This window comes from Clostridium cuniculi (genome assembly GCF_004353185.1).
GTDB lineage: Bacteria > Bacillota > Clostridia > Clostridiales > Clostridiaceae > Clostridium > Clostridium cuniculi.
Map to the genome: position 1 here is coordinate 1 of NZ_SMUS01000005.1, position 57,671 is coordinate 57,671.

52 protein-coding genes are annotated in these 57,671 nt (G+C 28.1%); 9 read left to right on the forward strand and 43 right to left on the reverse strand.

What is annotated here, in order from left to right; all coding sequences use genetic code 11:
- Window positions 1-163: 163 nt before the first annotated feature.
- Window positions 164-1,891 carry a phospho-sugar mutase gene (locus tag EJJ37_RS03090; RefSeq protein WP_133014126.1) on the reverse strand — a complete coding sequence of 576 codons (1,728 nt, stop codon included), beginning with the start codon at window positions 1,889-1,891 and terminating at the stop codon, window positions 164-166.
- A gap of 130 nt (window positions 1,892-2,021) precedes the next feature.
- Window positions 2,022-2,624 (reverse strand): 50S ribosomal protein L25, encoded by a 603-nt coding sequence (locus tag EJJ37_RS03095; protein WP_133014127.1) that lies wholly within the window; start codon window positions 2,622-2,624, stop codon window positions 2,022-2,024.
- A gap of 810 nt (window positions 2,625-3,434) precedes the next feature.
- On the opposite strand from EJJ37_RS03095, the gene glmS reads away from it, so the two are divergent.
- Window positions 3,435-5,258, forward strand: coding sequence for a glutamine--fructose-6-phosphate transaminase (isomerizing) (glmS, locus tag EJJ37_RS03100; RefSeq protein WP_133014128.1), 1,824 nt, complete (start codon window positions 3,435-3,437; stop codon window positions 5,256-5,258).
- Window positions 5,259-5,299: 41 nt separating this feature from the next.
- On the opposite strand, the gene EJJ37_RS03105 is transcribed toward glmS, so the two are convergent.
- Window positions 5,300-8,545 (reverse strand): DEAD/DEAH box helicase, encoded by a 3,246-nt coding sequence (locus EJJ37_RS03105; protein ID WP_133014129.1) that lies wholly within the window; start codon window positions 8,543-8,545, stop codon window positions 5,300-5,302.
- 194 nt (window positions 8,546-8,739) lie between these two features.
- A complete protein-coding gene (locus tag EJJ37_RS03110; RefSeq protein ID WP_133014130.1) occupies window positions 8,740-9,093 on the reverse strand; it encodes an arsenate reductase family protein in 354 nt (117 codons plus the stop codon).
- Between the two features lie 192 nt (window positions 9,094-9,285).
- On the opposite strand from EJJ37_RS03110, the gene EJJ37_RS03115 reads away from it, so the two are divergent.
- The 3 genes from EJJ37_RS03115 (at window position 9,286) to EJJ37_RS03125 (ending at window position 11,598) form a co-directional block, all read left to right on the forward strand.
- Complete coding sequence (locus EJJ37_RS03115) at window positions 9,286-9,714, forward strand: molecular chaperone DnaJ (protein WP_133014131.1); 429 nt, start codon at window positions 9,286-9,288, stop codon at window positions 9,712-9,714.
- A 91-nt stretch (window positions 9,715-9,805) separates the two neighbouring features.
- Complete coding sequence (locus EJJ37_RS03120; RefSeq protein ID WP_133014132.1) at window positions 9,806-10,645, forward strand: J domain-containing protein; 840 nt, start codon at window positions 9,806-9,808, stop codon at window positions 10,643-10,645.
- Window positions 10,646-10,689: 44 nt separating this feature from the next.
- Entirely contained in the window at window positions 10,690-11,598 is a 909-nt protein-coding gene (locus EJJ37_RS03125; protein WP_133014133.1) for a DUF5685 family protein, read from the forward strand.
- 19 nt (window positions 11,599-11,617) lie between these two features.
- Here EJJ37_RS03125 and EJJ37_RS03130 read toward each other — a convergent pair whose 3' ends face one another.
- The 28 genes from EJJ37_RS03130 to EJJ37_RS20040 all read right to left on the reverse strand — a co-directional run bounded on the left by EJJ37_RS03130 (window position 11,618) and on the right by EJJ37_RS20040 (window position 39,296).
- Window positions 11,618-12,409 (reverse strand): hypothetical protein, encoded by a 792-nt coding sequence (locus tag EJJ37_RS03130; RefSeq protein ID WP_133014134.1) that lies wholly within the window; start codon window positions 12,407-12,409, stop codon window positions 11,618-11,620.
- A 61-nt stretch (window positions 12,410-12,470) separates the two neighbouring features.
- Window positions 12,471-12,920: a DUF2383 domain-containing protein gene (locus EJJ37_RS03135; protein WP_133014135.1), complete on the reverse strand. Its 450-nt coding sequence runs from the start codon at window positions 12,918-12,920 to the stop codon at window positions 12,471-12,473.
- A 99-nt stretch (window positions 12,921-13,019) separates the two neighbouring features.
- Window positions 13,020-13,295 (reverse strand): hypothetical protein, encoded by a 276-nt coding sequence (locus EJJ37_RS03140; protein ID WP_133014136.1) that lies wholly within the window; start codon window positions 13,293-13,295, stop codon window positions 13,020-13,022.
- 164 nt (window positions 13,296-13,459) lie between these two features.
- Window positions 13,460-14,662 (reverse strand): aspartate kinase, encoded by a 1,203-nt coding sequence (gene dapG / locus EJJ37_RS03145; protein WP_133014137.1) that lies wholly within the window; start codon window positions 14,660-14,662, stop codon window positions 13,460-13,462.
- 21 nt (window positions 14,663-14,683) lie between these two features.
- Window positions 14,684-14,989: a YlmC/YmxH family sporulation protein gene (locus EJJ37_RS03150; RefSeq protein ID WP_133014138.1), complete on the reverse strand. Its 306-nt coding sequence runs from the start codon at window positions 14,987-14,989 to the stop codon at window positions 14,684-14,686.
- 125 nt (window positions 14,990-15,114) lie between these two features.
- A complete protein-coding gene (locus tag EJJ37_RS03155) occupies window positions 15,115-16,419 on the reverse strand; it encodes a M16 family metallopeptidase (RefSeq protein WP_133014139.1) in 1,305 nt (434 codons plus the stop codon).
- 108 nt (window positions 16,420-16,527) lie between these two features.
- Window positions 16,528-18,627 (reverse strand): polyribonucleotide nucleotidyltransferase, encoded by a 2,100-nt coding sequence (locus EJJ37_RS03160; protein ID WP_133014140.1) that lies wholly within the window; start codon window positions 18,625-18,627, stop codon window positions 16,528-16,530.
- 86 nt (window positions 18,628-18,713) lie between these two features.
- A complete protein-coding gene (gene rpsO / locus EJJ37_RS03165; RefSeq protein ID WP_133014141.1) occupies window positions 18,714-18,977 on the reverse strand; it encodes a 30S ribosomal protein S15 in 264 nt (87 codons plus the stop codon).
- Between the two features lie 165 nt (window positions 18,978-19,142).
- The gene (locus EJJ37_RS03170) at window positions 19,143-20,081 is read right to left on the reverse strand and encodes a bifunctional riboflavin kinase/FAD synthetase (protein ID WP_133014142.1); all 939 of its coding nucleotides are present in this window, start codon (window positions 20,079-20,081) and stop codon (window positions 19,143-19,145) included.
- A gap of 12 nt (window positions 20,082-20,093) precedes the next feature.
- On the reverse strand, window positions 20,094-20,972 hold the full coding sequence (gene truB, locus EJJ37_RS03175; RefSeq protein WP_133014143.1) for a tRNA pseudouridine(55) synthase TruB: 879 nt from the start codon (window positions 20,970-20,972) through the stop codon (window positions 20,094-20,096).
- Between the two features lie 3 nt (window positions 20,973-20,975).
- On the reverse strand, window positions 20,976-21,947 hold the full coding sequence (locus EJJ37_RS03180; protein ID WP_133014144.1) for a DHH family phosphoesterase: 972 nt from the start codon (window positions 21,945-21,947) through the stop codon (window positions 20,976-20,978).
- 1 nt (window position 21,948) lies between these two features.
- On the reverse strand, window positions 21,949-22,299 hold the full coding sequence (gene rbfA / locus EJJ37_RS03185) for a 30S ribosome-binding factor RbfA (protein WP_133014145.1): 351 nt from the start codon (window positions 22,297-22,299) through the stop codon (window positions 21,949-21,951).
- 12 nt (window positions 22,300-22,311) lie between these two features.
- Window positions 22,312-24,372 (reverse strand): translation initiation factor IF-2, encoded by a 2,061-nt coding sequence (gene infB, locus EJJ37_RS03190; protein WP_133014146.1) that lies wholly within the window; start codon window positions 24,370-24,372, stop codon window positions 22,312-22,314.
- A gap of 15 nt (window positions 24,373-24,387) precedes the next feature.
- The gene (locus EJJ37_RS03195; protein WP_133014147.1) at window positions 24,388-24,702 is read right to left on the reverse strand and encodes a ribosomal L7Ae/L30e/S12e/Gadd45 family protein; all 315 of its coding nucleotides are present in this window, start codon (window positions 24,700-24,702) and stop codon (window positions 24,388-24,390) included.
- The gene (gene rnpM, locus EJJ37_RS03200) at window positions 24,695-24,961 is read right to left on the reverse strand and encodes an RNase P modulator RnpM (protein ID WP_133014148.1); all 267 of its coding nucleotides are present in this window, start codon (window positions 24,959-24,961) and stop codon (window positions 24,695-24,697) included. The genes EJJ37_RS03195 and rnpM overlap by 8 nt, the downstream gene beginning before the upstream one ends.
- 13 nt (window positions 24,962-24,974) lie before the next feature.
- Window positions 24,975-26,033, reverse strand: a complete 1,059-nt coding sequence (gene nusA, locus EJJ37_RS03205; protein ID WP_133014149.1) for a transcription termination factor NusA — start codon at window positions 26,031-26,033, stop codon at window positions 24,975-24,977.
- 17 nt (window positions 26,034-26,050) lie between these two features.
- Window positions 26,051-26,509 (reverse strand): ribosome maturation factor RimP, encoded by a 459-nt coding sequence (gene rimP / locus EJJ37_RS03210; protein WP_133014150.1) that lies wholly within the window; start codon window positions 26,507-26,509, stop codon window positions 26,051-26,053.
- A 266-nt stretch (window positions 26,510-26,775) separates the two neighbouring features.
- Window positions 26,776-27,960: a pyridoxal phosphate-dependent aminotransferase gene (locus EJJ37_RS03215; protein WP_133014151.1), complete on the reverse strand. Its 1,185-nt coding sequence runs from the start codon at window positions 27,958-27,960 to the stop codon at window positions 26,776-26,778.
- A 24-nt stretch (window positions 27,961-27,984) separates the two neighbouring features.
- Window positions 27,985-29,418 (reverse strand): transcriptional repressor LexA, encoded by a 1,434-nt coding sequence (lexA, locus tag EJJ37_RS03220; protein WP_133014152.1) that lies wholly within the window; start codon window positions 29,416-29,418, stop codon window positions 27,985-27,987.
- 190 nt (window positions 29,419-29,608) lie between these two features.
- The gene (gene gltA, locus EJJ37_RS03225) at window positions 29,609-31,006 is read right to left on the reverse strand and encodes an NADPH-dependent glutamate synthase (RefSeq protein WP_133014153.1); all 1,398 of its coding nucleotides are present in this window, start codon (window positions 31,004-31,006) and stop codon (window positions 29,609-29,611) included.
- Complete coding sequence (locus EJJ37_RS03230) at window positions 31,006-31,896, reverse strand: sulfide/dihydroorotate dehydrogenase-like FAD/NAD-binding protein (protein WP_166484649.1); 891 nt, start codon at window positions 31,894-31,896, stop codon at window positions 31,006-31,008. Before EJJ37_RS03230 ends, gltA begins: the two co-directional genes overlap by 1 nt.
- A 136-nt stretch (window positions 31,897-32,032) precedes the next feature.
- Complete coding sequence (locus tag EJJ37_RS03235) at window positions 32,033-33,199, reverse strand: iron-containing alcohol dehydrogenase (protein ID WP_133014155.1); 1,167 nt, start codon at window positions 33,197-33,199, stop codon at window positions 32,033-32,035.
- A 185-nt stretch (window positions 33,200-33,384) separates the two neighbouring features.
- Entirely contained in the window at window positions 33,385-34,356 is a 972-nt protein-coding gene (locus tag EJJ37_RS03240; protein ID WP_133014156.1) for a DHH family phosphoesterase, read from the reverse strand.
- 116 nt (window positions 34,357-34,472) lie between these two features.
- Window positions 34,473-35,801, reverse strand: coding sequence for an extracellular solute-binding protein (locus EJJ37_RS03245; RefSeq protein ID WP_133014157.1), 1,329 nt, complete (start codon window positions 35,799-35,801; stop codon window positions 34,473-34,475).
- A gap of 178 nt (window positions 35,802-35,979) precedes the next feature.
- Entirely contained in the window at window positions 35,980-36,807 is an 828-nt protein-coding gene (locus tag EJJ37_RS03250; RefSeq protein ID WP_133014158.1) for a carbohydrate ABC transporter permease, read from the reverse strand.
- 11 nt (window positions 36,808-36,818) lie between these two features.
- Window positions 36,819-37,691, reverse strand: a complete 873-nt coding sequence (locus EJJ37_RS03255; RefSeq protein ID WP_133014159.1) for a carbohydrate ABC transporter permease — start codon at window positions 37,689-37,691, stop codon at window positions 36,819-36,821.
- Window positions 37,685-38,728 (reverse strand): ABC transporter ATP-binding protein, encoded by a 1,044-nt coding sequence (locus EJJ37_RS03260; protein WP_133014160.1) that lies wholly within the window; start codon window positions 38,726-38,728, stop codon window positions 37,685-37,687. Before EJJ37_RS03260 ends, EJJ37_RS03255 begins: the two co-directional genes overlap by 7 nt.
- Window positions 38,729-39,146: 418 nt before the next feature.
- The gene (locus EJJ37_RS20040) at window positions 39,147-39,296 is read right to left on the reverse strand and encodes a hypothetical protein (protein ID WP_166484650.1); all 150 of its coding nucleotides are present in this window, start codon (window positions 39,294-39,296) and stop codon (window positions 39,147-39,149) included.
- 161 nt (window positions 39,297-39,457) lie between these two features.
- Here EJJ37_RS20040 and plsY point away from each other — a divergent pair, with 161 nt between their 5' ends.
- The 3 genes from plsY (at window position 39,458) to EJJ37_RS03275 (ending at window position 40,913) form a co-directional block, all read left to right on the forward strand.
- The gene (gene plsY / locus EJJ37_RS03265; RefSeq protein ID WP_133014161.1) at window positions 39,458-40,048 is read left to right on the forward strand and encodes a glycerol-3-phosphate 1-O-acyltransferase PlsY; all 591 of its coding nucleotides are present in this window, start codon (window positions 39,458-39,460) and stop codon (window positions 40,046-40,048) included.
- A 56-nt stretch (window positions 40,049-40,104) separates the two neighbouring features.
- On the forward strand, window positions 40,105-40,365 hold the full coding sequence (locus EJJ37_RS03270) for a DUF1294 domain-containing protein (RefSeq protein WP_133014162.1): 261 nt from the start codon (window positions 40,105-40,107) through the stop codon (window positions 40,363-40,365).
- 125 nt (window positions 40,366-40,490) lie between these two features.
- A complete protein-coding gene (locus EJJ37_RS03275) occupies window positions 40,491-40,913 on the forward strand; it encodes a zinc ribbon domain-containing protein (RefSeq protein ID WP_133014163.1) in 423 nt (140 codons plus the stop codon).
- Window positions 40,914-40,960: 47 nt separating this feature from the next.
- Here EJJ37_RS03275 and EJJ37_RS03280 read toward each other — a convergent pair whose 3' ends face one another.
- The gene (locus EJJ37_RS03280) at window positions 40,961-41,764 is read right to left on the reverse strand and encodes a class I SAM-dependent methyltransferase (protein WP_133014164.1); all 804 of its coding nucleotides are present in this window, start codon (window positions 41,762-41,764) and stop codon (window positions 40,961-40,963) included.
- 216 nt (window positions 41,765-41,980) lie between these two features.
- Window positions 41,981-46,327 carry a PolC-type DNA polymerase III gene (locus EJJ37_RS03285; RefSeq protein ID WP_133014165.1) on the reverse strand — a complete coding sequence of 1,449 codons (4,347 nt, stop codon included), beginning with the start codon at window positions 46,325-46,327 and terminating at the stop codon, window positions 41,981-41,983.
- A 164-nt stretch (window positions 46,328-46,491) separates the two neighbouring features.
- Between EJJ37_RS03285 and EJJ37_RS03290 the strand changes: the two genes are divergently transcribed.
- On the forward strand, window positions 46,492-47,874 hold the full coding sequence (locus EJJ37_RS03290; protein WP_133014166.1) for a GTP pyrophosphokinase: 1,383 nt from the start codon (window positions 46,492-46,494) through the stop codon (window positions 47,872-47,874).
- Window positions 47,875-47,896: 22 nt separating this feature from the next.
- Here the strand turns inward: EJJ37_RS03290 and EJJ37_RS03295 are convergent, their stop codons facing one another.
- The 6 genes from EJJ37_RS03295 to EJJ37_RS03320 all read right to left on the reverse strand — a co-directional run bounded on the left by EJJ37_RS03295 (window position 47,897) and on the right by EJJ37_RS03320 (window position 52,279).
- Window positions 47,897-48,841, reverse strand: coding sequence for a ribonuclease Z (locus tag EJJ37_RS03295; protein ID WP_133014167.1), 945 nt, complete (start codon window positions 48,839-48,841; stop codon window positions 47,897-47,899).
- 33 nt (window positions 48,842-48,874) lie between these two features.
- Entirely contained in the window at window positions 48,875-49,615 is a 741-nt protein-coding gene (locus EJJ37_RS03300; RefSeq protein ID WP_133014270.1) for a nuclease-related domain-containing protein, read from the reverse strand.
- Window positions 49,616-49,673: 58 nt separating this feature from the next.
- Window positions 49,674-50,246: a GNAT family N-acetyltransferase gene (locus EJJ37_RS03305; RefSeq protein WP_133014168.1), complete on the reverse strand. Its 573-nt coding sequence runs from the start codon at window positions 50,244-50,246 to the stop codon at window positions 49,674-49,676.
- Window positions 50,247-50,283: 37 nt separating this feature from the next.
- The gene (locus EJJ37_RS03310; RefSeq protein WP_133014169.1) at window positions 50,284-50,586 is read right to left on the reverse strand and encodes an NUDIX hydrolase; all 303 of its coding nucleotides are present in this window, start codon (window positions 50,584-50,586) and stop codon (window positions 50,284-50,286) included.
- Between the two features lie 109 nt (window positions 50,587-50,695).
- Window positions 50,696-51,841: a flagellin lysine-N-methylase gene (gene fliB, locus EJJ37_RS03315; protein ID WP_133014170.1), complete on the reverse strand. Its 1,146-nt coding sequence runs from the start codon at window positions 51,839-51,841 to the stop codon at window positions 50,696-50,698.
- Window positions 51,842-51,997: 156 nt separating this feature from the next.
- Window positions 51,998-52,279 carry a hypothetical protein gene (locus EJJ37_RS03320; protein WP_133014171.1) on the reverse strand — a complete coding sequence of 94 codons (282 nt, stop codon included), beginning with the start codon at window positions 52,277-52,279 and terminating at the stop codon, window positions 51,998-52,000.
- A gap of 218 nt (window positions 52,280-52,497) precedes the next feature.
- Between EJJ37_RS03320 and EJJ37_RS03325 the strand changes: the two genes are divergently transcribed.
- Window positions 52,498-53,319: a Cof-type HAD-IIB family hydrolase gene (locus EJJ37_RS03325; RefSeq protein ID WP_133014172.1), complete on the forward strand. Its 822-nt coding sequence runs from the start codon at window positions 52,498-52,500 to the stop codon at window positions 53,317-53,319.
- Between the two features lie 95 nt (window positions 53,320-53,414).
- Here EJJ37_RS03325 and EJJ37_RS03330 read toward each other — a convergent pair whose 3' ends face one another.
- From EJJ37_RS03330 to codB, 3 genes are all read right to left on the reverse strand, one after another.
- Window positions 53,415-54,674: an HlyC/CorC family transporter gene (locus tag EJJ37_RS03330; RefSeq protein ID WP_133014173.1), complete on the reverse strand. Its 1,260-nt coding sequence runs from the start codon at window positions 54,672-54,674 to the stop codon at window positions 53,415-53,417.
- Window positions 54,675-54,816: 142 nt separating this feature from the next.
- Entirely contained in the window at window positions 54,817-56,082 is a 1,266-nt protein-coding gene (locus tag EJJ37_RS03335; RefSeq protein WP_133014174.1) for a cytosine deaminase, read from the reverse strand.
- Window positions 56,083-56,096: 14 nt separating this feature from the next.
- A complete protein-coding gene (codB, locus tag EJJ37_RS03340) occupies window positions 56,097-57,350 on the reverse strand; it encodes a cytosine permease (RefSeq protein ID WP_133014175.1) in 1,254 nt (417 codons plus the stop codon).
- Window positions 57,351-57,671: the final 321 nt, after the last annotated feature.

Genomic DNA, 57,671 nt, shown 5'->3' on the forward strand with positions numbered 1-57,671 from the left:
TCCTTGTATTATAGTTGTGGTCGGCAAACCTACTATAATTTTACAACGGAGGTTTTTTTATTTCTACTCACCGCTAGAAGCTTTCCGGAACCACAGGTCGAACCTGTGGTATTCTAAATACAAATAATAAAAGCTATCGGTTTTCCGATAGCTTTTTCTTATATTACGCTAACTTTTCGTTAATTATTTCCATAACTTTTTCATTGAATCTTGCTAGCTTTTCTTCAGCATTTACTAAGCTTTCACCTTTAACTGCTGAATAAATTTTCATTTTTGGCTCAGTACCTGAAGGTCTAACAACAAATGAAGAACCATCTTCTAATATATATTTTAATACATTAGACTTAGGTAAATTAATAACACTTTCTGTATTATTAAGTAAATTTTCTTCTTTACTTAACTTATAGTCAAGTTTTGTTGCAATCTTAACTCCATCAACTTCTGTTAATGCAGTGCTTCTTAGAGAATCTAAACAGTTACTTATTTTTTCTTGACCTTCTTTTCCTTGTAATTCAATTGAAATTAAGTCTTCCTTGAAGAATCCAATTCTATTATAAAGTTCGATTAATGCTTCATAAAGGCTCTTACCTTGCTCTTTGTAGTAAAGAGTCATTTCAGCTATTAACATTGAAGCTATTACAGCATCTTTATCTCTAACGAATTCACCTGCTAAATAACCATAACTTTCTTCAAATCCAAATAAGTATTTCTTATCTCCATTTTCTTGGAATTGTCTAATTTTTTCACCAATGTATTTAAACCCTGTTAATACATCCATTATTTCAACACCATAGTAGTTAGCTATTGCTCTAGCACCTTCTGTTGTTACTATAGTCTTAATTACAACTCCATTTGAAGGTAATTTTCCTTCTTCCTTAAGTGCAGATAATATATAATCTGTTAATAAAAGACCTGTTTGGTTACCAGTTAAAACTTTATATTCTCCACTATTTTCTTTTACTACAACACCAATTCTATCACAATCTGGGTCTGTCCCAAAAATAATATCTGGATTGCTTGTCTTAGCCATATCAAGTGCTAATTCAAAAACTTGTGGGTTTTCTGGATTTGGATAAGAAGCTGTTGGGAAGTTACCATCAGGCATTTCTTGTTCTTTAACTACTTCTACGTTTTCATATCCTAATTCAGCTAATACTCTTCTTACTGGCATATTACCACTTCCATGTATTGGAGTATATATAACTTTTAAATCTTTAGCCTTTTCTTTTACTAATTCAGTTCTTATTGTAAGCCCTTTAACTTCTTCAATATAAGCTTTATCTACTTCTTCTCCAATATATTCTAAAAGGTTATCCTTTAAAGCATCTTCTACTGAAATAGTTTTTATATCTTCGTAATTTACTATACTATTAACTTCGCCTATGATAATTCCAGCCTTTTCATCTGTAACTTGACCACCAAATTCATCATAAACTTTATATCCATTATATATCTTTGGGTTATGTGAAGCAGTTATTACTATTCCACCTTGACAATTTAAATGTCTAGATGTAAATGAAAGCATTGGGGTTGGTCTTAAGCTTTCAAATAAAAATACCTTTATATTATTTGCACAAAGAGTTAATGCAGCAGCCTCTGCAAATTCCTTTGACATATTTCTTGAATCATATGCAATAGCTACCTTTGGTGACTCAAAAGATTTATTTAAATAATTTGCAAATCCTTGTGTTGCTTTTGAAACTGTATATACATTCATTCTGTTAGTTCCAGCACCTATAACACCTCTTAATCCACCAGTACCAAAATCTAACTCCTTGTAGAATCTATCTTCTATTTCCTTTTCATCACTAATGTTTCTTAATTCATCTTTTATTGTTTCTGATATTACCTTAGAGTTTAACCACTCATTATATCTCTCTTTATAATCCATCTTATCCCTCCTAAACATTTTCAGTAGTCCATACCTTAGTTATTATATAACAAAGTAAAAAAAAATTAAATAAAAAAATAATAGATATAGGGAATTTTATCTATATCTATTATTTTTAGTTTATTTTTTATTATTCTGCAGCTTCTTTTGCATCTTCTTGAGCTAACTCATTATTTTCTACAACTGTTTTACGTTCATAACTTACTGAAGCAATAACAGAGTTTAAATCATCTAAAACAGATATTTCAGATGCAACCTCTAAATCACCAAATTTATAAACTGATCCAACATTTCCTGTTCCAATATTAAAGTCAATATATTTAGGCAACGCTTCAACGGAGCATTCCACCCTTACGCTATCTTTTTCTTTTTGAAGTACAATTCCTTTTTTATTTAAATACTCTTCTCCTATGTAATGAATAGGAACAGAAGAAATTATCTTATTCTTTCCTTTTAGCTCTTCTAAATCTAAGTGAATTATTTTATTTGTAACAGGGTCTCTTTGTACTTCCTTTATTAATCCCTTATGACTTTCTCCATCTAAGTTAAATTCTAATACACCATGTTCTCCATTAGCAGCTATTTCATGGTATAATTCTAATTCTCCAACTTCAAATAATAAGTTATTAATTTTCTTACCGTATAATACACCCGGAACCTTTCCATTTCTTCTTGCTTTTTTTGCACTATTGGGAACATCTATAGCTCTTTTATTCATTTCTAAATTTGACACTTCACATTACCTCCTATGATTTTAAAATTCTCTTATGTATTTTTGACAGATATTATTGAATTTATACATTTCATTTACACCTTATCCATAAAAATATTGTTTTTTCAAAAAATTCTTTTATTATATAACTATACAAATTTTATACTTTTATTATTTTTATATACCTTTTCTTATTTTTGCATATAATATTATTACAATATATTACATTTTAAGAATTAAATCCCATTATTTTTCTGTTTTAATATAGACAAATTTTATTTTTATGATAAAATAATATAGTGGTATACTAAATAATTAGTAAAGGAAGTGAAAATTATAGTAAAATATCAGATAATAATTTCATAAAAGCGCCAGAACTTAAGTGAATCTCAAGTTTTTAATTTGGATATCTAAACTATGAATCTTATAAGTGAATTGGGTAAGTGTTAATTGGGTAAACTAAAAATGAAGCTTCTACTAGACGTAGGAGTAAGTTCGCCCAACCAAATCAAAGATTGTCGGTAAAAAGGAAACTCCTACTAGACGTAGGAGTAAGTTCGCCCAACCAAATCAAAGATTTTGGGGCTCACTTAAGTTGACGAGGATGGGGAGAATCGAATTCTTCGGCGGGTGCCCCACGGTATCGCACTACCGTTAACGACTAGTAAAACTATGAAGTGATTTATAGGACAATCCTAGTCTGGTGTTAAAACCTTCATTGTGTTTTTTGATATTCCTAGTATTAGTATGCCTATTTTTAAATACTAGAATATCTTCTCACAATAGAAATCAAATAAACAAAAAAATTAAAAATTGGAAGGAAGATTTATTATGTGCGGAATAGTTGGTTATGTTGGAAAGAGACAAGCATCTACTTTATTAGTAGAAGGTTTATCTAAATTAGAATATAGAGGTTATGACTCTGCTGGAGTTGCAATTCTTAATGATGGAATTAATGTAAGAAAATTTAAAGGTCGTTTAAATAATTTAGCTAGTAGCTTAAATGAAACTCCTATTGAAGGTCATATAGGAATTGGACACACTAGATGGGCTACTCACGGTGAACCATCAGATGTTAATTCACATCCTCATACTACAGAAAATGCTACTATTAGCGTTGTTCATAATGGTATTATAGAAAACTATATGAAATTAAGAGAATGGTTAACTTCAAAAGGTTATACATTCTTCTCTGAAACAGATACTGAGGTTATCCCTAACTTAGTTGATTATTATTACGAAGGTGATTTATTTGAAGCTGTAGTTAAAGCAACTTCTAAACTTGAAGGAAGTTTTGCTATTGGAGTTGTTGCTAAGAATGAACCTGACAAAATAGTTGCCGTTAGAAAAGATAGTCCTCTTATTGTTGGTCTTGGAAAAGATGAAAGTTTTATAGCTTCAGACATTCCTGCAGTTTTAAACCACACTAGAGAAGTATATCTTTTAGAAGATAAAGAATTTGCAATTCTTACTGAAAATGGTGTTGAACTTAGAAATGAAGAAGGCGAAAAAATAGAAAAAGAAATTTACCACGTTACTTGGAATATAGATGCAGCTGAAAAAGGTGGATTTGAAGATTTCATGTTAAAAGAAATTCATGAACAACCAAAAGCTGTTAAAGATACTCTTGCTGGTAAAATAGCATTAGGTAAAGAAATAACTATAGATAATATCTCATTTACTCAAGAACAATTAGAAAACTTTGACAAAATCTATGTAGTAGCTTGTGGTACTGCTTATCATGCTGGAGTTGTTGGTAAAACAGTAATCGAAAAATTTGCTAAAATTCCAGTTGAAATTGATATAGCATCTGAATTTAGATATAGAGATCCTATGATAACAAATAAAACTTTATTAATAGTTGTGTCTCAATCTGGAGAAACTGCTGATACTTTAGCTGTTCTTAGAGATGCTAAGAAACAAGGTGCTAGAGTTTTAGCTATTACTAATGTTGTTGGTTCTTCTGTTTCAAGAGAAGCTGACGATGTATTTTATACTTTAGCAGGTCCTGAAATTGCAGTTGCTTCAACAAAAGCATATGTTACTCAATTGGCTGCATTTTATATCTTAGGATTATATTTTGCTTCATTAAAAGGTACTATGTCAAAGAATGAAATTGAAGAAATTAAAAGTGAATTATTAGAAATACCAAATAAAATTGAGAAAGCTTTAGGAATGAAGGATGAACTTCAAAAATTTGCTTCTTCTCATTATAATCATAAAGATATGTACTTCTTAGGAAGAGGTCTTGATTATGCAGTAGCTATGGAAGGTTCTTTAAAACTTAAAGAAATATCTTATATCCATTGTGATGCTTATGCTGGTGGAGAATTAAAGCACGGACCTATTGCTTTAATAGAAAATAATACAGCTGTAATTACTCTTTTAACTCAGGAAGCTTTAAAAGATAAAATGATTAGTAATGTTAGAGAAGTTTCTACAAGAGGTGGAAATATATTTGCAGTTGTAAATGAAGGTGATACTACTTCAAAAGAAGTTGTTGATTCAATAGTTTATATTCCAAAAACTATTGATATATTAACACCACTTATAAGTGTTGTTCCTCTTCAATTAATTTCTTACTATATTGCGAAACAAAAAGGTTGCGATGTTGATAAGCCAAGAAATCTTGCAAAATCAGTAACAGTTGAATAAAAAGATAGGATACACCCTAAGGGGTGTATCCTATTTTTAATTTAATTAAAAAGTTCTTTAATCTCTTCAGCACTTAGTGAACTTAAGAATCCACCATTAGTATAGTTTCCACTCATTATTTCATTTATTATTTCTTTCTTACTTTCCTGAAGCTTTATTATCTTTTCTTCTATACTTCCTTTTGCAATAAGTTTAATTACTTCTACAACATTCTTTTGACCAAATCTATGAGCTCTATCTGTTGCTTGATCTTCAATTGCAGGATTCCACCATGGATCAAAATGAATTACTACATCAGCTGATGTTAAATTAAGACCTGTTCCTCCTGCTTTTAATGAAATTAAAAATATTTTTACCTTATCTGACGCATTAAATTCATTAACTAGCTGTACTCTTTCAGATGCTTTAGTTTCTCCATCTAAGTAGAAATACTCTATTCCCTCTGCTTCTAATACTTTTTTTATACTATCAAGTACTGAGGTAAATTGTGAAAATAAAAGTATTTTATGCTTTTCTTTAATAAATTTTTCTACAAGTTCTACAGTAACATCTATTTTCCCACTACCACCAGTATAGCCTTCTATTAATATAGATGGATCTAATGTAAGCTGTCTTAATTTAGTTAAATAAGAGAAAATAGTTATTTTATCAGTTGTAAAATCTTTTTCTTTCATTTTTACCTTAACATCATCTACATATGCCTTATATACTTTCTTTTGCTCTTCTGTCATTTCTATTAAGAATCTCTTTTCAATTTTATCTGGTAATTCACTCATTACATCATTTTTTAATCTTCTTAATATAAATGGTTTAATAAGCTTTTTCAACTCTTTGGATCCCTTATCAGCCTTTATGAACTTTTCTTGGAACTTTCTTTTAGAATATAAGTATCCTGGTAAAATGTAATCAAATAAGGACCATAACTCAATTAAATTATTCTCTATAGGCGTACCCGTTAGTGCAAATTTTACCTTTGCTTTTAACTCTTTAACCACTTCACTACTTTGAGATAATGGATTTTTAATATTTTGACCTTCATCTATTATACAGAAATCAAAGGTTATATCTTCATATAGATTATAATCATTTCTTAAAGTTCCATAAGTAGTTATTAATACATCTATATCCTTTATTTCATCTTTACTAAATTCTCTATCCTCTTTATTCCCATGAACAATTTTTATCTTCATAGTAGGTGCAAATTTTTCAAATTCACTTCTCCAATTATATATTAATGATGTAGGAGTAACTATAATACTTTTTTTATTTTTTTCTGATAATAAAAATGTAATAGTTTGTACTGTTTTTCCTAATCCCATTTCATCAGCTAATATACCACCAAATTCATAATGACTTAATGTTTTAAACCATTTAAATCCAGTTAATTGATAATCTCTTAATGTTGCTTTTAATTCTCTTGGAACCTTATAATCTATTTCTTCTAAATTTTCTATCTTATTTGAGATATGTTTTACAATATCTTTTCCTTCAATAAATAATAAACTATCATCTTTTAAACATTCATTTAAAAATATAGATTTACTCTTATGAACTTTTATTTCATTAGACTTTATATTAGTATCCTCACTTAAACTATCAACAAGATTAAATAAATTTCTAACCTCTTCATCTCTAAAGTCAATAAAACTTTCATCCTTTAATTTAAAAAACTTTCTATTTTCCTTAAATGCCTCAATTATCTTCTTATATTCCTCTTCATTTACATTTTCAATATTAAAAGTAAAATCTAAATAATTCCCACTACCTTCTGAAATTGTTGCATTAATGGATGTAGCTCCATAAATTCTTCTTTCCTTAAACCTATCTGAATAAAATATAGTAGCTTCTTCTTTTAAATCTATTAAATCTTCAGAAAGTAATTCAAAAAGTTTTTCATCACTACCATTAAAAATAAACTTATTATTATTTCTATAAAATGATAAAGCATTCAGCGTCTCTTCTATTTTTTCCTCTTCTTTTATATTTCTAATTACATATTCATCATCTTTAGGTCCTTTTAAAATATTAAAACTTATATCTCCATAAATTGCCTTAACTTCTGCCCAAGTTTTATTTCTTTCTCTATCAAAATAAACTTCTAACTTTAAATCTTCTTTAATTATATTTCTATTTAAATCTTCATCAATATGTATATCATCACTTATAATTTCTAATAATGGAATTACCTTGTTTATTACTTTTTGTTTATTATTATTTTTAAATGAAATACTACTTTCTTTATTTAGAATATCATTTATTGACTTATAATATTTTATTTGCTTAAAAGTAGGAAGATATAATTTAGTATTATACAAATAAACATCACCTTTATAAGTCATAGGCTTCGGTAACTCCGTAGTAGAAGATAGCTTTATTTCATTATCCTCTTCTTTTATATTAAATTTTATAGGTAAATCTTCCTTTAATATTTCAACTTCTTCAATTACATCATCATCATCAGTAAATGAAATACTTTCACTTTTTATATTATTTAAAAACCTTCTTAACGCACTCTGTGGTATAAATAATGTTTTATTACTTCCAAAAACATTGTTAGTAATTCTTTGTACTGAATATTCCTTTTCAAATGGTTCATTTAAAGATACATATTCTTCAATAAAATTTAAAACTCTCTCATTATCTTCTGAAAAATAATGAATTGTAGGATCATATTTAAACTCTTTTCCATAAGATAATATTTTATTATTTTTTCTAGCATTAATTAAATCTGCTATATTTTTTACAACATAATATCTTTTCGTTCCTATCTTTAAATCTAATTCATAATAAAATTTGCTTTTACTTAACCCCTTTTTACTAATATTTATTTTTAAATTAACTTTTTCTTTTTTATGTCTAATAATTTTATCTATTTCTTTTAAAATAACTTCTGAATAATCTGTTTCTTTATCCTCAGTTATATTTTCACAAGAATTATTTTTACTTTTTTTCTTTTCTTCTACAGCTTCTGCAAATTTGTAAAATGTAGCACCAATATGTTTACATATATATGTAGAGTTAAAATCACAGTTATTTTCAAAATCACTACAATTACATTCTGTATAAATTAAATCGCCTTTTTTTATATCAAAAGATAAGTTAGTATTATGAACATTAATATCACTTTCTGACATTACTTTACCATAAATATCTAAAGATCCATACTCTCTATCTGCCATAGACTTAACATCTAATACTAATCCTTCCTTATAACATCTCATTCCTCTATTTAGACGGTTATTTGTATCTTTTTTTATTATTAAAGTATTTAATTGTGTTACGTCCAACTTTTCCACCTCATTAAATGAAACTATTTATTTTATAAATATCTTTTAGTATTTTCTATAAGTAAATTTAAACTTTTTCTAAAAAGCCACTAATAAGTATTTTACCACACTACTACCCTCTTCTTAAAATAAAAAAAATAATCTATTGATTTAATATTACCCAATAGATTATTTTTATCTATATTTTCTTTAATTTATAATATCTCTTTATATTGCTCTTCCTTAAATCCTACTAATACCTTATCATCACATATTAAAAGTGGTCTTTTAACAAGTTTTCCATCTGTAGCAAGCAATTTAATCATTTCTTCTCTAGACATATCTTTAATTTTATCTTTTAACTTCATTTCTTTATATAATACACCTGAAGTATTAAAGAATTTTTTAATTTCTAATCCACTTAAATCTATCCATTTTTCTAATTCTTCTACTGTAGGATTATCTATAGTTATGTCTCTATCATCAAAAGTTACATTATTTTCTTGTAAAAACTTCTTAGCTTTTCTACAAGTAGTACATTTAGGATATTGTAAAAATAACTTTTCCATAATTATCTCCTTTTAAATTATTTTTTTATAATTCTATCATAATTATTATGTAATAGTAAATATTATCTCTTAAATTTTTCTTTGTTTTTCTAAATAATGATTTATTTTTTAATATTGTATATAATAAATACAATATTACTTTTATAGTAATACATACTTATATATAAATTATAACTTAAAGGAGTGAGCATTATGGGTAATTCATATTCTATTAACAATAATTCATTTATTACTATTAATAATTTAATAAACAAAAGAGATTTCACTACAGCTGAAAATTTATTAAATTCCTATATAGAAAAAAATGCTGATTATCACTATCTTTATAGCCTTTTACTAGAAAAAAAAGCTTGGTTTGATGAATCTTTAAATCATCTAAAAATAGCTGTTTCTCTTTCTCCTGACAACACTTTATATAAAGAAAGTTTAATTACATTAATTGGTAGACATAGACATTACTCTGATGATTATTATCACAATGGTTATAGAAGACGTAATAGAGGTTGTGCATGTTGCTGCTGTGATGACTGTTGTGATTGTGGTAATTTTAGCTGCTGCGATTTAATATGTTTAGATCAATGTTGCGAATGTATGGGTGGAGATTTAATTGAGTGTATTTAATATTAAATTCTATTTTTTATATGAATCACTTATTTAGATTACTCTGAATATATTATAATAATTCAATAATCTTTTCTAAGGAGATTTATTTATGAACCCTTATAAAGTACTTGGTATAAGACCAAATGCTTCATTAGATGAAATTAAAGATGCTTATGAATCATTAGCAAGTACCTATAGTATAAATGATTTTAATGGTTCTCCAGAAGAACCACTTGCGGAGGATAAACTTTCAGAAATAAACGAAGCTTATACAATTTTAAATAACAATTTTAAGTATAAGAATATAAGAAACTTAATTGAAAATAAACAATTTTTATCAGCTGAAACAGAACTTAATCTAATCTATGATAAAAGTTCACCTGAATGGAATTATCTACAAGGTTTTGTATTACTAAAAAAAGGTTGGTTCCAAGCTGGCGTAAATCACTTAAAGACAGCTGCAGAATTAAATCCTAATAATGAGGAGTATCAAGAAGCATTAATGGTACTTGTCAAAAAGGTTAGAAAAATGAAAGCAAATTATGCTAAAACAATGCAATATAATAGTGCTAATAATAACAACAATATGTGTGGTGGCGGTGGTCAAACAAATAACATGTGTGGTGGTTCTGGCAGCGGTGGTGGAATAGATCCTAACATTTTAAATATGTTTATGAATACTACCGGTGGCAGCCCTATGGGTGGTGCTAATCCTATGGGTGGTGCTAATCCTATGGGTGGTGCTAATCCTATGGGTGGAGGCAATCCTACTGATGGAATGAATAACGCTAATAATGCAAATCCTATGGGCAATATTGCTAACATGATGGGTGGTATGGGCGGTATGGGTGGAAGCAATCCTATGCAAAATATGCTTATGCAAAGCTTAATGGGTGGTGGAAATGGAATGAATATGTGTGGTAATTCTGGTGGCGGTGGAATGTGCTAGTATTTATTTAAATACACTTTTTATCTTAATAAAGGAGAAGTTTAATGTTTGGCTATGTTACACCTCTTAAAAGCGAACTAAAGTTTAAAGAATTTGAATACTTTAGAAGCTATTATTGTGGATTATGTAATGAAATTAAACGAGAGTATGGTAATATTCCAAGATTTTGTTTAAATTACGATTTAACCTTTATAGGATTTTTATTAGATGGTCTTTACAGTAATCCACTTATTTTTGATTCCATCAAATGTTTACGACATCCTAGAAAGAACATTATAATAACAAAAAAGACAAATGCTTTAAATTATTGCGCTAATTTAAGCATACTTCTTTTTGATTATAAACTAAAAGATAACATAGAGGATGACAAAAGTGTAAAAAGTAAACTTTTTAAATTTCTCCTTTCTTCATCTTCTAAAAAAAGTTTACTTGAATTGGAGAATCTTTCTGATAAAATATCAAATAATATAGATAGCTTATCAAATCTTGAAAAGTCAAAAAAACTTTCTTCTTTAGACGAAATCACGCATCCTTTTAGCGATATAATGGGAATGATTTTAAGTGAATTTCCTTATAAATTTGAAGAGGATTCTGATATATTACGCGAAAATCTATATAATCTTGGATATTTTATTGGAAAATGGATTTATTTAATAGATGCTCTTGATGATTTGAAAGATGATCTTAATACTAATAATTTTAATCCTTATAATGTATTATTCAACTCAAATTCATTAAACTTTGATGAATTAATTTCATCCTGTATTAATGAAATTGACTTCTATATTTCAAATTGTCTTGTAAATTGCAGCGATTTTCTTAAGATTATCCCTTTTAAAAAGCATTATAGTATTATTGATAATGTAATAAATTTAGGAATGATCAATAAATACTATGAAATTTTAAATAAAATACCTGCTATAGAAAACAAAAAAATAAATACCAGTAGCTAAAAAGCTACTGGTATTTATTTTATTTACTATATGCTGTTATATCTCTCTTTGTATCTAAAATTGCATTTCCATCCTTATCAACATCAAACACTGATGTTACTGTAACCTTTGTTATCTCACCCTTTAAATTTTCTACCTTTGCAATAAAATAATTTCTTGCTTTTTTCTCTATTTTTTGTGGTTCTTCTACTATACTTGTAAATGTTCCTTCTGTTGTTTCAACTACAATTTCAGTTTTTTCATCTGTTGTACCAAAAACATATGAATTATTAGTATCGTTATATAAATTAACTCTTATTAGTGCTCCATCAAATTGTACAGCCTCTTTTATTAAATTTAAATTTAATTCTTTTTCTTTACTCATTGGAACATCAAAATTTATACACTCAGTAATACCATCTGGTGAAACTGACCATCCATTATCTTCTTTTATTATTGCATATACATAATCTTCCGTAGTATCTTCATCATCTACCACTGCTGAAATAGTAACAACTGCTTTTTTTAGATTTTCATTTACATCTTCTATACTTTTTACTGTTGAAGACTTTATATTTAAATCTTTTCTATTTTTCTTCATTACCTTTATTATTTGACTTGCATCATACCCAATATAATCTATATATTCATTTGAATATAACTTAACCATTTCTTCCACATTATTCTCTAAATTATATGTATTAAATAAATTAATTGCCTCTTCTGGTGTATTTGCTCTAACCATTTCAACCTTTTTATTACATCCAAGAGATAAAAAAACAAAAATCGATAAAATACCTAAAATTCCAGATATTTTTAATATTTTTTTCATAAAACTTCCTCACAATCTATAATTTATCTTAATAACTATATATCACACTTTTGAAATTTCATCAATATTTGCATAACTTAGTTTTCAAATTATTTAAAATTTCTAAATGATTATCATAGTCTTTTATTACTCCCTTTATATCATTCATTATGCTTTGTTCCATATTTTTATTTTCTTCCATAAACTTATTTGCATTTTTTATTCCCATATTCATAGCTTTTATTGCATGTTCACATACTTCAGCATCAGTATCAACAGATATAAGCTTTATTTTTTCAAAGGCTTCTGCTATATTTCCTCTTATCCCTAATGAATCACTTGCATTTCCTCCTAACTCTTCTATTCTATGAGTTATGGCTTCTTCATGCTTTTTAAATGATTCTATAATTTCTCTTAATTTACTTTTAAGTTCTAAATTTTGCGCTTTATCTAAATAATCTTTAAATGTAGCCCCTCCCATATGAATTCCTGTTAGAAACTTATTTAATTCTTTAATTATTTTTTCACTCATTTTTATCACCTCTAACCTTTTTACATTATTTTTCCCATTTTTGAAAATAATATTTATAAAATTTAAAAGCTATGCAAAATATTTTGCATAGCTTTTAAATTAATCTAAATCCTTAATATAGAATCCCTTATTGTAAACTTCTTTATCATACTTAATTTCAATATTATTACAAGCTCTAACGTCTTTTTTATTTACAATAAACTTAATTCCTTCTATTATCTCTTCAACGTCCTCATCACTCTTAAAATCACAATATAATTCATAAGCCGGTTTACCACAACCATAGAAAACCTTTATTCTTATATACTCTTCTGAACTTTCATTTACTAAAGCTTTTAGAGCTTCTCTTGCTTTTTCATCAAACTTTAATTCCATAATACTACTCCTTCTTAGATAAAATAACTATATTTTATATTATATATAAATTTATTATATATTAAAATACTATAAATATTTATTAATATAATTAAACTATATATAAGAATAAAGGCTCTTTAGTAAAATAAATTAAACTTTACTAAAGAGCCTTTCCTTATTCACTATTTACCTAAACCAAATTCACTATGAAGCAATCTTACTGCTTCAGAAACATTTTTAGTATCAATTAAACACCAAATAGTCATATTGGAATCTGTTGTTTGTAATACTTCAATATTATTACTTGTTAGAGTATTTATTATTCTTGCCATAACTCCCGGAACTCCATTCATTCCAGCACCAACAATAGCTACAGTACTACAATTTTCAATAGTTGTATACTTAATTTCAGCTTTACTCATGATTTCTGAAAGTTTATCTTTTTCAGTAGCATCAATAGTGAACATTTGATGTTCTGGAAAAATGTTTATTAAATCTAAACTTATATGGTTTTTAGCTAATAATTCTAAAAGATTTCTGTAAGTTCCTTTACCTTTATTATCTGATAATCTTACTCTTACTTGAATTCTATTATTTAAATGAGTTATTCCAGAAATTAGTCTCTTTTCTTCTTCTGAAACATTGCTCTTAATTATAGTACCTTTTGAATCATTCATAGTGTTTTTAATGGCTAATGGTACATTTCCCTTTTTAGCTAAAGTAACAGCTTTTGGATGAATAACCTTTGCACCTTGATCAGCTAATTGGAATACCTCATTATATGTCATTTCATTTATAAGAGATGCATCTTCCACCATTCTTGGATCTGCTGTCATTATACCATCAACATCAGTATATATATCTATCTGTTTAGCCTTTAATGCAACTCCTAATATACATGCAGAAGTATCACTTCCACCTCTTCCTAAAGTTGTAAAAAATCCATCTTTAGTAACTCCTTGGAATCCTGTTACTACTGGTACCTTTCCTTCTTCTAAAACTTTCATTATATTATGAGTATCCACATCAATAGCTTGTGCATCAGTGTGGACATTATTAGTTATAATTCCTGCTTGCCCTCCAGTTAGTGGTACTGCAGTTATTCCATGCTTATATAAATCATTACATAATACTACTGAACTTATTATTTCTCCACAACACATTAACAAATCTTGAGCATTTTTATTATTATCTTTAAAATTGTTATCTACAAGTGATAATAGGGTATCTGTTGCATATGGCTCTCCCATTCTTCCCATAGCTGACACTACTACTACTGGTTTTAACCCACTTTCAATTGCCTTCCCTATTTTCTTTATTACTTGTTTTCTTCTTTCCTCTGTAGATACAGATGTTCCTCCGAACTTTTGCACTATTATATTCAAGGAATCTCCCCCTTAAGTTTTTTAAGCTCTCGCTCTTTTTATCTTACCTTCCTCAGCAGAGATTACTATGACATTAGTTCCAACCTTTGTTACACATTCCCATGGTATTTCAACATATTCTTTGCTACCAAAGAAGCTAAACTTACTTGCACTAATACCAACAACCAGGAATTTAAGATATCCTTCTTCATCAATTATAAAATCAATATTTTGAGCGCTATCATACTTTTCTGCACTTTCTAAGTTAAAAATTTCATATCTTTCTAACTCGCTTAAGTTCCTAAGTTGACTTTCTGGCTTTTTTTCGTAATATTCAAAATCCTTCATAATAATTACCTCCTTGTTATACATAATATTATGCATCCAATAGGTAATATATTACTTTACATATACTATTAAAACCCAAGCAGCGCTTTACTCTACTTAAATAATATATCAACTATAAGCTAAAGTTACAATAGAAATTTTTCATCAGTACAACTCTTATATGCAACTTTAGAATCATTTATTATTTTATTTAAATTTTCAGCTTCTATTCCTTGCCCAACAAAAGCACTACTAATTATTCCTGGCTTAAAGCACTTCTCCAATACATAGTTTATGTCATCGCTATCTATTTTGTTAATTCTCTTAATAACATCTTCTTGTGTTTTAATTTTATTTTGTAATAAGAAACATTTTGCATTAGCAAACATTCTAGATGAAGTACTTTCTAAACCTAATATATAACTTGCTTTAATTTTCTCCTTATTAATTTCTAATAACTCTTTACTTATACCTTTTTTAGCAAAATCATGTAAATGTTCGTTAATAACGCTTATTGCTTTATCACAATACTTATTACTTAATCCTGTATATATATTTAATGTTCCAACACCTAAATAAGGTTGCATATAAGAATAAACACTATAGCATAATCCTAACTCTTCTCTAACTTTTTGGAAAAGTATTGATGATGCACCACCACCAAATATATTATTTAACAATACTAATGAATAAGATTTATCATCAGCATATGGTAATCCATTTAAACCTAGATTTATATGAACTTGTTCTATTTGTTTTTCCATGTACTTACTATCATGCTTTAATTCAATAGATTCATAAGTTGGATTATATATATCATCTTTACTCCACTTTCCAAAGTACTCTTCTATAAGCTTTCTTAATTCCTTTTCATCAAACTTTCCACAAATGCTAAGTACAGAATTATACGGAGTATAATGTGTTCTAATATAATCTTTAATCTTCTTTCTATTAAATGATTTTATTCTATCAGGTGTTCCTAAAATTGGATATGCTAAAGAATCCTTTCCAAAGATAGCTTCTGAATGTATTTCGTCTAATACATCTTCCGGATTATCTTGACTCATATTTATTTCTTCAATAACTACACCTTTTTCTTTTTCAATTTCTTCTTCATCAAATTTTGAATTTAATATCATATCAGAAATTACATCTAAACATAAATCTACATGTGTATTTAATGCTTTTATATAATAACAAGTAGTCTCCTTACTTGTATAAGCATTAATTTGACCACCTATATTTTCTATTTCTTGCACAATCTCTTTTGCACTTCTTTTATCTGTGCCTTTAAAAAACATATGCTCTATAAAATGCGAAATTCCATTTACATCTTTACTTTCATTTCTAGAACCATTTTGAACCATTACTCCTACACTTATAGAATTAACATGTTCAATATATTCTGTTACAACTCTTAAGCCATTATCTAATGTATATAAATTAAACATATTTACCTCCCTTTTATCGATTTGCTTTTAGTTTATTTTAATCTTATCATATTTATTCTACATAGTAAAAAAAAGAGAATTATTTTAAATTCTCTTTTAACATTTCTATTATTCTGTTACCTCTTCTTGTGGAAGAGCATCTTTTCTTGAAAGGTTAATTCTTCCTTGAGAGTCTATTTCAGTTACCTTAACTAAAATTTCATCTCCAACAGATACAACATCTTCAACCTTTTCTACTCTCTTCTTATCTAATTTAGAAATATGACAAAGTCCTTCTTTATTAGGTAAAATTTCAATAAATGCACCAAATGCAGCTATTTTAGTTACTTTTCCTAAGTAAACTTCACCTGCTTGAACTTCCTTAGTTAATCCTTCGATTATTCTAATAGCTTCATTTACTCCATCATGATCTGGTGAAGAAACAAATACTGTACCATCTTCTTTTATATCAATCTTAACACCTGTATCAGCTATTATCTTATTAATAACCTTACCACCAGCTCCAATAACATCTCTTATCTTTTCTGGATCAATAGTAATAGTTGATGTTTTTGGTGCAAATTTAGATACTTCTGATTTTGGTGCTGGAATACATTCATTTATTTTATCTAAAATGTGTAATCTAGCTTTTCTTGCATTTTTAATTGCTGTCTCAATTACATTAAAGCTTAATCCTTTAATTTTAGTATCAACTTGAATTGAAGTTATACCTTCAGTTGTACCAGCTACTTTAAAGTCCATATCACCAAAGAAATCTTCAATTCCTTGAATATCAGTTAAAACTTCTTCTTCAGTTAAATCTTCTGATGTTATAAGTCCCATTGCAATACCTGCTGCTGGTCTTTTAATTGGAACACCTGCATCTAATAATGCTAATGTAGATCCACAAACAGAAGCTTGAGAAGTTGAACCATTTGAACTTAATACTTCTGAAACTAATCTAATTGTATATGGGAATTCTTCTTCTGAAGGAATAAGTGGTTCTAAAGCTCTTTCAGCTAAAGCTCCGTGTCCTATTTCTCTTCTACCTGGTCCTCTTAATGGTTTTACTTCACCAACAGAATAAGCAGGGAAGTTATAGTGATGCATATATCTCTTAGATTCAGTTTCACCTATACCATCTATAATTTGAATATCCCCAACAGCACCTAAAGTAGCTACTGTCATAACTTGAGTTAATCCTCTTGTAAATAAACCTGTTCCATGAGTTCTTGGTAATAAGTCAACTTCACATGAAATCTTTCTTATTTCATCAAAAGCTCTTCCATCAGGTCTTCTAGAGTGATTTAAAAGCATATCTCTTACTACTTCTTTTTGCATGTTATAAACTATTTCTTTAGAATCTGCAAATGTATCTGGATACTTTTCTGCAAACTCTTCAGTTATTTTATCGTTTACCACATCCATTGCTGCATTTCTTTCATCTTTATCAGTAATCCACATAGCTTCTTTAATCATTTCGCTAGCAAATTCCTTGATATCCTTTGTAAGCTCTTCATCTGGTTTGTAAAGAACAGGTTCATCCTTTTCTTTTCCGAACTTAGCCATTGCTTCTTCTTGGAATGCAACTATATCTTGACATTTTTCAAAACCATATTCAATTGCTTTAATCATTGTATCTTCTGGTATTTCATTTCCACCAGCTTCAATCATCATAACTCTTTCTTTAGTTGCACAAACAGTTAATTGAAGAATACTTTCTTCTCTTTCTTTTGAAGTAGGGTTTAAAACAAAATTTCCATCGATTAATCCAACTTGCACTGCTGCAACTGGAGTTGTAAAAGGAATACTTGATAGAGATAATGCCATTGATGCTGCATTAATTGCTAGAATTTCTGGTAAGTTATCTTGTTCTACAGATACAACTGTACAAACCACTTGAACATCATTTCTATATCCCTTAGGAAATAGTGGTCTTAATGGTCTATCTACAGCTCTTCCGAAAAGAATTGCATTTTCTGAAGGTCTACCTTCTCTTTTTATAAATCCACCTGGTATTTTACCAACTGCATATAATCTTTCTTCATATTCGACACTTAATGGGAAAAAATCTATTCCTTCTCTTGGTTTTTCTGAAGCATTAACATTTGTTAATATTACTGTATCTCCATAGCTCATAAAAATAGCTGCATTTGATAACATTCCAACTCTACCAAATTCAACTTTCATATTTCTACCAGCTATATTTCTTTCTAGTATATTAGTCATTTAATAACCTCCCTTCAGGTTTTACGGGTTCTACTAATTTAATTTTTTTAAAATAATAGAGCGGATAAAACCCGCTCTATCAAAGACTATCTTCTTAAGCCTAATTGTGCTATTATAGCTCTGTATCTTTCGATATCTTGTTCAGCTAAGTAATTTAAAAGACCTCTTCTTTGTCCAACCATCATTAAAAGACCTCTTCTTGAGTGGTGATCTTTTTTGTGAACTTTTAAGTGTCCAGTTAATGAGTTGATTCTTTCAGTTAAAAGAGCGATTTGAACTTCTGGTGAACCAGTGTCTCCTTCATGTCTTCCGTATTGTTTGATTAATTCTTGCTTTCTTATTGCGTCCATAATGACACCTCCAGTTAATTTATCCCCTATTTCCAGGAAAAGAGAAATCACCCTCAAATCTTAGAAGTAGGTTCTTCATGAAATATTATAGCAAAGTAAGTCTATCTTGTAAACATAATTTATAATTTTAAATTTATTTAGATTTTATTATCTAATAATAAAAATTTATATATTATTTTGCCCTATAACTTCACTACTTTTCTCTGCAAATTTTTTATCTTTTTTTAATTGTTCAATTAATTCATTAATATTATTAAATTTTATTTCATCTCTAATTCTATCAATAAAATAAATATTAATTTCTTTTCCATATATATCATTACTAAAATCTAAAATGTAAGTTTCTACTGTTAATTCTTGCCCATTTACTGTTGGATTATTCCCTACAGAAGTAATTCCTTTAAAAATTTTTTCATTAATTTTTACATTGGTATAGTATACACCCTTTTTAGGAATAACCTTTTGTTTATTGATTGCTAAATTAGCAGTTGGAAAACCTATAGTTCTACCTAGCTTTTTCCCATCTATTACTTTTCCTGAAAGCATATATGGTCTAGATAACATGTTAAAAGCTTTTCTTACATTGCCATCGGCTAATTCTTTTCTAATAGTTGTAGAACTTATTATTTCTTCTTCAATTTTACAAGGTTCCATTACATACAATTTATATCTGTATTCTTCTTCAAACTTTTTTAAAAGCTGAACATCACCTAAATTTTTATAACCAAACTTAAAATTAAATCCTACGACAATTCCTTTTACATTATAAGTTTTACATAACCAATTAATAAATTCATCTGGCATCATCTTCATCATTTTTTCATCAAAATCTTTAAATGCCAGTATATCTATACCTTCTTTTTGTAAAACATTAATCTTCTCTTCATTAGTCATGATTAATTCTACTTTATTATTAATATTTATAAAAGTTCTAGGATGATTTTTGAAAGTAAAAACAATAGATCTACCACCATTTTCCTCAGCTAAACTTTTAACCTTTCTCACTAATGATAAATGTCCTAAATGCAATCCATCAAAGCTACCAAGAGCTATATAATTATTTTTACTTTCTTCATCCAAAGCTTTGTTATCATATATTAGCATTAATTTTTTCTCCTATGTGATTAGTAACTTCTCTATTTTAAAGCCAGAGTTATTTCTTTCACCTAGGCCTATAAAATTACTATCTTCATCATATACTCTATATAATCTATTATTGATAATCTTGTCTTTAGTAAATCTATTATCAGCAACTCTAACTCCATTTACAAGAAGTTTTACATACTTTCCATGAACTGTAATTGCTTCGTATTTGCTTAAGGCTTCTTCCATTGTTACTATATAGTCATCTATATTTTCTTCTGTTAAATCATTAACACTAATTGAATTTTCTTGTGAAAATACAGAAGTTTTAGATCTATTCAAGTCAGTCATAGTTGCAAAAACTCCTAGCTTTTCCCCTATATCATAACATAGACTTCTTATATAAGTTCCTTTAGAACATGTAACCTTCATAGAAACATAAGGATTGTTTATTTTAATATCTTCGATATTATAGATATTTATTAATCTACCTTCTCTTTCTACTTCTATTCCCTGTCTAGCTAATTCATAAAGCCTAACTCCATTTTTCTTTAAGGCTGAATACATAGGTGGAACTTGAGAATATTCTCCTATAAACTCTTTAACTACACCTAATATATCTTCATTACTTAAATTAGAAGTATCCTTTTCATCTAAAATTTCTCCTTCTAAATCATAAGTAGTTGTCCTAATTCCCAACTTAAAAGTAACTTCATATACCTTTTCTGAATCCATGATATAATCTATTATTTTAGTTGCTCTTCCAATACATACAGGTAATACACCTGTTGCTTCTGGATCTAATGTTCCAGTATGCCCAACCTTCCCTGTTTTAGCTACTTTTTTCACTACTCTAACAACATCAAAAGATGACATTCCCTTTGGTTTAAAGATATTTAAAATTCCATTCATATCTTACAACTCTTTCTGTATTTCATTTAATATTTCGTATTTAGCTTCTTCCATTGACATATTTTTAATTTTTATACCAGATGCTCTTATATGACCACCGCCACCAAAAACTTCCGCTATTTTTCTTACATCAACATAACTCTTTGCTCTAAGACTAGCTTTTACACCATCTTCAACTTCTTTTAATAATAATGTTACTTCAACACCTTTAATTTGAAGTCCATAAGAAATTATATCTGATGTATCTCCTATATCAATTCCTAAATCTGCTGTAAAATTTTTATCTATTTCTAATAAAGCAACTTTTCCATTTAAAATAAGTTGCATACTGCTTAATGCTTTTCCAATTAGCTTTATTCTGCTAAAATCCTTATTATCAAAAAGACTTTGATAAATAAAAGTATTATCTACACCTATTTTCTTTAATACTGCAGATATTCTATGTGTTCTTTCTGTTACGTTAGAATGTCTATATGCCCCCGTATCAGTTACTATTGAAGTATACATACAAGTTCCTATATCCTTTATAACGCTATCTTCTTTTTCAAAACTTATTCCCATTAAATTTAATAATTCAAATACTATTTCTGCTGTTGCAGCTGCATTTGAGTCTATATAATTAATATCACCATATTTATCATTTGAGAGATGATGATCTATATTTATTATTGTGCCAGTGAATTCTTTTAAATTTGCACTTACTCTCTCTAAGTTTCCACAATCAAGCACCACTACAACATCAGTTTCATCTACAGGTTCTGTGATTTCTCCTGTAATTTCATCTGATCCTTTTAGAAATTTCAAATTTTCTGATAAAGTATCCTTTGATATTATGTAACAATCCTTGTTTAAACTTTTTAAAGCGTTAAAAAGTGCAAGAACACTACCTACTGCATCACCATCAGGTGATACATGGTAGGTAATGCCTATTTTTTTACTTTCTAATATAAACTTCGCAATTTGACTTAATGTCATATTACTTATCTTTTACCTTTTGAATTAATTCTTCGATATGCATTCCATAATTTATTGAATCATCAAGTTCAAATATTATTTGCGGATTGTATCTTAAATTAATTCTTTGACCTATTTCTCTTCTAATATATCCACTAGCATTTTTTAGAGCAATAAATGTATTGTTCTTCTCTTCATCATCTTTTCCAAATATACTTACAAATACCTTTGCATATCTCAAATCCTTAGTCACTTTTACATCAGTAACTGATACCATGGCAGTAAGTCTTGGATCTTTTATTTCATTTCTTATTATAGTACTAATTTCTCTTTTTACTTCTTCGTTTATTCTTCCGCCTCTATAGTTAGCCATTCAAAACACCTCTTAAAGCTCTTTTCTTTTAATAGCTTCCATTGTAAATGATTCTATAATATCGCCTTCCTTAAGATCGTTGAACTTTTCAATACTTAAACCACATTCATAACCTTTAGCTACTTCCTTAGCATCATCTTTAAATCTCTTTAATGAAGCTAATGTTGATTCAAATATTACGATACCATCTCTAATTACTCTTACTTCAGAATTTCTTACAATTTTACCATCTATAACATAACATCCTGCTATAGTTCCTACATTTGAAATCTTGTATGTCATTCTTACTTCTGCCTTACCATTTACAACTTCTTTATATTCTGGTTCAAGCATACCAATCATAGCTGACTTAACATCTTCAATTGCATCATATATTATTCTATATGTTTTTATTTCGATGTTTTCCTTTTCTGATTGAGCTGTTGCATTTCCATCAGGTCTTACATTAAATCCAATTATTAAAGCATTTGAAGCTGCAGCAAGTGTAACGTCTGTTTCTGTTATAGCTCCAACAGCACCATGTATTACTCTAACCTTAACATCATCAGTAGATAATTTTTCTAAAGATTGTCTTATTGCTTCAACTGAACCTTGAACGTCAGCTTTAACAACTATAGCTAATTCCTTAACTTTACCTTCTTGAATTTGGCTATATAAGTCTTCTAAAGATACTCTATTAGACGCTTGGTGGCTGTCAGCTTTAATCTTTTGCTTTCTTAAATCAGCCATATTTCTTGCAGTCTTTTCATCTTTACAAACTATAAATCTATCACCAGCAGCTGGTACTTCTGAAAGACCTAATATTTCAACTGGAATAGATGGTCCAGCACTCTTTATCTTCTTTCCTCTATCATCAAACATAGCTCTTATTCTACCGTAAGTAGAACCAACTAAGATAGAATCTCCTACATTTAAAGTACCATTTTGAATAAGTAGTGATGCAACAGCTCCTCTACCCTTATCTAATTTAGCTTCAATTACAGTACCCTTAGCTTTTCTATTCGGATCAGCTTGTAATTCTTGCATTTCAGCTGTTAATAGTACCATTTCTAATAAACTTTCTAAATTTTCACCAGTCTTAGCTGAAACTGGAACGCAAATAGTATCTCCACCCCAGTCTTCTGAAACTAATCCATGCTCAGTTAATTCTTGTTTAACTCTATCAATATTTGCACCTGGTCTATCAATTTTGTTTATTGCAACAATCATAGGAACATCTGCAGCTTTACAGTGGTTAATTGCTTCTTTTGTTTGTGGCATTATACCATCATCTGCAGCGACAACTAATATAACTATATCAGTAACTTGTGCTCCTCTAGCTCTCATTGCAGTGAAAGCTTCATGTCCTGGAGTATCTAAGAATGTAATCTTTTCTCCATTTAAAGAAACTGTATAAGCACCTATATGTTGAGTTATTCCACCAGCTTCACTAGCAGTAACTTTTGCATGTCTTATAGCATCTAAAAGTGATGTTTTACCATGGTCAACATGCCCCATAATTGTTACTATTGGAGGTCTCTTAACTAAGTTTTCTTCAACAACATCAGCTTCTTCTTCAAACTCTTCTAATTCTGTTCCTTCTTCTTTCTTTTCAACTAAAACTTCGTATTTTTCGCAAAGTTTTTCAGCTGTAGAGAAGTCTATTTCTTGGTTAACACCAGCCATAACACCTAAGAATATTAAATTCTTAATAACGTCATTTGTTGGCTTACCAAGCTTTTCACATAATTCTTTAACTGTTATTGTTTCACCAATCTCAATTACTCCACATGCAGCTTCAGCATTTCTTTCAACTTCTTCTTGCTCTAGCTCTTTTTTAGTCTTTTTCTTTTTTCTTACGCCTTTATTAAGTGATTCAGCAAGTTCTTCTTCGTATTCATCTACTAAACTCTTCTTACCTTCACTATCACTAGTATCACCTAATAGTTCTTTTATTAGTGTTGCATCTTCATCTTCTATCACACTCATATGATTTTTGACTTCAACACCAAATTCTTCCATTAATAAATTTATTAAATCTTTTGAGCTAACATTAAGCTCTTTTGCCAATTCATATACTCTAATCTTTGACAATAAAATCACCCCCGGTTAATTTCTTCCTTCTTCATTTTGGTACAAGGATATTAATTTTTCAGCCATATTTTTATCTATCACAGCCAAAACTTTTAGTTCCTCTCTTCCAATTGGGTTGCCTAGTTGTTCTTTAGAAAAGCCTTCTATAAGAGGAATTCCTTTTTCAGCACAGTGATTTCTAAACTTCTTTTTTGTACTATTAGAAGCATCATCACTTAGTATTACAAGATAAAAACTACGTCTGTTGCGTTGTTCATCACATTTGCTATACCCTTCTATTAAATTCCCTGATCTTTTAGCAAGACCTAAAAAATTAAAAAACTTATTCATTAACTATCTCTTCCCTTAATCTGTTGTATATTTCTTCATCTATTGCAACATCAAGGTTTCTACTTAATCTTTTTGCTTTAAATGCTTTTTCTAAGCACTCAATACTTTTGCAAATATAAGCGCCTCTACCTGCTTTTTTTCCTGTTAAGTCAACAGAAACTTCACCTTCTTGACTTTTTACAACTCTAATAAGTTCCTTCTTAGGCTTCATTTCCATACAACCTGTGCACATTCTTAAAGGTATTTTCTTTACTTTCATAAAAAAATCCCCCTTATTCCTCTATAGCTTCAGCTTGTGACTTACTCTTTATATCAATTTTCCAATTAGTTAGCTTAGCAGCTAATCTTACATTTTGACCTTCTTTACCAATTGCAAGTGATAATTGATTGTCTTCAACAACAACCTTAGCTGACTTTGAATCTTCATCAACTGTTACACTTACTACTTTAGCTGGGCTTAAAGAACTTGCTATAAATTCTTCTGGGTTTTTACTCCATTTAATTATATCTATTTTTTCACCCTTAAGTTCATTTACTATGTTTTGAACTCTTGCACCCTTAGGTCCAACACAAGCTCCCATAGGATCAACATTTTCATCATGTGATACTACTGCAATTTTACTTCTTGATCCAGCTTCTCTTGAGATGCTCTTTATTTCAACAACACCTTCATATATTTCTGGAACTTCTAATTCAAATAATCTTTTAACTAATCCTGGATGTGTTCTAGATACTATAATTTGAGCACCCTTAGAAGTATTTTTAACTTCTACAACATATAATTTAATTTTTTCATTAAATTTATACTTTTCTCTTGGAATTTGTTCATTTGGTCCAATTGCTGTTTCAAGCTTTCCAATATTAACAAAAACATTTCCTTTATCTTCTCTTAAAACTGTTCCAGTTATAATATCATATTCTTTTTCTTTATATTCATTATATATGATACTTCTTTCAGCTTCTCTTATTCTTTGAGTTACTACTCCTTTTGCAAGCTGTGCTGCAACTCTTCCAAAATTCTTTGGAGTAACTTCAAAATCTACTACATCATCTAAATCATATGTAGGTTTTATTTCTTGCGCTTCTTCTAATGCAATTTCAGTAACATTATCAAAAACTTCTTCAACAACAATCTTTTGAGAATAAACATGTATTTCTCCACTTTCTCTATCAATTGTTACTTTTACATTTTGTGCCGAAGATGTTGGTCCTGCATAATTTTTCTTATAAGCTGCAACTAACGCATCCTCAATTGTTGTAAATAATAAATCTTCACTAATACCTTTGTCTTTTACTATTTCTTTAAGAGCACCTATAAACTCTTGGTTCATCTTAAATACCCTCCTTACTATATTTCCCCTTCAATATTTGCACTTTTAATCTTATCCTTTGGTATGCTTATTAAAGTGTCTGCTTCGACTATTATATTTTCTTCATTAACTTCTTTTAAAATACCTTTAATACTCTTCTTTCCTTCGATAGCTTTTGTAAGCTTAACCATTACTTCTCTACCTACAAATCTCTTATAATGAGCTTCAGTAAATAATGTTCTATTTAAACCTGGTGATGAAACTTCTAGGAAATAAGCTTCAGGTATAGGATCTTTTTCATCCATAAGGTCACTTACTCTTCTTGAAAGAGCTTCACAATCACTTAAAGTGATGCCGCCTTCTTTTTCTATATATATTCTTAAATAATATTCTCCATTTTCCTTAACATATTCAACATGATATATTTCATAGTTAAGTTCATCTGATATGGGTTTAACCATTTCATAAATTTGAGTAACTAAGGCATCATTCTTCATAATTATCCTCCTTTGCAATATTCAGTTTTTTAGGTAATTTAAAAAATAGATATGTAAAAACGCAACTAAAAAGTAGTTGCGTTCAAATAGAAAGAGCGGGAACAAGCCCCACTCTTCATTTTCTAGCTATTAGTAAATTACTTCTTAATACATCTTAGCATACTTTACTAATAAATACAAGGGGCTATAGCAACATTTAAGTTCCCCATTTAAAACTTGCCCAAATTTGTATTTTTTTATTCAATATAAAGGCTTCTTTAGTTATATTATTTATACAACTTTATAAGCTCATTAAAAGCTTTTAGAGATCTTTCAATCTTATCATAAGATATACAATAAGATAATCTAAAATATCCTGGACATCCAAAAGTTTTTCCTGGTACCGCTAATATATTAAACTTTTTAGCATCCTCACAAAACTTAACATCATCTTCTATTGGTGATTTTGGGAAAAGATAAAATGCTCCATCTGGTTTTAGACACTCAAATCCTATAGAAACTAGGTGATTATATAACAAGTCTCTATTTTTCTTATAAATATTAATATCAACTTCCAATTTTAAACTTTCTTTTATTACTCTTTGGAAAAGCGAAGGTGCATTAACAAATCCTAAAATCCTATTTGCTATATTTAAAGCTGCTGTTATATCTTCAAAAGTATTCATTTTAGGATTAACTACAATATACCCTATTCTTTCACCTGGTAGTGATAATGATTTACTATAAGAATATCCTATAAATGAATTATTATAATAATTTAATATACAAGGTACTTTAGTATTATCATAAACAATTTCTCTATATGGTTCATCTGAAATTAAATAAATATCTTTATTAAATTCCAACTCTTTCTCTCTTAATATATTAGATAATTCCTTTATTGTATCTTCATTATATATAACTCCACTTGGATTATTAGGAGAGTTAATAATTACAGCTTTAGTTTTATTTGATATTTTATTTTTTAATTCTTCTAAATTTAATTGAAAACTTTTTGTATCTGCTGATACAACAGTTACTACCCCATCAAAATTTTTAACATAATTAACATACTCTCCAAAGAAAGGAGCAAAAACAATAACCTCATCTTCTGGATCTAAAATACTTTTTAAAATTACATTTAACCCTCCAGCAGCACCACAAGTCATAACTATATTTTCACATTTCAATTGAAGATTATATTCTAACCCTAAATGATTAGCTATCGCTTCTCTAACATCTTCATATCCAGAATTATTCATATATCCATGAAGAAAATTTGGTTTTTCTTCATTAATAATTTTATTTATTATATTTTTAATCTCTTCTGGTGGTTCTACATTAGGATTACCTATACTAAAATCAAAAACATTTTCTTCTCCATATATACTTGATAATCGCTTTCCTTCTTCAAACATAGCTCTAATAGTAGAGCTATTTAAAACCATATCTCTCATCTTACTTGAAATCATTCTCTAACCCCCTTATTTTAATAATTAATTAAATTTATTTTTTATTACTCCAATAGCTACACCTAATATACTTACCTCCTTGCCTTCTAAATATATCTCGCTATATTTAGGATTGGCTGGAATTAACATAGGTTCCTTACCATTTAGCTTTAAAGTTTTTAAAGTCGCTTCTCCATCCAAACTGGCAGCAACAATGTCATTATTCAATGCAGTATTTTGTCTCTTAATAACAACTAAATCTCCATCATTTATATTTTTTCCAATCATACTATCACCTTTAACATGTAATATGAAAGTTTCTTTTCCTCTTTCTAACCAACTCTTAGGTAAATTAAATTTTTCTTCTACCTCGTCATTAATTTCAATAGGATTACCTGCTGCTATATCACTATATACATCAACCTCAACTAATTCCTCTTCATTAAATATAGTATTATCCTCTAAATAAATCTCTTTCTTAGAAGAAGAACTATCCATATTAAATTCAACTACATTTTTATATTTTAAGTTTACATATTGGAATTTTTCCATATAATCTTTTTCTTTAATTTTTTCTTCTTTAAATTCCTTCTTAAAAGCAAAACTTCTTCCTTTAAAATCTGCTCCAAGAGTTTTTAATTTTCTACCTTTTACTAACCAACACATTTTATCATTATAAAATTCATTATTTAAAATAAAAACAAATGATGAATGTGCATGGTTAAAATATATACTTTTTACAAATTCAATTTCACCTTTAGTTAGTACCTCTACCTCATCTAAAACTATATGAGTATACTTTTCTTTATATAGTTGTCCATATTTTATAGCAAATGATATTTTATCGTAAGAATCATAATATCCATTTTCTCTTAATATAGAAGTGTATAATTCCATAAGTGTATATATAGAGTCTCTACTATATGAATTTTTTATTAATCGATATTTTCTACCTTTTCTTTCAACTTCACTATACTCTTCTCTTGTAAAATTACATGCCTTTATCCAAATAATTTCATCATACAAATCTTCAGTTTTAATCTTATTAATAACTTTAGATTTTTTTGTTAAAGTTATTAATTCATTGTGAAATTCTTCTGTTTTTATAAACTTATATGCTTCTTCAAAAGAAATAGCTTTTAAATTTAGTTTATTTTCTTTAATGTATCTTTCTGAAAAATCTTTTATTAATACATTTACTAAATTAAATTCAACTCTTTCCTTATCTATAGTAAATAATGAGTAAAACTCACTTGCTTTACTTTTTTCTTTATATAAACTTTTACTATTATCTAACTTTTCACCATCTGAAGATAAATATAAAATCTTATCTTCATTATATATACAATAATTATTTTCTAAATTTATAACTCTATGCAAAGCTGCTACTGTCTTTCCTGTTAATGATTTTCCTTTCATCAATGAAAAGCCCATATTTTTATTATTTATAAATCTATTTTGATTTTTTGTTAATTTCATAATTACACCTACCGTTATACCTTCTCATAAGTGAGATTCTAAATTTCAATTTATCTAATGGAACTTACTCATTGACCCTTTAAGTCAAGGAGTTTCATTGTTTATAAAGAAAAACCCCAAAGAAAGAACATAACTTTGGAGTTATAAAATAATTTTATTCATTTATTGATAAAAAGTCAATTAATTCTACTTATTTATTACTTAAATATTCATCTATTGCAGCAGCTGCCTTTTTACCTGCTCCCATTGCTAAAATAACAGTTGCAGCTCCTGTAACTGCATCTCCTCCAGCATAAACACCTTCTTTTGTTGTAAGACCTGTTTCTTCATCTGCAACTATGCATTTCCACTTATTAACTTCTAATCCTTTGGTTGTTGATGAAATTAATGGATTTGGAGATGTTCCAAGAGACATTATAACAGTATCTACATCCATAACAAACTCTGAATTTTCTTTAACCACTGGTCTTCTTCTTCCAGAAGCATCTGGTTCTCCAAGTTCCATTTTGACACACTTCATTCCTGTAACCCATCCATTTTCATCTGTTAAGATTTCTGTAGGATTAGTTAATACATCAAATATTACGCCTTCCTCTTTTGCATGATGAACTTCCTCAAGTCTTGCTGGTAATTCTGACTCACTTCTTCTATATACAATGTGAGTCTCTGCACCAAGTCTTAACGCTGTTCTAGCAGCATCCATTGCAACATTTCCTCCACCAACTACAGCTACCTTCTTTCCAACTTTAACTGGTGTATGATATTCTTCTTTGAATGCTTTCATTAAGTTTACTCTTGTTAAAAATTCATTGGCTGAAAATACTCCATTTGAATTTTCACCTGGTATGCCCATAAATTTTGGTAATCCTGCACCTGATCCTATAAATACAGCATCAAACCCCTCATCTTCAATTAATGAATCTATTGTAACTGTTCTTCCTACAACTACATTAGTTTCAATTTTAACTCCTAGCTTTTTAATATTTTCAATCTCTGATTTTACTACTTCTTCCTTTGGTAATCTAAACTCAGGTATACCATAAACCAAAACTCCACCAGCTTCATGTAAAGCCTCAAATATAGTAACATCATAACCTTTTTTAGCTAAATCTCCTGCACAAGTAAGTCCTGCTGGGCCTGAACCTATTACAGCCACTTTCTTACCCTTTGACTCTTCTTTATCAGAAAGATCAACATTATGACATCTTGCCCAATCAGCAGTGAATTTTTCTAGCTTCCCAATAGCAACTGGTTCACCCTTTATTCCTAACACACATTTTCCTTCACATTGTGACTCCTGTGGACATACTCTTCCACAGACAGCTGGTAATGCACTATACTTTGCAATTTCTTTTGCTACCCCTTCAAAATCTCCTTCTTTAACATGAGATATAAATCCTGGTATATCTATTGATACTGGACACCCAGTTACACATTTTGGATTTTTACACCCTAAACATCTACTCGCTTCATCTAAAGCTCTTTCTTCATCATATCCTAAGCAAACTTCATCAAAGTTTTTTGCTCTTACACTAGCTTCTTGTTCCCTTACAGGTATTCTCTTCATTCTATCTACTACTTTATTCATTACTTATGACCTCCGCATCCGCAACCTTCTCTATGATGTGTTTCGCCTTCCTCTAATTTTAGGATAGCTCTTCCCTCTTCACTTTTATAAAGAGATTGCCTTCTCATACTTTCATCAAAATTTACAAGATGCCCATCAAACTCTGGACCATCAACACATGCAAATTTAACTTCATCTCCTACTGTAACTCTACAAGCACCACACATACCTGTACCATCAACCATAATAGGATTTAAACTTACAGTGGTTTTTATATTAAGCTCCTTAGTAAGCATTGACATAAACTTCATCATTATCATTGGTCCTATAACAACGGCATGATCATATTTCTTTCCTTTATTATTTACTAAATCTAATAAACAATCTGTAACTCTACCATTAAATCCATAAGAACCATCATCAGTAGATATATATAAATTTTTAGCTACTTTTCTCATCTCTTCTTCTAATATTACTAACTCTTTATTTCTAGCCCCAATAATAACATCAACATCAATATTATTATCATAGAACCATTTTACTTGTGGATAAACAGGTGCTGCACCTACCCCTCCCGCTACAAATAAAACTTTTTTCTTTCTAAGTTCATCTAAGTCTTCATGTACAAACTCACTTGGCTGACCTAATGGTCCAACAAAGTCTTGTACATAATCACCTACTTCAAACTTAGCAAGCTCTTTTGTGCCATATCCAACGGTTTGAAAAACTATTGTAACAGTTCCCTGTTCTCTATCATAATCTGCAATAGTTAAAGGGATTCTTTCACCCTTATCATCATTTTTTATAATAATGAATTGTCCAGGCTGAGCTGATTTAGCTACCCTTGGCGCCTCAATATCCATTAAATATATGTTTTCAGTTAATAATCTTTTACTTGTTATCTTATACACCTTAATAACCCCCATAATTTTCTTATGTTATATATTTATAACTAAATTTTAAGTTTAGAATCTTTATTATAAGTTTAAGAATGCACTTTTAAATTTGTTTACTTAAAAATGCATTCTTAAATCAATAAACTATTTATTAAAAGTCTACTTTATTTCCATAGAATGTACATGAAAGAAGTTTTTCCATAGTTTCATCATCAATTGTTCTTGGATTTGAGCCTGTACATGCGTCTAAAACAGCATTATGAGCTATATGCTTAACATTATCCAAAAACTCTTCCTCAGTTACTCCATATTCCTTCATTGACACTGGAATACTTAAAGCTCTATTAAATTCATTTATTTTTTCTATTAGTGAATCTGTTAACTCTGCATCAGTATTTCCTTGTAACTTTAACATTTTTGCTATATCAGCATATCTATCTTCACATTCTAATCTATTATATTGAATTACATATGGTAAGAAAATTGCATTAGCACATCCATGTGGAATATGGAATACAGCTCCAACTTTATGAGCCATTGAATGTACTATTCCTAGTAAAGCATTACTAAATGCCATACCAGCTAAACATTGTGCTTCATGCATTAAATTTCTAGCTTCTACATCACCTTCAAAAGACTTAACTAAATATTCATTAACCATATCAATAGCCTTTAAAGCTAATGGATCTGAAAAATTCGATCTTAATGAAGCTGTATATGCTTCTATTGCATGTGTTAATGCATCCATTCCAGTATGTGCAACAAGTTTAGCAGGCATTGTTTGTGCTAATTCTGGATCAACTATTGCAATATCCGGAGTTATATTAAAATCAGCTAAAGGATATTTAATTTTCGCTTTATAGTCAGTAATTACAGAAAAAGCAGTTACTTCTGTTGCAGTTCCTGAAGTTGATGGTATTGCTACAAATTTAGCCTTTTGTCTTAATTCAGGTAAACCAAAAGGTACAACTGCTTGTTCAAAAGTAAAATCAGGATACTCATAAAAAATCCACATTGCTTTTGCCGCATCTATTGGTGATCCTCCACCCATAGCTACTATCCAATCTGGTTCAAAATCTCTCATTACAGCTGCTCCACTCATAACAGTTTCAACTGATGGATCTGGTTCTACTCCTTCTATTAACTTAACTTCTATTCCAGCTTCTTTTAAATAACTTTCTACTTTATCTAAGAACCCAAATCTTTTCATTGAGCCTCCACCAACAACTACTACAGCTCTTTTTCCCTTTAAAGTTTTTAATACTTCTAAGGAACCTTTCCCATGATAAATATCCCTTGGTAATGTGAATCTTGCCATATTTTTCTCCCCCTTAAAACCTTTCATAAATACATCTTTATACATATTTTAAAATTATTACTTAATTTGTAATATAAATTAATTATACCATAAATTTACTAAATTGAAATATATTTTTATCCATAAAAAGATACCTAAAGACAACTTTCATATAAAGTTAACCTTTAGGTATCTTTTTTTACATTTTATTCTTTTCCTCTGTTTTCTTCCTTATACTTTTTAGAATTATTATCAAGAGCTTCTATCATTTCATCGACCTTTTGCCAATTTGCAAGAGATGCCCCAGCCGCTAACATATGCCCTCCACCTCCAAAGCTAGATGCAATATCATTAACTCTAGGCCCATTAGATCTTAACTCACAGAAAATTGAACCATCTTCTTTTTCTACAAAGAAATTCCAATTATTTATTCCTGAAGTATCTTGAAGTGCATTTACCATTCTAGCAGCCTTTATTGGTTCTAATCCATATTTTTTAGCTATCTCATTTTTTACTTTTAAGTATGCCATTCCATTTTCAGTAGTTACATAGTTACTATAAATATATCCTAAGAATTTTAATTCTGCTTCTTCTCTTTTATACATATTTGCGTAAATCTCTTTTGTTTCTAAATCAAAAGTAATTTTAGATAGTTTTTCAAATAAATTAGTTGGATTATCTATATATAAAAATCTTCCTGTATCTCCAACTATACCTGTAAATAAAGCACGTCTTCCTTTTTTATCTATATTCAACTTATCTTCATTAGCTAAATATAAATCTAAAATCATTTCACTACAAGAAGAATAATTAGTATCTACCCATGTTAAATTTTCAAACGGAGCATCAAAAGGTTTATGATGATCAATTTTAATTATATAACCACAATTATTAAATGACTGATTGTCAACTCTTTCTTTATTGGCTACATCTACTATAATAGCTAATGAATCTTTATTTAATTCAATTTCTTCATCCATAGTATTTATATATTCTAAATTTTTTGAATGTTCACCTAATAATATTACCTTTTTATTAGGATATGTATTTTCTATTATACTTTTTAAAGCAGTTTGTGAACTATAAGAGTCTGGATCCGGAAAAACATGACGATATATCGCTATAGTATCATATTCTTCAATTTTATTTATTATATTTTTTATTAATTCATCTTTCATTTTTAATACCTCCTAAATTAAAACTATAAATTAAAATTTCATATAATATTTAATAAAAAAATTCCCTACCTAGCAAAGCTAAGCAGGGCATAAATAAATTTATAATTTTTAATATCTTATTGACGGCTTATTGAAGTCTCAACTTGTGAATTCATTTCCTTTAACATAGCATCTACATCATCTGATGTTCCTGTCACATAAGCTGCATATTTTTCTTCTGCAACTGTTCTTGCTGATTGAGCATTATTTATTGCAGGAGTAAAGTAAGCAAAATTTAATGATTCTTTAGCTACATCGTAAATTTTACCATATAAAGAATTACTATCAGCTAACACTTCTTGAACTATAGTAGAATCTTGAGCTGACTTTCTAACTGGTAAATATCCTGTAGATGTTGCAAACTTAGCTGTATTTTCAGTATTAGTTGCAAATTTAATAAATTCATAAGCAGCATATTGAGATTCTGTTGAAACATCATTAGTTACAAATAAAGAAGCCCCTTGTTGTATAACTGCTTTATCTTTTCCTTCAAAATGAGGAACTTCTACTACAGCTACTTCAAAAGCACCATTAGTATTTATATGCGCGAATCCAGCTGAAGAACCTTGGTAAGCTAAAAGCTTTTGATTTGAAAATGGCCCTGATAAGAATTTATCTTCACCAGGCACTCTAAATGCACCACTTTGTGTTTCTTTTCTAAAGAATTGCATAAATTCTTTAGACCAATCATTAACAACATTAATTTTTCCATCTAATTGAACAAAATCTTTTCCATCTTCTTTTAAAGTAGAAATAAATGCATTTGAACTTGAATCAAATCCGAATCCTGGTATTCCTAATTCTGATTGACATTTTTCTGATATTTCTGCTAATTTTTCAAATGTTAAATCTTTTAAGTCATCAACAGTATACCCTAATTGTTCTAATAAGTTTTTATTTACATATAAAACTTCTGTAGATTTAGTCATTGGAAGACCATATATTTTATTTTCTCCCCATTGTGATAATTCACTAATAAAATCTGGGATGAAATCATTTTTAATGTCATCTTCCATTCCTACTGTTTCATTAGTAACATATGGTGTTAAGTCTACAACCTTATTATCATTAATAAGACCTGTAGCTGCATCAGGATAAATATTAACTATAGCTGGTAAAGTATTTGATTGAGACGCAGCTATAACCTTTTTGTTTAAGTCAGTAATGCTACCTTGAGCTGAAGCTTTAACTGTTATTCCTTGAGTATTTGAACTATTAAAGTCATCAACTATACTTTGTAACACTTCTGCTTGTTTTCCAGTCATATAATGCCACATTTCAATTGTAACTGGTTCTTTTAATTCTGTAACGATATTCTCGCTTGACGAATTACTTTTTGAACAGCCTGTTAATGCTGTAACTGCAACTACTGCAGTCATTAAAGATGCTAATAATCTTCTTTTCATTTGTTTCACCTCTAAAACCTAATTTATATATATATTTAAGAAAAGATGATTAAAAGATAAAGTATTAAATTTTCATATACACATAATTAAAGCATTTATAATAACTTTTATATAAATAATTAAAGCATTAATATTTTAACTTTTAATTCAACTTTTCCTATATATCTAATTATTTATATTATCCCTTTATTCCCCCAATAGATATACCGTTCATAATCTTCTTATGTAAGAACATATAAACTACAACTATTGGCATTGTAATTATTGTAGATGCAGCCATTAATAATTCGTATCTGTTTCCTACATCTGATTGGAATGCAGTTAATCCATTTGCAAGTAATCTCATATTATCACTATTTGTAACAAGTAGTGGCCATAAGAATGCATTCCATGAGTTTATTCCTACTAATATACAAATTGTAATAATTGATGGCTTAGCCATAGGTACAACTATTCTCCATAAAAACTTCCAATCACTTGCACCATCTATTTTTGCTGCATAATATAATTGTTTTGGAATCTTTAAGAAGAATTCTCTAAGCATATAAATATACAATACATTTGCCATATAAGGTACAAATAATGCTGAATAACTATCAATTAAATTTAATGCTGAAATTGTTTTGAAATTAGTTACTATTAATACTTCTCCTGGTATCATCATTGAAGCTAAGAAAATAGCAAATATTAAATCTCTTCCCTTAAATTCAAGATGTGAAAAAGCAAATGCTGATAATATTGAAATTACAACTGTACTAACAATACTTAAAGCTGTAACTATTATTGTATTTATAAAATATCTTCCAAAAGGAGCCATTGCTAATGCAGTACTAAAGTTACCCCACATAAATTTCTCTGGAACCATTGTTGGTGGTGTCTGAATAACTTCAAAACTTGACTTTAAAGACGATGCTATCATCCAATAAAATGGGAATAGCGTTATAATAGCAAAGACAACTAATAAGAAGTATTTAATGAATGCTTTAAAATTATTTTTATTTTTCATATTTACACCTCTTAGTAATGAATCTTATTACGAGCAACTGTTTTTTGTACTAAAGTAACAGTTAATATTATAATTAATAGAACAACTGAAGCAGCAAATGCTAGTGGGAAATCTTGATCTCCATAGAATCTATCAATTATATATCTAACAACAGTTGAAACTGCACCATCTAATGTACGTCCTCCAAATAGAACATAAACTTCCGTGTAAACTTTAAAAGCAGCTATTAAACTAATAACATATGTATAAGCAATCATAGGAGAAACTAATTTAACAGTTATCTTTCTAAATATAGTTCCACTTGTAGCCTGATCGATTTTAGCAGCTTGATAATATTGTGGATTTATTGATGCAATACCTGTAGTTAATATTAAGGTATTAAAAGCCAAACTCTTCCATACAGCAAATATTATTAATGCTACCATTGCATACTTAGGATCATTAAGCCAGTTTATAGGATTTATTCCTATTTTCCCTAATAAGAAATTAATAATTCCATATTCAGAGTTAAATAACCAAGACCATACTATCCCTATAGCAACTAGTGAAGTTACATAAGGTAAAAAGTAAATACTTTGGAATATACCTCTCACTTTTTCATTTCTTATATTAGCTAAAGCATTAGCTATTAGCAAAGAAATAAATACTGATAGAGCTGGAACTATAGCAGCATAAATTACAGTGTTAATTAAAGATTGTATAAACCTTTTGTCTTGGAACAGATATTTATATGATCCAAATCCAAAAACAAATCCACTAGCTTTAGTTTCATCAAAACTAAAAATTATTGTATTAATTATAGGATAAAATACAAAAACAGCAAGTATTATAAGTGCAGGTAGTAAATATATATATCCCTTAAATTTATTTGTCTTCTTTAGCATTTTGTTATGAACTCCTCACTTTCAGCATCAAACACATAACTCTTGCCTGTCTTTGGCTTAATTATTAACTCAGCACCTTCATCAATAAAGAACTCTTTATCAACTAACATTTTGTATTTAATCCCGTTATGATCTAATGTTAACAATCTTTCTCTACCTAATATTTCTACTGTAACAACTTTAGTTTTTAATCCCTTATCTGCTACTTCAAAATCTTCTGCTCTTACCCCTAAAATAACCTTTGATTTATTTTTAGGTAAATTTTCTATTGTTAACGAATCAATAATAGAAGTTCCTTCTTTACATTCTAAATTTATAAAGTTCATTTCTGGACTTCCTATAAAAGATGCAACAAATTTATTTACCGGATTCATATATATATCACTAGGTGATGAAACTTGTTGTATTGCACCATCTTTCATTAATACAATTTCATCTGAAATAGACATAGCCTCTTCTTGATCGTGAGTTACAAATATAGCTGTAACCCCTGTTTCCTTTTGAATTCTTCTAATTTCTTGTCTTGTTTCAACTCTTAACTTTGTATCTAAGTTTGATAAAGGTTCATCAAGAAGTAGAATATCTGGCTTCTTTGCTAATGCTCTTGCAATAGCAACTCTTTGTTGTTGTCCTCCAGAAAGTTGAGCTGGCTTTTTATCTAATTGACTTTCAATTTTTACAATCTTAGCAACCTCTAATGCTCTTTTTTCTGCTTCTGCTTTATCCCACTTTAAATTTTTTAAAGGAAATAATATATTTTCTCTTACAGTCATATGTGGATATAATGCATAATTTTGGAATACTAATCCTATTCCTAATTCTTCTGGTTCTAATCCAGTTACATCTCTATCTCCAAAATAAATCTTTCCACTATGTGGTTTATGAATTCCTGAGATAGTAAATAATGTTGTTGATTTCCCTGATCCTGAAGGTCCTAATAATGAAACTAACTTTCCTTTCGGAATTTGTAAAGTAACTTCATTAAGTGCCTTAAAATCTCCAAATTTTACAACTAGTTTCTCTAGTCTTATTCCCATTGATAATTCACCTCATGTTTTTTTTAATACATATACTATTAAATACAAAAACCGCTAGATTTTCGCGCTATTACAGAATACGACAATAACTTTGTCTTTGTCAACGTTTTTCCCACTTTCCGCTCTTTGTATTTTAAATTTTTTATCAATAATATTAAATTAATCCATATTATTCTAATTTTCATACATTTATATGTAAATTTAACCTATATTTAAAATTTTATCTACAAATACCCTACTAATATTATCGATATAAATTTAGTACTCAAATTTATTGGTAATGAGTAATATTAATATAAGTTTTTATATTTTTAATATAAAAACTTATATTAATATTACTTATACTTTCCTAATTATATTTTTTTATGTTTACCATTTTTTTCTCCAATGTTATTACTTATATTTTTTTCATTAATTGTTATTTAATTAACCTACTAATTATATCTTTAACCTCTCTTTTAATATTCTTATAATAATATTTATAAAAATTTTTAATTTCGTAAACGTTCTCCAATATAGCATCACAAGTAATAAAAGTTATAATAGCAAATTCATCCCATTTATCCATATAAGATTTACCTCTCACTTCTTAATGTTATATTGTATGTTACTCTTTATATTATTGCTATTAAGACTATAAGCTTAGTAACTTTTTATTTATAAATATTTCTTGCATAATTTAATATTCTTAAATATTATATTTATGTAAAGATATATAAGGAGGTATATATGCTACCATTATTAATTGTTTTTTCATATCTTATGGGATCAATTCCTAGCGGATATATTTTAGTAAAAAAGAAACTTAATAAAGATGTAAGAAAATATGGAAGTGGTAACATTGGTGCTACCAATGTTAGAAGAGTTGCAGGTGAAAAACTTTCAAAAATAACAGCAATATGTGATATGATAAAAGCCATTATTCCAGTACTATTAACACGTATTTTAATTTGGAGTGATATACTAAAAACTGATGCAAGTTTAAGTTTATCATTAGTAGCCATTGCAGCAATATTAGGACATAACTATACTATCTTTTTAAAATTTAAAGGTGGTAAAGGTGTAGCTACTTCTGCAGCTGCTTTTATGATAGTTCTTCCTATACCTTTTTTAATTACAGCTGTAATTTTCTTCGGCTTAAAATTGGTAACAAAAATTGTTTCAATTCGTTCTTTAGCTGCTGGTGTTACATTATTTTTATCAACTCTTTTATTAGGCTATAATAAATATTATGTTTATGCTACTCTTTTTACTTGCCTTTTAGTATTTTGGAGACATAAAAGTAACATTGCTAGATTAATTAAAGGTGAAGAAAAATAAATTTTATAAAAACACTGAATTATATTTATATCAGTGTTTTTTCTTTAGGAGGTTTTATGAAATTTATATTTGTTTATATAGTATTTACCAACATACTACTTTTTACTCTTATGGCCATAGATAAACAAAAAGCTAAGTTGAGACAATGGCGAATAAGTGAAAAAACACTTTTTATATTAGCTCTTATAGGTGGTAGTATTGGAGGAATACTTGGAATGTATACTTTTAGACATAAAACAAAACACCTAAAATTCACATTAGGATTTCCAGCTATTATTTTACTTCAATTAACAGCTATATTCTTATTTTTTAATTAGAGTTTTGCATTGTTAATTTTTTATTCATTACTTGTTAATATAAAATAAATTGTACAACTCTTTAATTTATATTATAATTATTTTTAAAAACTATATATTTAATTTTTCTACTTTGGGGTGATTATATGAACTTTTTAAATGGCACTTATGGATTTGATTTATTATCAATAATATTAGTTCTTATATCTTGTATACTTAATATTTTTGATTACACTAGAATTTTAGGAGCACTTATTTTAATTTATGCTGTATATAGGGCATTTTCAAAAAAAATATATAAAAGAAAAGATGAATATAATGTTTTCTATACATATACAAATAAATTTTTAAAAAAATTTGGTAAATCTATCCCTTATAATTTACCTGTATATGATTTAAATAATTTATCTTATATGTTTGAGAACATAAAAATAAAATATACTCAATTTCGTAACTATAAAATCACTAAATGTCCTAACTGTAAACAAAAGCTTAGACTTCCAAGAGGTAAAGGTAATATAGTTGTTACTTGTAAAAAATGTTCAACTAAATTTGATTTTAGAACTTAATAATTAAAATAAAAAGGGTCATAAAGGCCCTTTTTTTATTTTCTATGTTAATTAATAGGCTTTTCGCCTTTTGCTATTAAGTTTAAAAATATTATTGTACATTTCTCTCTCTGAGAACTATCGCTACAAATTCTCATAATTTTAGCTAATCTCGGATTACTTCTACTAACCATTTTAATTATCTCTGGGGGTAATTTATTATCTCCAAGTATATTTTTTATACCAACCAAATCACTATGAACAGTTACCGCTTCAAAATCTAACTGTTCAAAGCCCGTATATTTTAGCATTTTAAGAAGTTTACGTCCAATTTCTCTATTCCACCCTGCCCTTTTTTCTATCTGACTAATAAAACCTCTCCCACTTTTAAATAACATATCTGGATCACTTACCCCATACATTCCTCTATCTGAATCAATAATTGCGACTATTCCTCCTGGTTTTAATAATCTATATATTTCTCTCGTTGCATCCATAGGGTTTTCTAGATGCTGAAATACAAATCTACAAACTACAAAATCATAACTATTTTCTTTAAGACCACTGTTTTTTATAGAGCCAAACTTTAAATTAAGTCTATTCTCTTCATAATCACTTAAACGCTCCTTTGAGATATCAAATAATTTCTTATCCACTTCTAAAGCAGTTACACAACTATGTGGTAAGTTTTCTAATAATAATTCGGTATATGCTCCTGTTCCTGAGCCAACATCTAATATCCTCATTCCATCCTTAAGTCCTAACCACTTTAAAGTTCTAAATTCTTTTTTCCACCCTAATTTAGCTTGAGTTTCAAGTCTATTTACCTCATTATTAAATCCAAGAATATTATAAATTGAATTGTAGCTCACATTAGTCTCCTTTAATTATTACTTAAATACATTTTATGTTTTGCATACAATAATTGTTCGTATTTTTATTTGTATAATTTATCTATAAAATAAATTTAAGTAAAAGCGGAAATGTTATTAAGGATAATATTATAGTTACAAAAACTATAATAGCTGAATATTCTTTTTAAATAAAAAAGACTAACCACCATTGATTAGTCCTTTTAAGTGTTTATTTTAAAATAATGATAATTGATTTGTTTCAGACATACCTTCTAAACAACCATGATTACTTAATGTCTCAATTACAGTTTTAGATACCTTTGATCTTAATCTTAGATCTTCTTTTGATATAAATTCACCATCTTTTCTTGCTTCTGCAATTGATTTAGCTGCGTTTACTCCCACCCCTTGTAAAGAACTTAGTGGTGGTCTTAATGCATTATCTACTATTAAGAATTTAGTTGCATCTGATTTATATAAATCTACCTTAAGCATTTTAAATCCTCTTTTATACATTTCAAAAGAAAGCTCTAAAACAGTTATTAATCCCTTGTCTTTTACAGTAGCTTGATTACCAAGTGCATATAACTCCTGAAGTTTTGCATGAACTGCAGTTTCTCCCTTACATATTAAATCTGCATCAAAATCATCTGCACCTCTTACTGTAAAGTAAGTTGCATAATATGCAAGTGGATAATATACCTTATAATAAGCAACTCTAACAGCCATCATAACATAAGCAACGGCATGACCTTTAGGGAACATGTACTTGATTCTTTTACAGCTTTCTATATACCAATCCTCAACATTATTTTCCTTCATGGTTTTTTCAAACTCTTCTGTTAAGCCCTTACCTTTTCTTACACTTTCCATTATTGTAAATGCAGTTTTAGGCTCAACACCTTTATACATAAGATAAACCATGATATCGTCTCTTGTTGCAATACAATCTCTAAGGGTAGTATATCCTTCTTTAATGAAGTATTGAGCATTATTAAGCCAAACGTCAGTACCATGAGAAAGTCCAGATATTCTAACTAAATCTGAGAATGTTTGTGGTTGTGTATCTACAAGCATTTGACGAACGAATTTTGTTCCAAACTCTGGTAAACCATAAGAACCAACTTCACATTCAAGTTCTTCTTTTGTAACACCTAAAGCTTCAGGCGATGTAAATAGAGACAGTACTTTTTTATCATTAAGAGGTATAGTCTTTGGATCTAAACCTGTTATATCTTGTAACATTCTAAGTACTGTCGGATCGTCGTGACCCAGTATATCAAGCTTTAAGAGTCTTCCTGAAATAGAATGGTAATCAAAATGTGTAGTTGTTACATCTGATGTAGCATCATCTGCTGGTCTTTGTATGGGTGTAAAATTATAAACATCTGTATAATTAGGTACAACCATGATTCCACCTGGATGCTGTCCTGTTGTTCTTTTAATACCTGTACATCCAATAGTTAATCTTTCAATTTCTGCTTGGGATGCAATTATCCCTTTTTGGTCTAAGTATTTCTTAACAAATCCATAAGCTGTTTTTTCTGCAACTGTACCTATTGTTCCAGCTTTAAATACGTATCCCTTTCCGAATAAAACTTCTGTGTATTTATGAATATCACCTTGGTTATCTCCAGAGAAGTTTAAGTCGATATCAGGTTCTTTATCTCCCTCAAATCCTAAGAAAGTTTCGAATGGAATATCGTGACCATCTTTTATATAAGGTACACCACAATCTGGACAATCCTTATCTTCTAAATCGGCTCCTGAACTTACAGAACCATCTAAGAAGAAATGTGACTTCTTACACTTAGGACATACATAATGTGGTGGCAATCCATTAACCTCTGTTATATCTGACATGGTTGCAACGAAAGATGAACCAACAGATCCTCTTGAACCTACTAGATATCCATCTGAATAAGATTTTGCAACTAACTTTTGTGCAATTAGATAAAGTACAGCATATCCGTTATTTATAATAGAATTTAACTCTTTATCTAATCTTTTTTGTACTACTTCCGGAAGTGGATCACCGTATATAGAGTGAACTTTACTCATTGTCATATTTCTAATCTCATCATCTGCACCTTCAATCTTAGGTGGATAAGTTTCATCAGGAATAGGTTTTAAATTTTCTTCTACAGAATTTGCTATTGCTTGTGGATTCTTAATAACTACTTCTTTAGCAATATCACTTCCTAAATAAGCAAATTCTTTTAACATCTCTTCTGTAGTTCTTAAATAAAGAGGAGGTTGATTATCAGCATCTCCAAATCCTTGTCCTGCCATAATTATTCTTCTAAATGCTTCATCATGTGGATCTAGAAAATGAACATCACAAGTTGCTACGGTAGGCTTATTAATTTCCTTTGCTAAATCATAAATTTTTCTATTAATGTCCTTAAGTTCATCTTCATCCTTTACTGAACCTTTTTCAATCATATAAGCATTATTGGCAATAGGTTGAATTTCTACATAATCATAAAAACTCATTACCTCTTTTATTTCTTCATCACTTTTACCACCAACTACAGATCTATAAATTTCTCCAGCTTCGCAAGCACCTCCAATTATAAGTCCTTCTCTCATTTCCATAAGTCTAGACCTTTTAGTTCTTGGCCTTCTAAAGAAATTATCTATATGTGCTTCTGATACAAGTTTATATAAATTCCTAATTCCAGCTTGAGTTTTAGCTAAAATTATTATGTGGTAAGTTGGTAATTTTTTAATATCAACTTTTTCTAAGAATATTTTATTTAGATCTTCTAAAGTTTCTACTTCCAATTCTTCTTTTATCTTTTTGAAGCATTCAACTAAAATATCAGCTGTTGCCTTAGCATCATCTACGGCCCTATGATGACTTTCAAGCTTAACCCCTAAATGTTTCGCTACAAGATTTAATTTTACAGATTTTAATTCTGGATATAAAAATCTACAAAGTGGAACTGTATCCACTATAGTTGGTGAAAATTCCAAACCTAAATCATTGCAATTCTTAGATATAAAGCTACAGTCAAAACTTGCATTATGTGCTACAACAACTGAATCCCCTATAAACTCTATAAACCTTGGTAATACCTCTTCTATTGCCTGTGCATCACTTACCATATCATCATTTATTCCTGTAAGTTCTGTTATATTATAAGGTATCGCTCTTCTTGGATTAACAAATTCACTAAAGTTATCTATAATAACTCCATTTTGAATTTTTACAGCGCCTATTTCTATTATTTTATCATTTTTAGATGAAAATCCTGTTGTTTCTAAGTCAAATACAACATAAGTATCATCTAAGTTTTGACCTTTTTCATTTAAAGCTAATGGTACACCATCATCTACTAAATATCCTTCTACTCCATAAATAACCTTTATTTTATTCTTTTTAGCTGCAATCTGTGCATCTGGGAATGCTTGAACACCACCATGATCTGTAATAGCTATAGCCGGATGACCCCATTTCGCTGCTCTCTCTACAATTTTTGAAACTGGTGTAACACCATCCATTGCACTCATTGTAGTATGGCAATGAAGCTCAACTCTTTTTTCTTCGGCTCCATCCATTTTCTCCATTTTTTTCATCTTCAAGATATCTCTACCCATTATAACTACTTCTCTTTGATAAGTGTCATATACAGCCTCACCTCTAACCTTACAGTAAAGACCTTTTTTAACATTATCAAGAACTTCATCTTTTTCCTGTGGTTTTAAGAAGCATTTAACTGTTATAGAGCTAGTATAATCAGTTATATAGAATGTTAATATTATCTTACCAGTTTTAGTTTCCATAGTTTCTACTTTAAATACATCTCCTAAAACTGCAACATATCCTGATCTTTCATTTATTTCATTTATTGGAGTAGCTTCAATAGAAATATTTCTACCATATATAGCATTTTCAGCCTTTGGTTCTCTCTTATAACTATTTTCTCTCTTTTCATATGGTTTCTTTTCAGCTGGCTTTTTCTCTGCTGGCTTACTTGCACCACTGGACTCTTTACTCATTTCTTGAGCTCTAGCCTGCATAGCTTTGTTTAACAGCTCTTTTTCTTCTTTTTCTCTTGCTGCATAGTCTATCACTACTTCCATTGATGGATCATATTTTATTTCAAATCTACAAGATATGCCAAACATTGCTTTAACAGTATCCTCTAAATTCTTTTCGCCACCTTTACCTTTTAGATGTTCTGTTAATTTATCATATCCATTAAATACAGATACTTTATTTTCATTAACTTCTTTCCTACAATTTAATAAAAGACTTTTACATAATGGTGTCTTTTTAATTGTTTCGGAAATACATTCAATCCAATGATTTTGTATTACTTCATCTAATGTAATATCTGAAGCATCTCTATAAAAAACTATTTCTACAGTAATTCTTATCATTAAAGTTTTACAAATAATTTTTTTAATTAGTTCCTCTTCTTCATGAGCTAATTTTTCTTTTCCTCTTAAAACAACTTTTAAAATCATACTTTTTCTCAAAAGTTGGAACTTTATAATTTTAAGTTCTTTATCTTCTAAACTTTCATGTTTGTTTATCTCAAGGGTTAGCTTTTTTATAATATCATCACTCAATCTTATACCCCCAATCTATTAAAATTTTCAACTACACCATTATAGCACAAATTTATTTTTGTTAAATACTATTAATAGATTATGAATTATTAGCAAAAACTAGATATATTGACTTTAAATTTGTATAATGATAATGATATTAATATATAGACAGAGGTGTAGCTTTGAATATTAAAGAATTTGACTATTTAGAAATAGCCTTAAATGAGTTAGAAAATAATAATGAAGCTTTAATTAAAGCTTCTATGAATTTAGAAAAATCATTTTTTACTATTTTGAATGAAAGTTATTGTGAGTTTTCAAATATTAGTTGTAGAGTTAAATCTGTAGAAAGTTTACGTGAAAAAATACTTAGAAATCATTATTATAAACGCTATCCTAATGCAAATGAACTTATATATAAATTAAGTGATCTTATTGGTATAAGAATTGAATGTAGATTTGGAGATGATGAAAAAAAGATTTATCGTTTTTTAAAAAAATATTTTAATAAAAAAGCTGATGATGATTTCTTCTTTAGCGATAATAGTGATAATATATTTCTTAAACTTTCTGGTAAACAGCCACAAAAACAAAAAAATGGCTTCACTATTTATAGAATTGATGGAAAATTTATTTATGATAATTTAACAATTCCCTTTGAATTACAAATTAAATCTCTTACAAATATGTTTTGGAGCGAAATAGAACATCAAATAATTTATAAAAATTCTAATTATGTTATTGAAGATAAATTCTTAAAAGACATAATGAATTCTATAAAAAATAATTTAACTATGATAGATAATCAACTATTAACAGTTTTAAAACATGTTGAATCAAAAAAAGCAAAAACCAATGCTTCAAACAAAAGACATCTCCAGGAAATAGTGTCAAAATTTATTTACGACATGTTTTCTAAAAAGATGGTAGAGTCTATTGATATGAATATTAATTTTAAAGATTCCTGTGAAACTATAGTTGAATATGTATTCTTTAAAAATAGTATTTCAAATGATTCTGATTATACTGAAATTTTAATAAATGCTTTAAATAGATTAAACTTAATTTCTGATGAAAAATTAGACTTTAATTCTTACTTAAACTTTGAAAGAAATGTAGTATATGATGATTCTTTCAAAAAAATTATTGGTGAATATTTTGAAAGTGTAATTAATAGTGAGTTTAATTGGAACTTATTCTTTAGAATTTTGTTTACACTAGAGCCTTTAGATAATGTAGGAGACTTTGAAAAGTTTTTATCTTACCTTAAAGCTAGTTATACAGAATCTAAATATATAAATAAACAAAAAGATATTTTAATATCTAGATTTAGTAATGATTTCTTAATAATTGATGATGCTATTAAATCCCAAATTGCTAAAACCTTAGTTTCTATTGATAAAATAGATATAGTATATGAATATGCTATTGAAGAAATTAATGATGTTGTTGAATATATTTATAAATATATTTATGATAATATAAATACTATTGAGCAATGGTTTAAAAATTCTGATGCTATATTACTACACTTACACAATGAAATATTAGAAGTTCTAGATTAGTTAAAGGAGTCTTAGCTTCTCATTACTGAGAAAAACTAAGACTCTTTATTAACCTTTCTTCACCTATTATTGTATTTTCAAAAATATTCCTTGCATTATCTTCATATAACTTTGGTTCTAACATAGCTGGAGTAAAATGAGTTAATAGTAGCTCTTTACAATTACTATCACTAGCAAGCTTTGCTGCTTCAGCAAATGTCATATGCTTATTTTTAATAGCTTTTTCTATATCATCATTATTTCCATATGTACCTTCACAAATAAATAAATCACTTTCCTTTATAAAATTAATCATTTGATCTTGTGGTCTACTATCTGTAATTAAACTTAATTTTATTCCTCTTCTCTCATCTCCAAGAACCATTTCTTTTTTATATTCTCTTCCTTCATATGTAATAACTTCTTCATTTCCTTTTTGTAGTTTATTCCATAAAACTTTAGGAACATTATTTTCTTCAGCCTTTTCTAGTGAGAACTTCCTATCACGCTTAAAGTAAAAGCTATATCCTAAACATGGTGATGAATGATCTACTTCTAAAGTGCTTAATCTTATTTGACACCCTTCATTCACTACTTCTAAACTTTCTTTATTTACATTTAAATTAACTTCCTTAGGATTTTCAATTATATTAACTTCATAAGGTAAATATTGTGCAATAACTCTAAGTCCATTTACTACTTCAGTTATTCCTTCCGGTCCTATTATCGTTAAAGGTTCTACCCTCCCACTATTACCTATAGTAGCTAAAAGTCCCGGAAGTCCAACAATATGATCTCCATGACAATGAGTTATACAAATTACATCAATTGATTTAAATCCCCATCCTACCATTCTCATAGAAACTTGTGTCCCCTCTCCACAATCTATAAGAATCTTTCTTCCCTTAAAATTTAAAAGGCTAGCAGATAAACCTCTAAATGGCATAGGCATTCCACCTCCACAACCCAATAAACATAAATCAACCATTACTATCACCACTTTTCTATATATTATGTTATACTAAATATTAATTCTGAAAGTACATTCTGGATAGTTTTTGCACCTCTTAAACTTTCCATATTTCCCTTTTTTCTTTTTTAACTTTCCTCCACATCTTGGGCATTTATTTTTTCTTAATTTCTTTTTAGCTTCTTTAATATTTCTTTTCACATTTTTTACATGAACTACTCTTTGCTTAAAACAATCAATATTAAGTTCATTAAGTTTTTTATAGATATAATCAACTTCTTCTTTTGTAAATTCTTTTTTTCTACTTCTTTTAATTACTTTATTTACTTTATTATAATATATAACTGTAGTTTCAGTATTAACTTTTAAGTTTGATCTTTTAGTAAATAAAATTATAGAGTTTATTTTCTTATATCTTAATGCTGGTATAACATCTTTTAATGCTTTAATATGTCCATTATTTTGTTTTATTGGATTTCTTAATACTTCTTTATTATTAAATAGTATTTGATTCCAGTTATCATCATATTCATTTCCAGTAATTATTCCCTTATAATTTTTTGTTTCAATAACAAATATTCCATATTGTGATATTACTATATGATCTATTTGTGCAGTTCCCTTTAATGTTTTTAATAGCAAATTATTTATTATCTTATATTTTCTTTTATTTAATTTACTTAATTTCTTAGCTACAAGCTTTTCCCCAACATATCCTTTTACTTTTGACTCATATGATTTTATTAGTATTAATATACTTATTAATACTAACACTACTACTCCTATTTTCATTTGTTTTCCTAATCTTTCTATTTATTTTCTAATATCATTTTGCCGTTTTAAATAATTATTATAAATTACAATCTTTTCTCTTACTCCATTCCTCATATAGTATTCCATAAAATAGCTCATCATGCCATTCATCTTTAAATCCTGTAAACTTTCTATTTTTTATAATATGTCCTTCTCTTCTCATTCCTATATTTTCCATAACACGGTATGACCCATAATTTTCAGCATCACAAGTTGCATATAATCTGTGTAACTTTAAATCTTCAAATGCAAACCTAACTAATTCCTTCCCTGCTTCTGTCATATATCCCTGTTTCCAATAATCCTTATGAAGTACCCATCCTAACATTGCCTCATATAATCCATCATTTAAGTAAATGCCACATCCTCCTATAACCTTTCCATTTTCTTTTAGCGTAATAGCAAAATCATATTGTGTACGTGGATTTTCATCTATATTAGATATACAATCATCTAAGAATTCAATAGTATCCTCTTCACTATTAGGTCCCCATATCATGTATTTTATATTTTCTAAATTACTTGCATATGCATGTACATCTTCAAAATCTGCATGAGTAAATTCTCTTAATATTAATCTTCTAGTTTCAACCTTATCATCTATTCTCATATAATATCCCTCCTAAAAATATAATTCCCATTAAATTTTAGTCTTCGTAAGTAATAATATGCTCAATTTCATTTTTTATATTTTTTAATTTTTCTTTAAAAAATGTTGGATATGCTCTATATTCCTTTAATTTATCTATAGGTAACCAATACATATTTTCTTTGACTCCTTGAGTATAACTATTACTATTTAGTTCTTGTGTTCCTCTAGGCTTCATTAAAAAATAATAGTTTTCTCTTTCATTTCCAGCAAAAAGAATATGGTCTTTTTCTATAATAATAGCTGCTGCACGATATCTAAACCATTTATTCTCCTTAGTAAATCCACAATCATACTTCATTTATACCTTCCCCCTTTTAATCTTATATACTAAATATTATAACAAATTTAAGCTACAAAAAATGTGCTACTAAACAATTAAATCCAATTTTAGTAACACATTTCATTATCTATATTTCTGATTCTAATAAATTTTTAAATACCTTATTATGCTCTATATCCTTACTTAAACTTTGTATAACTCTTATAATTAAACTTTCGTTTATTTCTTTATTATTTAAAGCTATTCCAACTATATAGGCTTTTATTATTTTATAACTATTAATTAATATATTTATACTTAAATTTAAACTTTCTCCCCTATTGAATGGAATTAAATCTTTAAATATCTGATTTACTAAATAATTTTCTAAAATATAAGAATATTTCTCTATTAAACTTAAAAGACTTTTCTCATCATTTATGTGCTTTACAATATCATTTACTTTTAAAATTTCTTTTTTATATTCTTTAACACATTCTTTTAATCTAACACTTCTTATATTTTTTATTAACTCTTCATCTAAAAGACTTAAATAAAATTCATTGCTTTCATTTAAGTCTAAAGCTTTTAAAGAATCAAAATCAATATTTCCTTCACTATACTCTTCTAAAAGATCTTCTATTCCCTCAAAATCTTTTTCATTATGATACTCTTCAATTTTATTATAAAAAGACTTCAATATACCTAATCTTTCTTCAATAGAAAAATTTCTATTTTGTATTATATTTATAGAATTTATTCTTATATCCCAAAAATATTGAAGTAAATTATCACTTCCTTCAAAAACTTCAGTATCAATTATTCTTCTTATTTCAATAGCACTTTCATCAATACTTTCTTCAATTTCAATAAATTCCATTTTATCTTTATTTAAAAATGCCTTAGTACATATTTCTGGACACGATGCTAACCCGGATTTTTCATATATATCATCTATAATATTATATATCCTAGGAAACCTTTTGCATGTTATACATAAATTTTCTTCCCCAACTCCACCATGAATATCACAAAGTAAATTATCATTTAAAAATGGACATTTATTTCCCTCTTTTAGTATCATAAATCCCTTATTTAGATAATCATAGCTATTCTTATTTTCTCTAATTTTTCCTTGTACTAATTCTTTAAGTTTTCCAGTACAATTAGTATATTTTTTATATGTATCTTCATCTATATTTATATCCCAACCTGCACAACATGTATCTGCACAAGCTGACCCAATACATTTAAAAGTTAACATATATTTTGGTATAAACATATTTACTTTCATCTTTTGCTCCAATCACTATAGTAAGTAGTATATAAATTTATTTCTTTTCTATAATACATCAAAACATAGTTATATGTAAGTAAAATTACTTTGTTACACCTTTTAATTTTGATATTTCTTTTGTAAATAGTTAATTTTTTTAATTATTACATTCATTTATCTTACATCCTTTCCTTCAAGCACATAAAATCTAACCATATTACTTCTTGGAAATTCTTTTCTTTGCATTACCTTTAAAAGTTTTTTAAGCTCTTCTTTTGATAAATTTTTAAACTCTTCTTTTTCAAATCCGTCTTCATATAAATTATAACCTTCTTCAAGCTTTTCAATAACAATACTTCTATCCTTTTTATATGTCCTTATATCAAGTCTACTATATACTTCAAGCTTTCTTAATTTTCTAATTGCATCTTCAATAAAATTTTCTATTGGTATCATTCTATTCTCCTTAATATATTTTTATTTTTTCTCAATTTCCACTACTAATACTCTAAAAACAAAATTATTATATACTAAAATCAATAATAATTTATCATATCCATATACTAATTAATGTATTAAAACTTCTAATAATTAATATTTAAAATAACTATTTTTAATATTAAGAAAAAAATATTATAATAATTCCAATATATAACTTAGGAAGAAGGTTTTTTATGAGTATAAAACTTATATGTATTGATATGGATGGAACATTATTAATGGATCAACATAATATTTCTACTGAAGATAAAGAAGCAATAAAATATGCCGTAAATAAAGGTATTCATGTAGCTATTACTACAGGTAGAGTATACAATTGCGCTAAACTTTACTCTGATTTAATAGGATTAACTACACCAATAATAGCATCAAATGGTGCTTTTATCGGAGATAGTAATGGAGATGAAATTTATAATAATCCTTTAAATATTGAGGATGCAAAACAATTTTTAGAAATCGCTAAAAAATATAATTTATTTTCATATTTAACAGCTAACTTTGGAATAGTTTCTTTAGAGGAACTTCCTGAAACAAATATATACAAGGTCTTAAATAAAACCCTTAGAAAAGAAGAGCAAATTAAATTAGAAGTTCTAAATAATATTGATGATATTTATAAATTATATGATGGACAAATTCTTAAAGGTGTTTGCTTAGAAAAAAATGATACTAATAAACTATTAATGGCTAAAAAAGAGCTACAAGAAAAGTGTCCTAACTTAGAAATAGTTTCTTCTTGGCATGATAATTTTGAAATTATGAAAAAAGGTAGCTCAAAAGGAGAAGCTGTTGAGTACTTAACTAAATATTTAAATTTAGATAAAAGTGAAGTTATGTGTATTGGCGATAGTGAAAATGATCTTTCTATGATAAAATTTGCTGGCATTGGAGTTGCTATGGGTAATGCTATAGATAAAGTAAAAGAAGCTGCCTCATTTATAACTGACTCTAATACAAACTCTGGTGTTGCTAAAGCCATAAAGAAATTTATATAATAACTTTTAAAATATAACTATTTTTTACTTTTACAAAATTTAAGCAAAATACAATTGAAAATCTTATTTCAATTATATTTTGCTTTATCTAAAACTTAATTATATTGTTCCTCTCTATACCTCTCTACTATTATTTCTTTTACTCTTCTTCCTTCTATTTTAGAAACAGAAATACTTAAATCTTTATATACAAAACTTTCCCCAACTTTAGGCAGATATCCAAATTCCTTTATAATCCATCCATTAACAGTTTGTACCTCAAAGTCATCTACTTCTTCTTTCATATAAAATTCATCAAAAAAATCAACTAAAGAAACACTGCATACAACAGAATATCTATCTTCATCCAGCTTTTTAAAATATTCTACAACTTCATCATGTTCATCCCATATTTCACCTACTAGTTCCTCTAAGACATCTTCTAATGTTATAATCCCCATAGTTCCTCCGAATTCATCTATAACTACAGCCATATGATTTTTAAGATATTGAAATTTCTTTAAAAGCTCTGAAATCTTAGTATTTGAGGTTACATATACTATAGGTTTAATAATACTATCAATATTAACCTTATTTTCATCTAGCGCATCATAAAAATCCTTCTCATGGATTACTCCAATTATATTATCTATATTATTTTCATAAACAGGAAGTCTTGAAAACTTATTTTCTTTAAAAACTTTTCTTACATCCTCTATTGCAGTTTCTTTAGATATTGAAATTAAGTCAACTCTTGAAGTTAATATTTGATCTGCATCTAAATCATTAAATTCTATAGCTGAACGTATTAGCTTACTTTCATGTTCATCAATTCCACCTTTGATTTGCGCCTCTTCCACCATAGTCAATAACTCTTCTTCTACTTCTATTGGAATTTCTTCAACTTTTATCACCTTAGAAATAGTCTTTTTCCATAATCCAAATAAAAAATTAAGTGGAGTAAATATAATAAGTAATACTCTTAATATTGGAGTAGAAAACATTGCAAACTTTTCAGGACTCTCCTTTGATAAGCTTTTAGGAGATATTTCCCCAAATATTAATACTACTATAGTCATAACGATTGTTGATATTGTTACACCTATATCTCCATAATATTTAGTAAAAACTATAGTCGCTATTGATGCGGATGCTATATTTACTATATTGTTACCTATTAATATAGTTGAAAGAATATTATCAAACTTTTTAGAAATATTTAATGTATTTTCTGCTTTCTTACTTCCATTTACAGCTAAGTTCTTTAATTTAATTTTATTTAAGCTCGAAAAAGCTGTTTCAGTAGCTGAAAAATAAGCTGACATAATAATAAGAATAGCAATAACAACAATCAATATCAGGGCATTATCATCCATTTAAATCATCACTCCATTTTATAAATATTTTATTTTACTAACAATATATGTTGCATAAATTAAAATATTATACAAAATAAATTCATTAAATTTAAATATATAAAAAAAGATGAATAAAATAATCCATCTTTTTTTATCTTTACTATCTTTTAAATGTTACTTCTTTTTCTTCATTTACACTTATAAATGACTTACTTGGTATAGTTTTAGCTATAACTTTTCCTTCTCTTATTGAATATAAAACTTCAGCTCTTCTTCTAACAGCATCATAACCACTTTCAGCATTTAATAATATTAAATTACCTGGCTTACCTATTTCTATTCCATATTCATCTTCAATATTTAAAGTTTTTGCACTATTAGTTGATATAAACTTTAATGATTCATTTATATCATCATATCCCATCATTTGGCATACATGTAATCCAAAGTGAACTACTTCAAGCATATTTCCTGTTCCCATTGGATACCATGGATCAAATATATCATCATGTCCAAATGAAACATTAATTCCAGCTTCATTTAGCTCCTTAACTCTTGTAATACCTCTTCTCTTAGGATATGTATCAAATCTTCCTTGAAGATGAGTATTAACTAAAGGATTTGAAACAAAGTTTATCCCTGACATCTTTAATAATCTAAATAACTTATATGTATATGCATCATTATATGATCCCATTGCTGTAGTATGGCTAGCTGTTACCTTGTTTTTAAGTCCAGTTTCTAAAGCTCTTGCAGCTACTACTTCTAAAAATCTTGATTGTTCATCATCTATTTCATCACAATGAACATCTACTAATACATCATACTTTTTAGCTAGTTCAAATATTTTGTTAATCGATTCTACTCCATATTCTCTTGTAAATTCAAAGTGAGGTATAGCCCCTATTACATCTGCTCCTAATTTTATAGCTTCTTCTATTAATTCTAATCCATTAGGATAAGAAAGTATTCCTTCTTGAGGAAAAGCTACAATTTGTAATGTAACATAATCTTTAACTTCTTCTCTTACTTCAATCATTGCTTTTAATGCAACTAAACTTTCATCAGTAACATCAACATGTGTTCTTATAAATTGAATTCCATTAGCTACTTGCCATTCTATTGCTTTTTTTGCTCTAGTTTTAACATCTTCCTTAGTTAAAAACTCTTTTCTTTGAGACCATCTTTCTATCCCTTCAAAAAGAGTTCCACTCTTATTCCACTCTGGTTCTCCTGCAGTTAAAGTAGTGTCTAAATGTATGTGTGGTTCTATAAAAGGAGCAGAAGCTAAGGCTCCTTTTCCTTCTATAACTTCTTCATTATTTACTACCTCTAAATTTTCTGCTATTTCATCAAATTTTCCATCTACTATTCTTATATCAAATAATCCTTCTCTATCTAAAAGTCTTATATTTTTAATTAACATATTTTATCATCACCTTATTTATCAGTTATTTTGGTTCCTATTATGTAAACTATCATTGTCGTTAATATTGCATTTACAGCTATAACTCCAACTGTTATAACATTTGCAACAATAAATCCTGCTAAGAAAGCTACTATTGCTATCCAATTTACACTTTTAAATTTTGCTTTTTCAATGTTATCATACTTTCTCTTCTTTATAAAGAAGTAATCTGCTATTATTATTCCACCAACTGGAGGTAACATTGAATTTAAGAAAGTTAAGAATGCTGTAAAGTTATTATTTAACCATATTGCTCCTAATGTTCCTATAAGTCCACCTATGATTACCATTTGCTTTTTAGGTAATTTAGTTATATTTGATAACCCAAGCCCTGCTGTATAAATCGCATTATCATTAGTTGTCCAAATATTTAATCCTAAAACTAATATTGCTGGTATTACTAAACCTTGTGAGAACATTACATCTGCTATATCTGAATTTCCTGTAACCATTGCTCCAACTGCTCCAAATAAGAACATTAAAGAATTTCCTATAAAGAAAGCTATTACTGTTGTTCCTACAGCTACTTTTTTATTTTTTGAGAATCTAGCAAAGTCTGGAGTTGCTGTTCCTCCACTTATAAATGAACCAACACATAAAGTTACTGCCGTTACTAATGCCATTTTACTAGTTGGCTCTATATTCATTAAACCTTGAACTCCACCAACAGAATTAGTTGCCATTATTGCTGATGTACTACCTAATATTGCAATTGCTGGTACTGCTATTGCACTTAATATTGTTAAAGACTTCATTCCAAAGTAAGCTGTTGCTGTCATTAATAATCCTGTTATTGCTACTAATAAATATAAGTTTATATTAAATCTATTTGCTACTGGTATTGCAAACATAGCTATTCCAACACCAAACCATCCTATTTGTGTAATACTAGTTACAAAAGATGCAAGATATGAACCTTTTTCACCAAATGAATATCTAGCAAGTAAATGCATTGAAAGTCCTGTATCTGCTCCTATATATGCCAGTAGTCCTGTGTAGCAAGCTAAAATTAAGTTTCCTAAGAATACTGCTATGAAAAACTCTTTTAGCGATAGGCCTGTCCCTAAATTTCCTCCTGTTAACATACTAGCTGAGAAGAATGTAAATCCAAGCATAACAACGAACATTGAAAAGAATCCCTTTTTATCCTTACTATGTACATGAGTTAATGCGTAATCATGATCTTCTTTACTAAACTGTGTCTCCATATTTAATTTTGCTTCCATTTTTAAATCTCCTTAAACATAAAATTTAAAAACCAGTGCCTAAGTTATAAAAAAACGACCTTTCCTTAATATAGAAAGGTCGTTACTACTTAAAATTAGATACTATTATAAATAATAATATAAAATATTATTATAGTATCTAAAACTTTATCTGTCGTATAATCTCCGACCTTTTTAATCTCTCTGGATTAAGTTTAAAGGACTAGTTTTCTCGAAGTCATTATATACTTTTTTGTCGAATAAAGTCAACACATTTTTTAAATCTATAAAAATACCTCCGGGGTTAATCCAATATTTGGATTAACCCCGGAGGAAGTTACA

What these genes read in the sequence shown, in the direction of transcription:
- EJJ37_RS03180 (WP_133014144.1), bottom strand. Translation starts at nt 21,947, where the DNA reads ATGACATTAAGTCAAATTGCGAAGTTTATATTAGAAAGTAAAAAAATA.
- EJJ37_RS03110 (WP_133014130.1), bottom strand. Translation starts at nt 9,093, where the DNA reads ATGGAAAAGTTATTTTTACAATATCCTAAATGTACTACTTGTAGAAAA.
- EJJ37_RS03275 (WP_133014163.1), top strand. Translation starts at nt 40,491, where the DNA reads ATGAACTTTTTAAATGGCACTTATGGATTTGATTTATTATCAATAATA.
- EJJ37_RS03215 (WP_133014151.1), bottom strand. Translation starts at nt 27,960, where the DNA reads ATGATTTCAAGTAAGATGAGAGATATGGTTTTAAATAGCTCTACTATT.
- plsY (WP_133014161.1), top strand. Translation starts at nt 39,458, where the DNA reads ATGCTACCATTATTAATTGTTTTTTCATATCTTATGGGATCAATTCCT.
- EJJ37_RS03330 (WP_133014173.1), bottom strand. Translation starts at nt 54,674, where the DNA reads ATGGATGATAATGCCCTGATATTGATTGTTGTTATTGCTATTCTTATT.
- codB (WP_133014175.1), bottom strand. Translation starts at nt 57,350, where the DNA reads ATGGAAGCAAAATTAAATATGGAGACACAGTTTAGTAAAGAAGATCAT.
- rbfA (WP_133014145.1), bottom strand. Translation starts at nt 22,299, where the DNA reads ATGGCTAACTATAGAGGCGGAAGAATAAACGAAGAAGTAAAAAGAGAA.
- glmS (WP_133014128.1), top strand. Translation starts at nt 3,435, where the DNA reads ATGTGCGGAATAGTTGGTTATGTTGGAAAGAGACAAGCATCTACTTTA.
- EJJ37_RS03195 (WP_133014147.1), bottom strand. Translation starts at nt 24,702, where the DNA reads ATGAATAAGTTTTTTAATTTTTTAGGTCTTGCTAAAAGATCAGGGAAT.
- rpsO (WP_133014141.1), bottom strand. Translation starts at nt 18,977, where the DNA reads ATGGACGCAATAAGAAAGCAAGAATTAATCAAACAATACGGAAGACAT.
- EJJ37_RS03155 (WP_133014139.1), bottom strand. Translation starts at nt 16,419, where the DNA reads ATGTTTAATTTATATACATTAGATAATGGCTTAAGAGTTGTAACAGAA.
- EJJ37_RS03090 (WP_133014126.1), bottom strand. Translation starts at nt 1,891, where the DNA reads ATGGATTATAAAGAGAGATATAATGAGTGGTTAAACTCTAAGGTAATA.
- EJJ37_RS20040 (WP_166484650.1), bottom strand. Translation starts at nt 39,296, where the DNA reads ATGGATAAATGGGATGAATTTGCTATTATAACTTTTATTACTTGTGAT.
- rnpM (WP_133014148.1), bottom strand. Translation starts at nt 24,961, where the DNA reads ATGAAAGTAAAGAAAATACCTTTAAGAATGTGCACAGGTTGTATGGAA.
- EJJ37_RS03160 (WP_133014140.1), bottom strand. Translation starts at nt 18,627, where the DNA reads ATGACTAATATACTAGAAAGAAATATAGCTGGTAGAAATATGAAAGTT.
- EJJ37_RS03270 (WP_133014162.1), top strand. Translation starts at nt 40,105, where the DNA reads ATGAAATTTATATTTGTTTATATAGTATTTACCAACATACTACTTTTT.
- EJJ37_RS03120 (WP_133014132.1), top strand. Translation starts at nt 9,806, where the DNA reads ATGAACCCTTATAAAGTACTTGGTATAAGACCAAATGCTTCATTAGAT.
- fliB (WP_133014170.1), bottom strand. Translation starts at nt 51,841, where the DNA reads ATGAAAGTAAATATGTTTATACCAAAATATATGTTAACTTTTAAATGT.
- EJJ37_RS03310 (WP_133014169.1), bottom strand. Translation starts at nt 50,586, where the DNA reads ATGAAGTATGATTGTGGATTTACTAAGGAGAATAAATGGTTTAGATAT.
- EJJ37_RS03115 (WP_133014131.1), top strand. Translation starts at nt 9,286, where the DNA reads ATGGGTAATTCATATTCTATTAACAATAATTCATTTATTACTATTAAT.
- EJJ37_RS03240 (WP_133014156.1), bottom strand. Translation starts at nt 34,356, where the DNA reads ATGAAAGATGAATTAATAAAAAATATAATAAATAAAATTGAAGAATAT.
- EJJ37_RS03125 (WP_133014133.1), top strand. Translation starts at nt 10,690, where the DNA reads ATGTTTGGCTATGTTACACCTCTTAAAAGCGAACTAAAGTTTAAAGAA.
- EJJ37_RS03300 (WP_133014270.1), bottom strand. Translation starts at nt 49,615, where the DNA reads ATGAAAATAGGAGTAGTAGTGTTAGTATTAATAAGTATATTAATACTA.
- EJJ37_RS03305 (WP_133014168.1), bottom strand. Translation starts at nt 50,246, where the DNA reads ATGAGAATAGATGATAAGGTTGAAACTAGAAGATTAATATTAAGAGAA.
- EJJ37_RS03245 (WP_133014157.1), bottom strand. Translation starts at nt 35,801, where the DNA reads ATGAAAAGAAGATTATTAGCATCTTTAATGACTGCAGTAGTTGCAGTT.
- EJJ37_RS03325 (WP_133014172.1), top strand. Translation starts at nt 52,498, where the DNA reads ATGAGTATAAAACTTATATGTATTGATATGGATGGAACATTATTAATG.
- nusA (WP_133014149.1), bottom strand. Translation starts at nt 26,033, where the DNA reads ATGAACCAAGAGTTTATAGGTGCTCTTAAAGAAATAGTAAAAGACAAA.
- EJJ37_RS03235 (WP_133014155.1), bottom strand. Translation starts at nt 33,199, where the DNA reads ATGGCAAGATTCACATTACCAAGGGATATTTATCATGGGAAAGGTTCC.
- EJJ37_RS03260 (WP_133014160.1), bottom strand. Translation starts at nt 38,728, where the DNA reads ATGGGAATAAGACTAGAGAAACTAGTTGTAAAATTTGGAGATTTTAAG.
- lexA (WP_133014152.1), bottom strand. Translation starts at nt 29,418, where the DNA reads ATGAAATTAACAAAAAATCAAAATAGATTTATAAATAATAAAAATATG.
- rimP (WP_133014150.1), bottom strand. Translation starts at nt 26,509, where the DNA reads ATGAAGAATGATGCCTTAGTTACTCAAATTTATGAAATGGTTAAACCC.
- EJJ37_RS03150 (WP_133014138.1), bottom strand. Translation starts at nt 14,989, where the DNA reads ATGAAGGATTTTGAATATTACGAAAAAAAGCCAGAAAGTCAACTTAGG.
- EJJ37_RS03135 (WP_133014135.1), bottom strand. Translation starts at nt 12,920, where the DNA reads ATGAGTGAAAAAATAATTAAAGAATTAAATAAGTTTCTAACAGGAATT.
- EJJ37_RS03250 (WP_133014158.1), bottom strand. Translation starts at nt 36,807, where the DNA reads ATGAAAAATAAAAATAATTTTAAAGCATTCATTAAATACTTCTTATTA.
- EJJ37_RS03295 (WP_133014167.1), bottom strand. Translation starts at nt 48,841, where the DNA reads ATGGTTGATTTATGTTTATTGGGTTGTGGAGGTGGAATGCCTATGCCA.
- EJJ37_RS03335 (WP_133014174.1), bottom strand. Translation starts at nt 56,082, where the DNA reads ATGTTAATTAAAAATATAAGACTTTTAGATAGAGAAGGATTATTTGAT.
- gltA (WP_133014153.1), bottom strand. Translation starts at nt 31,006, where the DNA reads ATGAATAAAGTAGTAGATAGAATGAAGAGAATACCTGTAAGGGAACAA.
- EJJ37_RS03255 (WP_133014159.1), bottom strand. Translation starts at nt 37,691, where the DNA reads ATGCTAAAGAAGACAAATAAATTTAAGGGATATATATATTTACTACCT.
- EJJ37_RS03170 (WP_133014142.1), bottom strand. Translation starts at nt 20,081, where the DNA reads ATGCTAATATATGATAACAAAGCTTTGGATGAAGAAAGTAAAAATAAT.
- truB (WP_133014143.1), bottom strand. Translation starts at nt 20,972, where the DNA reads ATGAATGGAATTTTAAATATCTTTAAACCAAAGGGAATGTCATCTTTT.
- EJJ37_RS03140 (WP_133014136.1), bottom strand. Translation starts at nt 13,295, where the DNA reads ATGGAATTAAAGTTTGATGAAAAAGCAAGAGAAGCTCTAAAAGCTTTA.
- EJJ37_RS03320 (WP_133014171.1), bottom strand. Translation starts at nt 52,279, where the DNA reads ATGATACCAATAGAAAATTTTATTGAAGATGCAATTAGAAAATTAAGA.
- EJJ37_RS03130 (WP_133014134.1), bottom strand. Translation starts at nt 12,409, where the DNA reads ATGAAAAAAATATTAAAAATATCTGGAATTTTAGGTATTTTATCGATT.